Source organism: Phocaeicola acetigenes, assembly GCF_027529745.1.
GTDB classification, from domain to species: domain Bacteria; phylum Bacteroidota; class Bacteroidia; order Bacteroidales; family Bacteroidaceae; genus Phocaeicola; species Phocaeicola acetigenes.
The window spans coordinates 1-57,671 of the sequence record NZ_JAPZVM010000003.1; the positions used below are offsets into that span (position 1 = coordinate 1).

General features: G+C 43.9%; 57 protein-coding genes and 1 tRNA gene (1 of these 58 running past the window's edge). 17 read left to right on the top strand and 41 right to left on the bottom strand.

The features are described from left to right. Positions 1-185 precede the first annotated feature (185 nt). From O6P32_RS04525 to hpt, 8 genes are all read right to left on the bottom strand, one after another. A complete protein-coding gene (locus O6P32_RS04525) occupies positions 186-824 on the bottom strand; it encodes a porin family protein (RefSeq protein ID WP_269877053.1) in 639 nt (212 codons plus the stop codon). A gap of 68 nt (positions 825-892) precedes the next feature. Next, the gene (locus tag O6P32_RS04530; RefSeq protein ID WP_269877055.1) at positions 893-1,420 is read right to left on the bottom strand and encodes an outer membrane beta-barrel protein; all 528 of its coding nucleotides are present in this window, start codon (positions 1,418-1,420) and stop codon (positions 893-895) included. 34 nt (positions 1,421-1,454) lie between these two features. Continuing rightward, entirely contained in the window at positions 1,455-1,646 is a 192-nt protein-coding gene (locus O6P32_RS04535) for a hypothetical protein (RefSeq protein WP_269877057.1), read from the bottom strand. A 12-nt stretch (positions 1,647-1,658) separates the two neighbouring features. Further along, positions 1,659-2,321: a B3/B4 domain-containing protein gene (locus O6P32_RS04540; RefSeq protein WP_269877508.1), complete on the bottom strand. Its 663-nt coding sequence runs from the start codon at positions 2,319-2,321 to the stop codon at positions 1,659-1,661. 99 nt (positions 2,322-2,420) lie between these two features. Beyond that, complete coding sequence (pgeF, locus tag O6P32_RS04545; protein ID WP_269877509.1) at positions 2,421-3,224, bottom strand: peptidoglycan editing factor PgeF; 804 nt, start codon at positions 3,222-3,224, stop codon at positions 2,421-2,423. Further along, a complete protein-coding gene (gene obgE, locus O6P32_RS04550; RefSeq protein ID WP_269877059.1) occupies positions 3,224-4,414 on the bottom strand; it encodes a GTPase ObgE in 1,191 nt (396 codons plus the stop codon). Before obgE ends, pgeF begins: the two co-directional genes overlap by 1 nt. Before the next feature lie 94 nt (positions 4,415-4,508). Then, positions 4,509-5,078, bottom strand: a complete 570-nt coding sequence (locus O6P32_RS04555; RefSeq protein WP_269877062.1) for an adenylate kinase — start codon at positions 5,076-5,078, stop codon at positions 4,509-4,511. Positions 5,079-5,106: 28 nt separating this feature from the next. Further along, on the bottom strand, positions 5,107-5,646 hold the full coding sequence (gene hpt / locus O6P32_RS04560; protein WP_269877063.1) for a hypoxanthine phosphoribosyltransferase: 540 nt from the start codon (positions 5,644-5,646) through the stop codon (positions 5,107-5,109). A gap of 150 nt (positions 5,647-5,796) precedes the next feature. Between hpt and O6P32_RS04565 the strand changes: the two genes are divergently transcribed. Both O6P32_RS04565 and O6P32_RS04570 read left to right on the top strand, forming a co-directional pair. Next, entirely contained in the window at positions 5,797-7,314 is a 1,518-nt protein-coding gene (locus tag O6P32_RS04565) for an NAD(P)H-hydrate dehydratase (RefSeq protein ID WP_269877510.1), read from the top strand. Between the two features lie 8 nt (positions 7,315-7,322). Then, positions 7,323-8,372 (top strand): DUF4831 family protein, encoded by a 1,050-nt coding sequence (locus O6P32_RS04570; RefSeq protein WP_269877512.1) that lies wholly within the window; start codon positions 7,323-7,325, stop codon positions 8,370-8,372. 89 nt (positions 8,373-8,461) lie between these two features. Here the strand turns inward: O6P32_RS04570 and O6P32_RS04575 are convergent, their stop codons facing one another. Continuing rightward, positions 8,462-9,820, bottom strand: a complete 1,359-nt coding sequence (locus tag O6P32_RS04575; protein ID WP_269877065.1) for an MFS transporter — start codon at positions 9,818-9,820, stop codon at positions 8,462-8,464. Between the two features lie 153 nt (positions 9,821-9,973). Between O6P32_RS04575 and O6P32_RS04580 the strand changes: the two genes are divergently transcribed. Then, complete coding sequence (locus tag O6P32_RS04580) at positions 9,974-10,525, top strand: DUF3332 domain-containing protein (protein ID WP_269877067.1); 552 nt, start codon at positions 9,974-9,976, stop codon at positions 10,523-10,525. Between the two features lie 258 nt (positions 10,526-10,783). On the opposite strand, the gene O6P32_RS04585 is transcribed toward O6P32_RS04580, so the two are convergent. Beyond that, positions 10,784-11,791 (bottom strand): class II fructose-bisphosphate aldolase, encoded by a 1,008-nt coding sequence (locus tag O6P32_RS04585; protein ID WP_181214939.1) that lies wholly within the window; start codon positions 11,789-11,791, stop codon positions 10,784-10,786. Positions 11,792-12,203: 412 nt separating this feature from the next. Between O6P32_RS04585 and O6P32_RS04590 the strand changes: the two genes are divergently transcribed. Next, positions 12,204-12,455, top strand: a complete 252-nt coding sequence (locus tag O6P32_RS04590; protein WP_269877069.1) for a type B 50S ribosomal protein L31 — start codon at positions 12,204-12,206, stop codon at positions 12,453-12,455. Between the two features lie 176 nt (positions 12,456-12,631). Here O6P32_RS04590 and O6P32_RS04595 read toward each other — a convergent pair whose 3' ends face one another. The 7 genes from O6P32_RS04595 to O6P32_RS04625 form a co-directional block, all read right to left on the bottom strand. After that, positions 12,632-12,961: a DUF2149 domain-containing protein gene (locus O6P32_RS04595; protein ID WP_269877070.1), complete on the bottom strand. Its 330-nt coding sequence runs from the start codon at positions 12,959-12,961 to the stop codon at positions 12,632-12,634. After that, complete coding sequence (locus tag O6P32_RS04600) at positions 12,961-13,560, bottom strand: MotA/TolQ/ExbB proton channel family protein (protein WP_269877071.1); 600 nt, start codon at positions 13,558-13,560, stop codon at positions 12,961-12,963. The genes O6P32_RS04595 and O6P32_RS04600 overlap by 1 nt, the downstream gene beginning before the upstream one ends. Positions 13,561-13,600: 40 nt before the next feature. Then, positions 13,601-14,290: a hypothetical protein gene (locus O6P32_RS04605; RefSeq protein ID WP_269877073.1), complete on the bottom strand. Its 690-nt coding sequence runs from the start codon at positions 14,288-14,290 to the stop codon at positions 13,601-13,603. Positions 14,291-14,299: 9 nt separating this feature from the next. After that, positions 14,300-18,718, bottom strand: a complete 4,419-nt coding sequence (locus O6P32_RS04610; protein WP_269877075.1) for a cobaltochelatase subunit CobN — start codon at positions 18,716-18,718, stop codon at positions 14,300-14,302. Positions 18,719-18,931: 213 nt separating this feature from the next. Further along, positions 18,932-21,082, bottom strand: a complete 2,151-nt coding sequence (locus O6P32_RS04615; protein WP_269877076.1) for a TonB-dependent receptor — start codon at positions 21,080-21,082, stop codon at positions 18,932-18,934. A gap of 38 nt (positions 21,083-21,120) precedes the next feature. Further along, the gene (locus O6P32_RS04620; protein WP_269877077.1) at positions 21,121-21,819 is read right to left on the bottom strand and encodes an HmuY family protein; all 699 of its coding nucleotides are present in this window, start codon (positions 21,817-21,819) and stop codon (positions 21,121-21,123) included. Between the two features lie 7 nt (positions 21,820-21,826). Next, entirely contained in the window at positions 21,827-22,696 is an 870-nt protein-coding gene (locus O6P32_RS04625) for a calycin-like domain-containing protein (protein ID WP_269877078.1), read from the bottom strand. 355 nt (positions 22,697-23,051) lie between these two features. Here O6P32_RS04625 and O6P32_RS04630 point away from each other — a divergent pair, with 355 nt between their 5' ends. After that, positions 23,052-23,549: an NUDIX hydrolase gene (locus O6P32_RS04630; RefSeq protein WP_269877080.1), complete on the top strand. Its 498-nt coding sequence runs from the start codon at positions 23,052-23,054 to the stop codon at positions 23,547-23,549. Between the two features lie 406 nt (positions 23,550-23,955). Here O6P32_RS04630 and O6P32_RS04635 read toward each other — a convergent pair whose 3' ends face one another. From O6P32_RS04635 to O6P32_RS04645, 3 genes are all read right to left on the bottom strand, one after another. Then, the gene (locus O6P32_RS04635) at positions 23,956-24,423 is read right to left on the bottom strand and encodes a nucleoside deaminase (RefSeq protein WP_269877081.1); all 468 of its coding nucleotides are present in this window, start codon (positions 24,421-24,423) and stop codon (positions 23,956-23,958) included. Then, the gene (gene hisS, locus O6P32_RS04640; RefSeq protein ID WP_269877082.1) at positions 24,420-25,796 is read right to left on the bottom strand and encodes a histidine--tRNA ligase; all 1,377 of its coding nucleotides are present in this window, start codon (positions 25,794-25,796) and stop codon (positions 24,420-24,422) included. Before hisS ends, O6P32_RS04635 begins: the two co-directional genes overlap by 4 nt. 114 nt (positions 25,797-25,910) lie before the next feature. After that, the gene (locus tag O6P32_RS04645; protein WP_269877083.1) at positions 25,911-26,585 is read right to left on the bottom strand and encodes a zinc metallopeptidase; all 675 of its coding nucleotides are present in this window, start codon (positions 26,583-26,585) and stop codon (positions 25,911-25,913) included. Between the two features lie 269 nt (positions 26,586-26,854). Here O6P32_RS04645 and O6P32_RS04650 point away from each other — a divergent pair. The 3 genes from O6P32_RS04650 to O6P32_RS04660 all read left to right on the top strand — a co-directional run bounded on the left by O6P32_RS04650 (position 26,855) and on the right by O6P32_RS04660 (position 28,973). Beyond that, positions 26,855-26,927, top strand: a tRNA-Lys gene (locus O6P32_RS04650). 272 nt (positions 26,928-27,199) lie between these two features. Then, positions 27,200-28,417, top strand: a complete 1,218-nt coding sequence (locus O6P32_RS04655) for a site-specific integrase (protein WP_269877084.1) — start codon at positions 27,200-27,202, stop codon at positions 28,415-28,417. Between the two features lie 22 nt (positions 28,418-28,439). Next, positions 28,440-28,973, top strand: a complete 534-nt coding sequence (locus O6P32_RS04660) for an ORF6N domain-containing protein (RefSeq protein ID WP_269877513.1) — start codon at positions 28,440-28,442, stop codon at positions 28,971-28,973. A 229-nt stretch (positions 28,974-29,202) separates the two neighbouring features. Here O6P32_RS04660 and O6P32_RS04665 read toward each other — a convergent pair whose 3' ends face one another. Then, positions 29,203-30,615, bottom strand: a complete 1,413-nt coding sequence (locus O6P32_RS04665; RefSeq protein WP_269877085.1) for a restriction endonuclease — start codon at positions 30,613-30,615, stop codon at positions 29,203-29,205. 435 nt (positions 30,616-31,050) lie between these two features. Between O6P32_RS04665 and O6P32_RS04670 the strand changes: the two genes are divergently transcribed. From O6P32_RS04670 to O6P32_RS04685, 4 genes are read left to right on the top strand one after another with little or no spacing between them, the layout of a single operon-like run. Continuing rightward, positions 31,051-31,584, top strand: a complete 534-nt coding sequence (locus O6P32_RS04670; RefSeq protein ID WP_120382151.1) for an antirestriction protein ArdA — start codon at positions 31,051-31,053, stop codon at positions 31,582-31,584. Positions 31,585-31,634: 50 nt separating this feature from the next. Next, entirely contained in the window at positions 31,635-31,847 is a 213-nt protein-coding gene (locus O6P32_RS04675) for a hypothetical protein (protein ID WP_269877086.1), read from the top strand. 20 nt (positions 31,848-31,867) lie between these two features. Further along, a complete protein-coding gene (locus O6P32_RS04680) occupies positions 31,868-32,089 on the top strand; it encodes a DUF3873 domain-containing protein (RefSeq protein WP_068856479.1) in 222 nt (73 codons plus the stop codon). A gap of 11 nt (positions 32,090-32,100) precedes the next feature. Beyond that, positions 32,101-32,583: a DUF7258 domain-containing protein gene (locus O6P32_RS04685; protein WP_269877089.1), complete on the top strand. Its 483-nt coding sequence runs from the start codon at positions 32,101-32,103 to the stop codon at positions 32,581-32,583. 93 nt (positions 32,584-32,676) lie between these two features. Here the strand turns inward: O6P32_RS04685 and O6P32_RS04690 are convergent, their stop codons facing one another. The 16 genes from O6P32_RS04690 to O6P32_RS04765 all read right to left on the bottom strand — a co-directional run bounded on the left by O6P32_RS04690 (position 32,677) and on the right by O6P32_RS04765 (position 45,175). Continuing rightward, on the bottom strand, positions 32,677-33,708 hold the full coding sequence (locus O6P32_RS04690; protein WP_269877090.1) for a hypothetical protein: 1,032 nt from the start codon (positions 33,706-33,708) through the stop codon (positions 32,677-32,679). A gap of 85 nt (positions 33,709-33,793) precedes the next feature. Next, complete coding sequence (locus O6P32_RS04695; protein ID WP_269877092.1) at positions 33,794-34,240, bottom strand: DUF3872 domain-containing protein; 447 nt, start codon at positions 34,238-34,240, stop codon at positions 33,794-33,796. 13 nt (positions 34,241-34,253) lie between these two features. After that, positions 34,254-34,835: a conjugal transfer protein TraO gene (locus O6P32_RS04700; RefSeq protein ID WP_269877093.1), complete on the bottom strand. Its 582-nt coding sequence runs from the start codon at positions 34,833-34,835 to the stop codon at positions 34,254-34,256. 3 nt (positions 34,836-34,838) lie between these two features. Further along, a complete protein-coding gene (gene traN, locus O6P32_RS04705) occupies positions 34,839-35,774 on the bottom strand; it encodes a conjugative transposon protein TraN (RefSeq protein ID WP_269877095.1) in 936 nt (311 codons plus the stop codon). A 34-nt stretch (positions 35,775-35,808) separates the two neighbouring features. After that, positions 35,809-37,104, bottom strand: coding sequence for a conjugative transposon protein TraM (gene traM, locus O6P32_RS04710; protein ID WP_269877096.1), 1,296 nt, complete (start codon positions 37,102-37,104; stop codon positions 35,809-35,811). Beyond that, positions 37,082-37,369 carry a TraL conjugative transposon family protein gene (locus tag O6P32_RS04715; protein WP_269877097.1) on the bottom strand — a complete coding sequence of 96 codons (288 nt, stop codon included), beginning with the start codon at positions 37,367-37,369 and terminating at the stop codon, positions 37,082-37,084. The genes traM and O6P32_RS04715 overlap by 23 nt, the downstream gene beginning before the upstream one ends. Before the next feature lie 4 nt (positions 37,370-37,373). Continuing rightward, positions 37,374-37,997, bottom strand: coding sequence for a conjugative transposon protein TraK (gene traK, locus O6P32_RS04720; protein ID WP_068856486.1), 624 nt, complete (start codon positions 37,995-37,997; stop codon positions 37,374-37,376). A gap of 20 nt (positions 37,998-38,017) precedes the next feature. Next, positions 38,018-39,010, bottom strand: coding sequence for a conjugative transposon protein TraJ (traJ, locus tag O6P32_RS04725; protein ID WP_106390565.1), 993 nt, complete (start codon positions 39,008-39,010; stop codon positions 38,018-38,020). An 18-nt stretch (positions 39,011-39,028) separates the two neighbouring features. Further along, on the bottom strand, positions 39,029-39,655 hold the full coding sequence (locus O6P32_RS04730) for a DUF4141 domain-containing protein (RefSeq protein ID WP_068856518.1): 627 nt from the start codon (positions 39,653-39,655) through the stop codon (positions 39,029-39,031). Continuing rightward, positions 39,655-40,005, bottom strand: a complete 351-nt coding sequence (locus O6P32_RS04735) for a DUF3876 domain-containing protein (protein WP_269877100.1) — start codon at positions 40,003-40,005, stop codon at positions 39,655-39,657. Before O6P32_RS04735 ends, O6P32_RS04730 begins: the two co-directional genes overlap by 1 nt. Positions 40,006-40,016: 11 nt before the next feature. Beyond that, a complete protein-coding gene (locus O6P32_RS04740; protein WP_269877101.1) occupies positions 40,017-42,530 on the bottom strand; it encodes a TraG family conjugative transposon ATPase in 2,514 nt (837 codons plus the stop codon). Beyond that, positions 42,527-42,862, bottom strand: coding sequence for a DUF4133 domain-containing protein (locus O6P32_RS04745; protein WP_269877102.1), 336 nt, complete (start codon positions 42,860-42,862; stop codon positions 42,527-42,529). Before O6P32_RS04745 ends, O6P32_RS04740 begins: the two co-directional genes overlap by 4 nt. A 10-nt stretch (positions 42,863-42,872) precedes the next feature. Beyond that, complete coding sequence (locus O6P32_RS04750) at positions 42,873-43,169, bottom strand: DUF4134 domain-containing protein (protein ID WP_072531504.1); 297 nt, start codon at positions 43,167-43,169, stop codon at positions 42,873-42,875. A 161-nt stretch (positions 43,170-43,330) separates the two neighbouring features. Further along, a complete protein-coding gene (locus O6P32_RS04755) occupies positions 43,331-43,957 on the bottom strand; it encodes a hypothetical protein (protein ID WP_269877104.1) in 627 nt (208 codons plus the stop codon). 2 nt (positions 43,958-43,959) lie between these two features. Continuing rightward, positions 43,960-44,388, bottom strand: coding sequence for a DUF3408 domain-containing protein (locus O6P32_RS04760; protein ID WP_195210769.1), 429 nt, complete (start codon positions 44,386-44,388; stop codon positions 43,960-43,962). A 1-nt stretch (position 44,389) separates the two neighbouring features. Continuing rightward, positions 44,390-45,175 (bottom strand): ParA family protein, encoded by a 786-nt coding sequence (locus O6P32_RS04765; RefSeq protein WP_269877105.1) that lies wholly within the window; start codon positions 45,173-45,175, stop codon positions 44,390-44,392. Between the two features lie 559 nt (positions 45,176-45,734). Here O6P32_RS04765 and mobA point away from each other — a divergent pair. Genes mobA through mobC form a run of 3 tightly spaced genes read left to right on the top strand, consistent with a single transcriptional unit; the run spans position 45,735 to position 49,407 of the window. Further along, positions 45,735-46,157, top strand: coding sequence for a conjugal transfer protein MobA (gene mobA / locus O6P32_RS04770; protein ID WP_269877106.1), 423 nt, complete (start codon positions 45,735-45,737; stop codon positions 46,155-46,157). Then, a complete protein-coding gene (gene mobB / locus O6P32_RS04775) occupies positions 46,142-47,383 on the top strand; it encodes a conjugal transfer protein MobB (RefSeq protein ID WP_269877108.1) in 1,242 nt (413 codons plus the stop codon). The genes mobA and mobB overlap by 16 nt, the downstream gene beginning before the upstream one ends. 17 nt (positions 47,384-47,400) lie before the next feature. Next, positions 47,401-49,407: a conjugal transfer protein MobC gene (mobC, locus tag O6P32_RS04780; protein WP_269877110.1), complete on the top strand. Its 2,007-nt coding sequence runs from the start codon at positions 47,401-47,403 to the stop codon at positions 49,405-49,407. Between the two features lie 27 nt (positions 49,408-49,434). On the opposite strand, the gene O6P32_RS04785 is transcribed toward mobC, so the two are convergent. The 3 genes from O6P32_RS04785 to O6P32_RS04795 are packed head-to-tail and all read right to left on the bottom strand — an operon-like array spanning position 49,435 to position 53,338. Then, entirely contained in the window at positions 49,435-49,665 is a 231-nt protein-coding gene (locus tag O6P32_RS04785; protein WP_269877111.1) for a DUF2188 domain-containing protein, read from the bottom strand. A gap of 17 nt (positions 49,666-49,682) precedes the next feature. After that, positions 49,683-52,151, bottom strand: a complete 2,469-nt coding sequence (locus tag O6P32_RS04790; protein ID WP_269877112.1) for a S8 family serine peptidase — start codon at positions 52,149-52,151, stop codon at positions 49,683-49,685. Positions 52,152-52,168: 17 nt separating this feature from the next. After that, complete coding sequence (locus tag O6P32_RS04795; protein ID WP_269877113.1) at positions 52,169-53,338, bottom strand: AAA family ATPase; 1,170 nt, start codon at positions 53,336-53,338, stop codon at positions 52,169-52,171. 301 nt (positions 53,339-53,639) lie between these two features. Here O6P32_RS04795 and O6P32_RS04800 point away from each other — a divergent pair, with 301 nt between their 5' ends. Together O6P32_RS04800 and O6P32_RS04805 are read left to right on the top strand one after the other, a co-directional pair. After that, on the top strand, positions 53,640-54,962 hold the full coding sequence (locus O6P32_RS04800; protein WP_269877114.1) for a DUF3945 domain-containing protein: 1,323 nt from the start codon (positions 53,640-53,642) through the stop codon (positions 54,960-54,962). Between the two features lie 26 nt (positions 54,963-54,988). Next, positions 54,989-57,076 (top strand): type IA DNA topoisomerase, encoded by a 2,088-nt coding sequence (locus tag O6P32_RS04805; RefSeq protein ID WP_269877115.1) that lies wholly within the window; start codon positions 54,989-54,991, stop codon positions 57,074-57,076. Between the two features lie 97 nt (positions 57,077-57,173). On the opposite strand, the gene O6P32_RS04810 is transcribed toward O6P32_RS04805, so the two are convergent. Further along, on the bottom strand, positions 57,174-57,671 hold the 3' portion of the coding sequence (locus O6P32_RS04810) for a hypothetical protein (RefSeq protein ID WP_249053071.1). 189 nt of this gene lie beyond the right edge of the window; only the last 498 of its 687 coding nucleotides appear in the window; the start codon falls outside the window, past its right edge; its stop codon occupies positions 57,174-57,176.

A 57,671-nucleotide genomic window follows, 5' to 3' on the forward strand; every position in this document is an offset into this window, starting at 1 on the left:
ACCAACAGCATCTTAAAATTTATATAAACTCATATAAAATTACACCTTAAATTCAGCCTAAAAACCTCAAATTTCAAAAGATTGCCCACAAAGCAAAATCACCTTATGTCATCTTAAAAATAAAAAAGCGGAAACCTTTCAACATTACATCGAAAAATTTCCGCTTTTTCTATATCTACGAATACTTAGAATTTATATCCTACAGTAGCATAAAAGCCTAAATTTCTTGGTCCATTTTCAACAATCTTACACAAGCCAAACTCCCCGTTCAGTCCGACTGTCCAATTCGTAAAATCTAAAGCTCCTCCAATTTGAACACCCGCATCAAAACGGCGTAAGCCTTGTGAGAAAGTAGTGCCGGATAAAGAACTATCCTTAAACGTACTCCATGATATAGAAAGGTCATCAGCACTAATCTCTTGCTTGCCGGAAACACCACATGCTAAATAGAAACCACCGGAAAGCACTACATCAAAATTTTTATTTGTACCCAAATGGAATGAAGCAAGCAAAGGAACCTGAAGATAATTCTGATTAACTTTCAACTTTCCATCCACAGACTGCTCTCCCACCGAAGTATCAAAGTTTATCTTTGCACCTTTTGAGACCCAATGCAATCCGGTCTTAAATGAAACCAAACCAGTCAAAGGGATATCAATACCTACCCCTACACGAGGGTTAAAAATGGCTTTTGAACCATCAGAGCCATCTCCCATCCACATGGAAGTTCCAATACCCACTTCAGCATTCCAAGTGATTTTTGTCTGTGCAGTAGCAAACAGAGCCGACATTGCACAAACCAGAATAAGAACCAGTTTCTTCATATCTTCAAGTTTTTAATGTTCAATAAAACAAATATAAACAATAAACTTGAATATACTAAGAAAATGAATCAAAATTCGTAATCAATTCCTATAGATATATTTTCTCCTTCCAAAGCCACGCCTAATCCATCCTCTCCTCTGAAATAATCATGACGATATCCGGCAAAACCTACCTTAGAAATCAGGCTGAAATGATCGTTAAGCTTAATGGCCAATCCCGGCTTCAAACCAACTTCTACTCCAGTAGTTGCATCATGGTGCTTAGGTTTTAGTACAGATACACCTACCCCCATGTCGATAAACAGACGTACTATTTTATTTTCATAAAAAGAATAGCGTGCATACGGAGCTAAGGCAAAAGAATTGAGCGTACTACCATATGGAATTCCTGCTTCATAATCGTGCGAATACACAAGTTCTGCACCTACAGCCCATTTTTCATTGAAACAGTAGCCAAAATCAGGTGAAATAGAAAAAGATGTACGTTCTGCATCATCGTTTCTCCACAAGCTAATACCACCACCTAAATACATTTCCTGTGCATGTACAGACAACGCTGCCATCAGCACCACTACCAATGTTAAAAACTTTTTCATAATCGTATAATAATTAAGTTTAGTTCATCTAATTTTATTTATTCTTATGCCGATTTGCACGGCGACGTCTGTATTCAGCTTTCATTTTTGCCGAACCAGAACCATGAAGCCCAGTAATATATGTTTTTTTCTTCGCTTTAGTCTTCACCTTTTCTTCCTTCTTCTCAGAAGAAAGTTTACGGCCTTTAAAGACAATCCCGTCTGTCAAAATTTTTTCTATATCCATAAAATAATGTCCCTATTTAAAATACACGATTTCAATATCAATAGCTGCAGCAAACTCTTTCAGCAAATCAACCATATAGTTTACAGAATCCTCTAGTCCTTCCGAACCGCTATATCCATTCATAATAGCCAAAAGATGTTCTGTATTTTCTGTTATCTTAGTCCGTTCATTATCACTTGTAGGCGTTCCGATTCCCCCTACGCTATCACGATAAACCGGCATTCCTTCAATATTCAATTCTCCGCGTCCAATTCCTTCGTAAGGTTCACCAGCTTTACCAATACCCAAGACCAATCGATTCCCTTGTATTTTATCCAAATCGAAGCCTCCAATAGAATGCCCACTATAAATAGAAGCTAAATTAATCAAATCGACCAATGTATCAATCTGATACAAAGGAATACCTCTCAATATACGACGGCACAATGCTTCGGAAGAAGGACGATAGCGACTGGGATCTTTTCCACACTTTTTATAAGCTGCACGAGTCGCCTGAATAGCCGGCATTTCCTTAATGGAGTCCGTAGTATATTTAGAACGATACAACGTAGTAAATTCTTCAATCTTAGCCCAAAGAGCTTCACTATAAGCAGAGTTTTTTACAGTGGCAAACACTGCAGCCCCCTGAAATTGAGGCCAAGCCTGATGCAATTCTTCCGAGACCTCTATTATGATTCTTTTTCTATCTGACATAGAACTATTCTTATAATTTTACAACAAAAGTAGTATTTTCTCAATGTAAGCCCAATCTTTTACCTCATTTATCTCCGGTGTTTACATTTTTATTCGCATAATACCCGACAAAATGCGTCCGGAATGGATTCCAAGGCGACGAGCCGAGAAAAAATGTTCATATTGGGAATAGGTACAAATACCCGCTAACTCAATAGCGGATGAAGGCACACCTTCTGAAATCAGCTGCAAACGATTGGCTTCCCACAAATCAATGTGCCACTTTTCCTTACGACAAGAAATAGCTTGCATCTGAAAGCCGGCTTGTTCAAAAGCCTGATAAACTTCATCCCCGACCTCAAAAGCATCCAACGAAATACCAGGGCCTATACAAGCCACTACATCCTCTCCTTTTGTACCGTAGCACTCTCTCATAGTCTGAATAGTATGGCATACGATTCTCCCAAGCGTCCCTCTCCATCCAGCATGAATAGCTGCTACTGCATGATGACGCGTATCGTAGCACAACACGGGGATACAGTCGGCTGTAGACACACAAAGACATTGCCCAGGTAAATTTGTAACCAAAGCATCTACCCCTTCAAGCAAATCAACTTTCTGTATGTCATCACACTGTACAAAAGCCTCATCTATAACTCTCACGGTCACTCCATGAGTCTGATGAGGAATAATTAATGCATCTGCGTCTGGTAATAAAGAACAAAGCAGTTCACGATTCCGCTTCACATGATCTTCGTTATCTCCACAATACCCGTTGCAATTGAAAGAAGCATAATTTCCTTCACTATATCCGCCATGGCGGGTTGTGGAAAATAAAAAAATGTCGGGATACGATTTCGCCAAACCGTATTCCAACATTCGCATATCCTTTGTATACAATTCCATCATTTCTGCGGTGTATCGTCGTCTTCCCAATCTACTTCTTCGTATTCGTAATCAAAATCATCATCCTCTTCATCCTCTTCATATTCATAAGCAAAGTCTTCATCTTCACCCATATCCTGCAACTCCTGCTGAAGTCTTGACATATCTTTCGGGCGATGTACAATTGCTTCTTTACGAATAGCCTCCAACTGATTACTATCCTTGTTAAGCTCAGTCCACAAAATATCCTTCAACTGCTGTATACCCATATTGGCTACGGAAGAAATAAATACATGCGGAACATCTTGCGGCAATGTAGGAGTCAGCATCTCAATCAACTCTTCATCCAGCATATCACACTTTGTGATAGCCAACACTCGTTGTTTATCAAGCATCTCCGGGTTGAAAGTAGCCAACTCGTTCAGCAAGATTTCATATTCTTTCCGGATATCATCTGTATCCCCCGGAACCATAAACAAAAGCAACGAGTTACGTTCAATGTGTCGCAAGAAGCGCAAACCAAGTCCTTTTCCTTCACTTGCCCCTTCAATGATACCCGGGATATCGGCCATCACAAACGATTTACCATCTCGATAAGACACAATTCCCAAATTCGGTTCCAATGTAGTAAACGGATAGTTGGCAATTTTCGGACGAGCAGCCGATACAGAAGAAAGCAGAGTAGATTTTCCTGCATTGGGGAAACCCACCAAACCCACATCAGCCAACAGCTTCAACTCCAAGATAACTGTCATTTCCTGCATCGGTTCTCCCGGTTGCGCAAAACGGGGAGCCTGACGCGTAGCTGTACGGAAGTGCCAGTTTCCAAGTCCTCCACGTCCACCTTTCAACAAGATAACTTCCTGTCCGTGCTCAGTGATATCGCATACATATTCACCCGTTTCGGCATTGTATACCACTGTACCACAAGGCACTTCAATTACCTTATCCGCTCCGTCTTTTCCGAAGCTTTTATTTTTCGAACCATTTCCTCCATGTTCAGCGAAGACATGACGTTCGTACTTCAGATGGAGTAATGTCCAATAGTTACGGTTACCCCGTAAAATAACATGACCTCCTCTACCACCGTCGCCACCGTCGGGACCACCGTTAGGTATATATTTCTCACGGCGCATATGCACCGAACCGCGTCCTCCTTTTCCGGAGCGGCAGTAGATTTTTACATAATCAACAAAATTCGATTCAGCCATCTTTTATAAATATTGAGTTATGAATAACAAATTGACGGGCCGGCAAGCCTTATCTCTACCTGCCAACTCGTCAATCCGCTTATTTCAAAATTAATTAAAGCTTGTCAATAGCAGTACAGATGTCAGCAAAAATTCCGTCCATAGTACCCAAACCATTGATGTGGCAATATTTGCCATCGTTTTTGTACCAGTCGATCAACGGAGCTGTCTGTGAATGATAAACAACCAGACGTTTCTTGATTGTTTCTTCATTGTCATCAGCACGACCTGATTCCTGACCACGCTTAATCAGACGAGTCATCAATTCATCTTCAGGAACTTCCAAATCCAACATGATAGAAACTTCCTGTCCGCGTTCTGCCAACATTGCCTTCAATGCATCAGCCTGTGCAATTGTACGTGGGAAACCATCGAAGATAACACCTTTGCTATCTTTGAAGCTATCAAATACACTTGCCAAGATATCAATCATCAATGCATCAGGAATCAACTGACCATTATCGATATAACCTTTAGCAGTTTTACCCAGTTCAGTTCCATTCTTGATTTCTGCACGCAACACATCACCTGTTGAAATATGGTTCAAGCCATATTTTTCTACAATACGAGCGCTCTGAGTACCTTTACCAGATCCCGGCGCACCGAAAATTACAATGTTCAACATTTTCTTCTAAATTATTATTAATGATTAATTAGTCTTCTATTACTGTATAAATATCACGATAATTACGTCCAAGTCCGTCGTAATCCAGTCCGTATCCTACAATAAAATCATTCGGAATATTCATTGCCACATAATCGATATGCAAATCAACCTTCAGTTTATCCGGCTTCACTAATAAAGAAGCGATACGAACGTCTTTCGGATTCTTAGCTTTCAATGTTTCCAGCAAACGTTCCATAGTAAGTCCCGTATCTACAATATCCTCTACGATAACAACGGTTCTTCCTGTAATATCATTGTTCAATCCAACCAATTCTTTTACACATCCCGAAGTACAGGTACCTTGATAAGAAGCCAACTTGACAAATGAAATTTCACAAGGGATTGTAAGATGTTTCATCAAATCGGACGTAAACATAAAAGATCCATTCAGCACACTGACAAACAACGGATTTGCATCTGCTAAATCTCGATTAATTTCATCTGCTACACGAGCAACTTCCTTCAAAATCTGTTCTTCTGAGATAAATGTCTTAAATCGTTTGTCTTTAATCTGAATAGTTTCCATGATGATATACATTAAAATTGCCACAAAGGTATGAAATTATCTCCAACCTCCTATATTTCAGATTGACTATTTAAGGATATTTTTAAACGAATGTATACACGTTTCAAGGCTTTTTCGTACTTTTACGGACAAATAGTTATTGAAATAATGATGAAAATTCTAAGTTGCACACAACAAAAAGAAGCGGATACATATACAATCGCTCACGAATCAATATCTTCCATCGATTTGATGGAAAAAGCGGCTACACTTATAACCGAAGCTATCTGTAAGCGATGGGATAAATCACACAGAATAGTGGTTTTCGCCGGAGCCGGAAACAATGGAGGCGATGCCGTAGCAGTTGCACGCATGTTATTCCAAAAGAACTATGACGTAGAAGTCTATCTATTCAACATTAAAGGATCTTTATCGGAAGAATGTCATACCAATGTTCTACGTTTGGCAGAATGTGGTTTTCAAAAATATACAGAAGTCAGTACACAGTTTGATCCACCGAAATTGACAGAACACGACATAGTCATCGACGGTCTGTTTGGTTCCGGTCTGAACAAACCGTTGAGTGGAGGATTTGCAGCAGTCGTAAAATACATCAATGCGGCTCCCTCTACCGTTGTATCTATCGACATACCTTCCGGACTTATGGGAGAGGACAACTCATACAACATCCGCCAGAATATTATTCAGGCAGATTTAACCTTGAGTATTCAATTGCCGAAACTATCTTTCCTTTTCGCCGAAAACGAAGAGTTTGTCGGAGAATGGGAATTACTTGACATAGGAATCAGCCAGACATTCATCGAAGAAGCTCAGACTCCTTACCTTATTACCGAACCTCAAGACGTAACAACACTAATAAAACCACGTAGCCGATTTGCCCATAAAGGCAATTTCGGACATGCGCTGTTGATAGCCGGATCGTACGGTATGGCAGGAGCATCTATTCTTGCGGCCAAAGCTTGTCTTCGCTCTGGAGCAGGTCTACTCACTGTACATGCCCCTGTATGCAACCATAATCTTATACAAACCTGCGTGCCCGAAGCACTTGTACAAGATGATATTCATGAACATTATTTTGCAGAACCCGTAGATATAGACAGTTATCAGGCAATCGCAATTGGCCCCGGTTTAGGACAAGAGGAAGATACCGCGTTAGCTACCCTTGAGCAAATTAAGAACTGCTATATCCCCTTAATACTCGATGCAGATGCCTTAAACATTTTCGGTACGCACAGAAATCATCTGAACAAGATACCCAAACGAAGTATTCTTACTCCACATGTGAAAGAACTGGAACGAATTGTCGGACGTTGCAGCAACAGTTACGAGCGACTTTCAAAAGCCAAAGAACTAGCAAACTATCTGCAATGCTATATTATTTTAAAAGGAGCATGGAGCACAGTCATCACTCCTGATGGAAACTGTTTCTTCAATCCAACAGGAAATCCAGGTATGGCTACAGGAGGTAGCGGTGACGTATTAACCGGTATTCTGACTGCCCTGTTGGCACAAGGATATACTCAAGAAGAAAGCTGTAAACTGGGTACATATATCCATGGGTTAGCCGGAGATATTGCCAGTCAACGCATGGGAGAAATAAGTATGACGGCAAACGACATTATCGACGCATTGCCCGAAGCATGGAAAATAATAACAAAAACTAAATAACATTTATGATGAAGAAAGGACTGATTGCACTCGGACTGTTAGCATGTACTGCAGCAAGCGCTCAAGATGTAAGTGCATATACTCCGGCAAGTGATGAAGGAATCGTGTATTTCCTTCCCAAAACCGTACTGCAGGTCAACTTAATTGCCACAAAAGTCACTTACCAGCCAGGAGACCTGTGCCAATATGCCAACCGTTACCTGCGGTTGAGCAACGTCACCTCACAGCCAGAAACCCACTGGGAACTGAAAACGATTGATGTCCGCTCTGTAGGAATTCCAGATTCCACAAAAGCATACATTATCAAACTAAAGGACAAAAGTGTAGCCTCGAATGTAGAACTGACTGAAAATGGTATCATCAAAGCAATCAATACTACATCTCCCCAAGAACCAGTCTTTGCCGAATATGTATTAGAAAAGCCGCAAGTACATGAAAATGCACGAAAATACATGACAGAAGAAATTCTGATGGCCGGTTCTACCGCAAAAATGGCAGAACTTACAGCCAGAGAAATTTACAACATACGGGAAAGCAAAAACCTAATACTACGCGGACAAGCAGATAATATGCCCAAAGACGGAGCTTCCCTCAAATTAATCATCGACAACCTCGATAAGCAAGAGAAGGCAATGACCGAAATGTTCAGCGGATATAAAAACCGGGAAGATAAAGTTTTCACAGCATGGGTTATTCCTGAAAACAACTTGAAAGATCGCATTGTACTCCGATTTTCCAATCTACTGGGAGTCCTTCCCGCAGAAGATCTTGCCGGTGAACCAATTTACCTCAGCGTAAATTCAACTAATGCTCTGCCTACACTTCTTCCCGAAGAAGAAAAAAAGAAAAAGAAAATAGAAGGAGCTATCTACAACATTCCAGGAAAAGGCAATGTGACTGTAAGCTATAAAGGAAAAGAATATTTTAAACAAGAGCTTCCAATCACTCAGTTCGGAAATACCGAAGTACTAGTTGACGGGTTATTCAACAAAAAAATAAACACCAAAGTAATATTCAGCCCGCAAACTGGAGCAATAGTTAAAATAGACAAAGACTAAGTATATAGCTTTATCATACAATAAAATACCCGGGATATCATTCATAGATGACTTCCCGGGTATTTTATTGTATGATAAAGGCCCAATAATTACTTCTGAATATTGGCTTCCTCCAATTTATAACCGAATTTTTTATCTGCAATTTTCAATGCAAATGCAACCAACAATGACAATACTGCAATACCTGTAAAGATACACATAGGCAAAGTATAATCATATAGATTAGCACCATCCACTTTTCCTATTACACAATAATTGTTCAATACCGCACCAATCAAAGTAGGTATTCCCCACAATCCGATATTCTGAATAAAGAAAATCAATGCATAAGCCGTTCCGAGTTGATGTGCAGGGAAAATCTTTGCCACCGAAGGCCACATGGCAGAAGGTACCAGTGAGAAAGCAATACCCAAAACAATCATCAGCACAATGGCAATGAATGAATTTGTGATGAAGGGTAATGAATAGATAAAGTGAACTCCAATCAACATAGCTGCTCCCAGCATCATAATAGAAGCCGCTTTTCCTTTCTTATCTACCATTCCACCAAAAACCGGAGTCAAGAACAAAGCACCCAATGCAGGTAATCCGGCAAAGAAACCAGCCACACTCTCATCAATACCATATTTACTGATCATCAGTTCTGATGCAAACTTCTGAAATGGGAATACACAAGAGTAAAATAATACGCACAATAAAGCAATCAGCCAAAATCCCGGATTCGACAGAATATATTTTACATCCTTGAATGAGAACTTTTCTTCCGATTCATTGTTTACTTCAGCCTCAATCTGACGGTCCAATTTCTTATCCAATACAGAAAAAGCAAAAAAGGCTATCAAACCGCCAACCAAACAAATCAACCCCAGCAACACCGGTGTAGTAATTTCATAAGCTCTCGCCATCGGAATAGCTACAGCATAAGCCGCTTGTGAACCGACACGCGCCAAAGCAACCTGTACTCCCATGGCTGTTGCCATTTCCTTACCACGGAACCATTTGGCAATCATCTTTGTCACCGTAATACCTGCCACTTCAGCTCCTACACCAAAAATAGAATATCCGGCAGAAGCAACAAATACACTTTCCTTATATCCCATAATGGTACCAGTGGCATCGGCCATACCTGTCATCGCATAATATTCCAAGCCCGTACCTAATACCATTAAAATGGTAGCCAGCTTTCCTGTAAAACGAATTCCAAAGCGGTCCAAAATCAAACCACCCCAAATCAACATCAGGAAAAATACATTCAAAAAGCTATACGCTCCAGTAAAAAGCCCAAATTCACTACTATTCCATCCCAAATCAGCTTCCAGCATGGTTTTTAATGGTGCTACTACATCATTCACGTAATACGCTGCCATCATTGTGAAAGCAACAATTGCCAATGCCCCCCAGCGCATTGCACGAGAGTCATTCAGTCTTCCTTGATTCTGTACTTCCATTTACTTTATTTATTAATTTTAATATTTTATCTTACAAAGTGCGGCAAAGATACATTTTTTTGCGCGTTTTTATTCCAAAAAACAAAATAAGTTCTATCTTTGTAATATTAGAGAGATTAGACAACACTATATTAAACTTTAAATTTTAAAACCATGAGAAAGACTAAAATGATGCTCATTTGCTCAATATTAAGCGGCAGCCTGTTATTCTCATCTTGTATCGGCTCATTTGGCTTATGGAGTAACTTGAAAGATTGGAACCAAGGTCTTGGCAACAAATTTGTAAATGAAATAGTATTTTTGGCATTTCATGTAGTACCTGTATATGAAGTTGCTTATCTGGCAGACGTTTTGGTATTGAACTCTATTGAATTTTGGTCAGGTTCTAACCCTGTAGCAGAAGTCGGTTCAATTAAGACCGTAAAAGGCGAAAATGGAGAATATTTAGTACGTACCAACGCAGATGGCTATACCATTACTAAAAAAGGAGAAGAAGATAAACAGCTCGACTTGGTATACAATCCGGAAAACCGCACATGGAATGCTGTTGCAGAAGGAGAAAGCTTCGAATTGATTACCATGAACGAAGATGGTACTATCACTTTCAAACAGAAAGATGGTACTCCAACAACAGTAAGCCCCGACTTAATGGGAGTATCTACTTTACGTGCCCAGAACGGTTCATTGTTTTTAGCAACAAGATAATCGATTTTTAACACACTCAAAAGCCCGATAAACTTTTCATTAGTTTATCGGGATTTTAAGTTTTGTAAGTATTGAATACAGACCCTTTCACCTTTTACAGGAATAAATTCAGCAAACAAAAGGAACACTGTAAAATGTTTCTTTATCCCTAAGCAGCATCTAATATCAAAACAATCTTAAAAAAAAGAGTTGCCCTTTATAAAGAGCAACTCTTTCCATATTTATAATATAGATGTATAAAGTCTATATCAATTTAAATTAGCAGTTAGCCAATTTATTGTCAGAACCCAAAACGTTCAAGATTTTGTGCTTGTACAATTTTTCCATGTTGTCACGAGCTGGGCCCAAATATTTACGTGGGTCGAATTCAGCTGGTTTTTCAGCGAATACTTTACGTACAGCAGCAGTCATAGCCAAACGAGAGTCTGAGTCGATGTTGATCTTGCAAACTGCAGATTTAGCAGCCTTACGCAATTCTTCTTCAGGAATACCGATAGCAGCTTCCAATTTACCACCATATTTATTGATAGTATCAACTTCGTCCTGAGGAACAGAAGAAGATCCGTGAAGAACGATAGGGAATCCCGGAAGTTTTTCCATTACAGCATCCAATACTTCGAATGCCAAAGGAGGAGGAACCAAACGACCAGTAGCCGGATCAACGTGGCACTGTTCTGGTTTGAATTTGTAAGCACCGTGAGAAGTACCGATTGAAATAGCCAATGAATCGCAACCTGTACGAGTAGCGAAGTCGATAACTTCTTCAGGGTTAGTATAAGTGTGGTGTTCTGCACAAACTTCATCTTCAACACCAGCCAATACACCAAGTTCACCTTCTACAGTTACATCGAACTGATGAGCGTATTCAACAACTTTCTTAGTCAAAGCTACGTTTTCTTCGTAAGGCAAGTGAGAACCGTCGATCATTACTGAAGAGAAACCTGAGTCGATACAGCTCTTGCAAGTTTCGAATGTATCTCCGTGGTCCAAGTGAAGAACGATTTCAGGATGTTCGCAACCCAATTCTTTAGCGTATTCTACAGCACCCTGAGCCATGTAACGCAACAAAGTAGCGTTAGCATACTGACGAGCACCTTTAGAAACCTGAAGAATAACCGGAGATTTTGTTTCAACTGCAGCCTTGATGATAGCCTGCATCTGTTCCATATTGTTGAAGTTGAAAGCCGGGATAGCGTATCCACCCTTGATTGCTCTGGCAAACATATCTCTAGTGTTAACCAGACCTAAATCTTTGTAATTAACCATTGTTGTAAATTTTACAGTTAGTAATTTGTTTCTGTCTGCAAAAATAGCAATAAAACTATAAATATTGTCACCACTTGACAAAAAAGTAATTTTACATTTTTAAAATGCCTTAAAATCACAATTATTTTTCTCCTTCATCTTACTTAGATGCTAAGCAGATATTACAATCAAACAATCCCAACAATAAATTCACAAAATATTTTCATATTCTCTTCATATATTTTATTATAATACCCTATACAAGAAGATTCTTATTCAAGAAGAAAAAGACTGTTTTATAAACAAAAAACGTATTGAATTATTTTCTATTTCAAAGAAAAGCTGTATCTTTGCAACCCGAAACAGACCATTACACACAATTATTGTGTTACCACATATTTTTTGAATAATAACAATAAAAGTATATACTGAAATGAAAAAAGGCATTCATCCTGAAAGCTACCGTCCGGTAGTATTTAAAGACATGTCAAACGGTGACATGTTTTTGTCTCGTTCAACTTGTGCTACAAAAGACACTGTAGAATTCGAAGGCGAAACTTATCCTTGTGTTAAGTTGGAAATCTCAAGCACTTCTCACCCATTCTACACTGGTAAGTCTAAATTGGTAGACACAGCAGGGCGTGTTGATAAGTTCATGAGCCGTTACAACCGTATCAAGAAATAATTCGATAACGGAGGTAAGAATAAATAAAACCGGATGCTTTCACGCAAAGCATCCGGTTTTGTTTTAATACATATTTATCTGATAACATTACCCCACACAACAATAAAATAAGGCATTGCTTCTTGCCGATACAAGAAGACAATGCCTTGGATAGAGAACAAAGATATTATTGAAGATTACTCTTCCGGAACATAAATAATTTCACCATTATCCAATTCGTAGGCTATCCCTACCTTTTTACCTTTCTTTCCATTCTTCGAAGCCTGATCTTCACTCGGAGTATATCTGTTTATCTTATGTCCTTCTTTAGTGATAATCTCCATATTTTCCTTTCCGGGATTCTTCACCATCGTAAAGTCTTCCTCACTGAGCATTTCGGTCATATTATAACGGCTTACAAGTGCTACCATCAGAGCTACGGCAAAAACCATAGCTACATCGAACAGGTTGCTGACCACGCTCATCGGGTCATTATCCTCTTCTTTTCTTAACAATCCTCTTTTCATCAGCCCTTCTTATTTTCGTTTAACAGTTCTGCCAGAAACTCCAAATTCGTCATATCCTGCAAATACCAACGTTGTTTTACCTGCTGGGTTATAAAACCAATGGCAGCAGCAAACAGTCCAACTACTGTTGTAGCAAAAGCTACCTGCATATTATAAGCCATAGAAGAGATGTCGCCGGTAGAAAGTCCTACCAGAGCCGGACCCATTGGAATCAAAGTACCCATCAAGCCAAGCATAGGCCCCATTTTCGTCAAAGTCTTCGAAATTGCCAAATCCTTATCGGCTGTAATTTCGTATTCTGCAAGCAAGCGCTGTACATGAGCCGGATTATCTTTCATTGCCAGTATACGATGAATATATGTCATTACCAGAGAGCCTGACTTTGAAGGAAGTTTTCCTCCCAGCTCCGGCAGTTTATCTATAGTCAAGTTATCCAGTTCCTGCTTCAGCAAGGCTTCTGTTTTACGGATTGCCATATACTGTCCGAAAAAACTGCCTATCAGCAACAACGAACGTACAAAAAGTACAATCAACAATACAATCACCGGGACTAAAAGTCCTGTAGAAATCCAATACAAAATATCTGAAATGTAATTCATAACTATAACTGTTTTTATGTAATCAAACTATTTTATTTCATCAATCCTTAAACTTTGTAAGTTTGTATTTTCGCCAGCACATACCACAAAAGCCTCCGGCTATCACCAAACCGACAAGCCCCAAAAAGGCTCCCCACTCTATTTCGCTGATACCGCTCATTGCAGTACGCCCGTTCACCGTTGCAACAATTCCTAATATGGCGAGTAGAGCATTGGTAAGAAAAAGTAGTTCCAGACGTAACTCTTTTTCAGGAATAAGCCAGCGCAACAGTATTGTTCCTGCCGGTATCAAAATCAATATAGCAACAGCCATTCCCCATGCCAGCAAGGAAAATGAAACTCCCGGATAAGCAAATATCAGAGTAACCAGTACACTGAACATAACCGGAAATATCAGTACGCCGGGAAACCAACGTAAAATCCGATACATCCACAACATACGGCGCTGCACCAAACCTCCTGTCAGCATATGCACAGCCAGCATACAAAATGCCATCTGCACACAAACTTCTACACTCAGTACGACAGAAGTATCAAGCATCAGTTGCGGATTAGACAACCAGTCGGCTATCTGGGTTTTCGATTGCTCAATGGCATAAGGCCACATCAAGCCTACAAACAAAGCTAACACTACGGTAATGACACCCACTGCCCAGCGTTTGCTGTAAGTCTGCTTCAACATAAAATTGAAGCAGACCAATAACATCATCACTAAAACAACTGTCTGCATATTATTCCGTTATTCCTGTTGTTTACGTTTCCGACGCACCAAGACAATCAATCCTGCCACAACTCCGACTACAGCTATCGCCACAATCGTATTGTTCAAAGTATTGGTATGTTCCTCCGATTGCATCGGATTCATCTCTTCTTTCTTCATCAACATACCTTTATCGCCCGTTTCAGCCACAGATTCACGAACTTCGCTTATCTGTTTTTTATATTGGGCAGCAGACTGTGCATTTGTTTTCGAGCCGATAAATTCGCGTAGTTTCGCATTATCACAAACAAAGCCCGAACAAGCCGGAGCATACTTGTTTACCAGTTCCGTATGCAGTTCGGCTATATCCTTCAGTTGTTGCTCACTTGCTTTCCACATTCCTTTACGGGCTGTTTCCATCATGATGGCAGTTATTTCCTGCAGGGCGGCCGGACTTTGTCGTTCGAAGAAATCTTTCATATCCAGATGATACTTATCTTTTACATACACATCGTATATATCATCCCACATTTGCTTGTGTATAGCCTTAGGCTTCATCACATTCCATCCATAAATATTACGGATGGTTTCAGCAAAGGAAGCGGCAGAACCTGCTTCTCCTTTCATTTTTTCACGAATATAATTGGGGTTGAAAATGGTAGTGCGGCTTTCTACTCCGATAGCCTCTTTTACTTCCTGCATACGTACATTGTTACGGTTGCGGTAATCACTCAGGTAAGCATCCGGATCTTTCCCTGTTACGTTACGTACGGCAAGATTCATTCCTCCCATAAACTCATACACATGATCCAAACTCAATGCCCCCCATGTGTTGCTTTGGCGAGGCTGAATCACAGCATCCGTACGGGTCAGCGCCGCTTCAAAGACAAACTGCTTAAAGGCTTCCCAATTCTTTTCATCTCCATAATAAGCCCCCATATTATTCAGATAAGTATCGGCTATTTCTCTTTCACTCTCCCAGCGGTCGCCAGCCTCAACCATACTTGTAATACCCGTGCCATATCCCCCATTTGCCGCTCCAAAGACACGGAACGCAGACATTTCACGCGCATCTTTTGGTGTCAAACCTTTTTCTATCAAAACACGTTCTGCCTCAACCACTCCGGCTGCAACCAGATTTTCATATTGATCATCTTTGGCCGCAGCTGCCATCTCTACAGCCCGGTTAATCAGAAACAGACGGGAAGCAGCCAAATCACGCAACTGTCCGCTGGTCTGAACTACCACATCAATACGAGGGCGCCCCAGTTCTTCGGACGGAATCAGACGAATATCGCTGACACGTCCCAATGCATCCCGTATAGGCTCTACTCCCAACATGTACAATATCTGTGCAATGGTAGCTCCTTCGGTTTCTATAAACTCTCCACTCCACAATGTATAACTCACTTTACGAGGTATAGAATCATTATGCCGTTTTTTATACATATCAATCGTATTGTTCGCCAAACGAACCCCCTTCTCCCATGCAGCTTCCGAAGGAGTAGCTTCGGCATTGATGGAGTAAAGATTACGGCCGGTAGGCAGAGTATTCGGGTTTACAATCGGATCGCCACCTGCCGACGGCTGAGTATAACCACCTTCAAGTGCATTGATCAGACTTCCAAGTTCTTTTTCCGGACTTTCCTGTAAAGCTTTCCGATAATTACCTACATTTTTTATGGTCCGTTCTACTTCGATAACAGACAATGCCTGGGTTATTTCCTCTTTACTATATTCTTTTTTCTTCATCATCTTGCCCATCATTGCCGCCATACCGCCACTCCCGTTCTTTACGTTCTGCGATTGTTTAGCAGCACGCTTATCAGCCTTATGCATTTCACCCTTCTGTTTACTCATGGCTGCCTCCATTTTCCGGATAGCCTCTGCATCAGCTCCCATTTTTCTGGCAAGTTCGATTGCCTTTTTAGAATCCATTGTTTTGGCAAGCTCACGCATTTTCCCGTGCATAAATCCGGCAACACTACCTTTTTTTCCATGAACTGTCTGTTCCGACGATTGTCCTGCCTCCATCATCTTACGTGGAGTAGCATTCATTTCTTCGGCAGCAGCCATCATCATGGCAAACATTCCATCACCATCCTTACGGGAATTGTTTATTTCACGAGCTTTCTCCAGTTCTTGTTTCGTAATACCGGCAATACGGCAAACCAATTCATCGGTCCCTGACTCCGGATGAGCCAACAGACGAGTTACAAGTTCGCGGGCAGGATTCAGATAACGGGCTGTGAATACCGTACGATGTTTTTCTACCTGCGCATCAGCCTTTCCCCGCAATTTGTCGAGTACCATCAAGCTATAGGCAATTGGCTCGGTTGCCATTGCATATACACTCGACTCAATTCTTTCCTTTTCATAAGGTACTCCCATTATATAAAGCTGTCCGGTTACCTTTTCATTTGCCAGTTCTTCGGCAAAGTTTTCCACACGTGCCACCTCTTCTTCCGTATACGGATGTACCAACACACTATCCAGTTCCAAGTCGCGATGAATACCCAATTTTACGGTATATTCCTTCACCTTCAACGAGGCTTTATCCAATGCTTCCCGACTACAATTTTCTTCTCCCAGCAGATTATTATAGTTTTTAACCGCCTCGTTCAGTTCACGATAAATACCACGCACATTGCTTTCCATGAATGGAGGAGTAAGATACGACTGCAAACCGGCATATGCACGACGCTTGGCTATAATACCCTCTCCCACATTGCCGATAGAATAGATATAAAAATGAGGTAAAGCACCTACCAGCCGGTCCGGCCAGTCTTGAGAAGACAAAGCCACCTGTTTTCTTGGAGTAAACTCCAAACTGCCATGCGTACCGAAATGAATCAAAGCATCTGCCTTGAATCCATATTGAGTCCACAGATAAGAAGCGATATAAGTGTGAGGAGGAGCTGCATGAGTACCATGTACTATCTGGAAAGAGTTTGTACCTGCGCCAGCTGTATTCTGCGGAAGTAGTACTACATTACCAAACTGCAAACGGGCCACTCCAAGCTTTCCGTCGGCGGTAGCCATGTATTTACCAGGAAACTCTCCATTAGCTTTCACTACTTCTGCATACTGTTCGGGGCGGATACTCTGCTTTATCCAAGCATCATACTGTTCTTTTGTAATCAGTTCCGGATGTCCTTCTTTCATAAACTTATCAAACGCACCTTCGGCATACAGATTGAATACAGCCCCTTGCTCCTGAATCATTTTACCCAGTTCATGGCTGTTTGCCGGTAAACCCTCAACTTTATATCCTTCCTGCCTCATGCGTACCAGCAAATTGTAAAGAGACGGAACGACCTCCATTCCGGCCGCAGTCAGTGCATTCTGTCCCGGACCTTTATAATAATACACCGCAACACGCTTCTCCGAATTGGCTTTTCTCTGCAAACAGATGTAATTGTTCACAGTCTTCACAAAAGTTTCCAGTCTCTCGGGAATAGCAAAAGCATGTTGTAGTCCTTCTTCATCCAGGTAATGTCCGAAAAGAGCAAAAGGACGGATTGCACCATCTATTTCAGGAGTTACCACACTTTGCGAAAGAAAACCGCCATTCATACCCATCGGATCGTTTTCCCATTCTTCTACCAGACGGTTTGTATTAAGTGGGGCAAAGAGCGGAATATTTTGCCTTGACAGATAGTCTACAATATAATCCCCCATCCGGCCATGTGCCATGTTGATGACAGCCGAAGGTTGTACAGAGTCGATATGATGCTTCACAAAAGCCATCATCGAACGTACCGGATAAACTATATTTCCAGTTTCCTCCAACTTCTTAATCAAATCGGCCGGTTCTCCCATCTGTCCTGTAACAACAACACGCGGCGCATCCTCCTTCCACAATCCATTTGCTTTCAGAAATTCATGATACGCAGCTACCGTATTGAATCCCAAAGGCTCATTGTCCGGATTTTCCGGATCGGCATGATAAATCATATCATTAGACCGTTCTACCAAAGCCTCCGGTTCGGGAATAGAAATCCATTTACCGTCTACAACTTTACGTACATAGTTCAACATACTGCGATAGTTACGGCGTCCGCCATTTGCCAGGTACTCACGCAAAGGAGCAGAAGTAACCGAATCCAGCGAACAGATATCATTGGCAGGATTTGTTACGGCAGTAGAAAGCACAGGCACCCCTCCGTCTGCCGCCTCCTGAATCTTTGCCCGCTGTTCCTCGGTAATACGAAGCCCCATGGCATTGATAAAAACCATATCATAACTGCCAATGCGGTCCAATTCGTCTACGCTTAACTCGCTGATTTTGATAAACGAGTTATCGTTTGCTTTCGAAATTTCTCCTAAGTTAATAATTTGATAATTAATAAATGCCACTTTCGTAGAGCTGAACCAGCAGTTCCACCCCACGACGAGCACTACCAACAATGCAGCCAAGCCGGCACACAATGCCAGTTTTTTCTTTGTTCTCTTCATGTCTCTTTATTTTTATATTACAGATAAAATCTTTTTACGGAATAGAAAGAAGAAGGGGGGATTATTGATCTTATACTTCATTCGACGTCGTCGGACGAAGAAACAACGACGCCGAATACACATACAACGATGTAGATTACCGGTTCAACGACGTAGAATGAAGTATTGTCGATGTATCGGAAAATGATTTTACCAGACTATCCCTGAATCTGTTCATTTAAAAAATTTGCCCACATCCAGCGATACCCCTACAGCAAGTGTGGTTCCTGTAGTACTTGGCGTACTGCTATAATAATACGACGGACGATAGTTCAGCAAATTATCTACCGTAAGATTCACACTTACCCCTTTCCATACACGTTGCGATACATTCAGTTTCCAAATCGTGTAAGCAGGATACTCCGTACGATAGGTTCCCGCATCAGGACTTGCCATATTGATGTATTGGCTCACTTCTGTTTCAGAAAGCACGCGCCCGTTCAGCACAACATCGAAACCATAATGCTTCCAGTCTTTTCCATATTCCAGATTCAGCGTTGCAGAATGCGGACGTGTTCCGGACGAATTAATCCCCCCATCTTTTACATGTTCGTACGTATAGGCATACGACAGACGTATCCCCACTCCACACGGATATTTGGCAGAAGCATCCACATTGAGTCCGGCAATATCTATTTTTGCGATATTGGTATAAACCATCCCACCTAACGAATTGTCCCAAGCTGTACCGATACGGTTGTCTACAATATTGTAATAACCACTCACCGTAAAGTTGTAGCGACTTTTAATATATTCTGCCGACAAAGAGAAATTCTGACTGGTTTCCGACTTCAGGTTCTTGTTGCCGTATATCATAAAGATACTTGCCATATCAAAATTCATATACATCTCCTTCAAAGTAGGAGCACGGAATCCAACCGCATACGAACCACGTAAAGAACAATTGCCTAATTTGTACATAAGTCCCAACTTAGGAGAAAAGTTCTGTGCCTTTGCTTCCGAAAAATAGTCGTATCGCAAAGAAGTGGTAATATTCAGAAAATCGGTAGGATTAATTTCAAACTGTGCAAAAGCATCGGCCGTATATTGGGCATAACTTCCAGCTTCGTTCGTAAACTGATAACTCATCAGATAGTCGCGCATATAGTCACCTCCCACAATCAACGTATTTTTACCAAAGAAAGTATGGCTGTATAGTGCACGCAAAGTATGCTGCACATTACTGTAATCGCGTATATCGAGTCGCTTCACTCCATCGAAGTCACTCTTATCGTATTGATCGAACACATACGATACCTCAAGGTTATTTTTCTTATTAAAAGAATAACTTCCTTTCAAACTTCCCGAATAATCGCGATAGCGGTCGGCATCTACAGCTGTTTTTTCTCTTTCTCTAAAGAAATAGCCTGCTTTCGCAGTCAGTTTCATTTTATCAACAGGGGTAAAAACCAGCTGTTCCTTGAAATTCCATGTCTTGCTGGCATATATTCGGGTATAGTCTCCATTTTCTCCCAAATCCACGGCATCGGCCGAAGTATGCTGTACATGAATTGCATTACTGAATTTACCGGAATTAAACGATACATTTCCTCCGTAACGTTGGTCATTGTGTGCACCGTAACGTCCGTTCAGATTCACATTCCACGGATCTTTTGAATCGCGTGTAATCAGATTTACTACACCTCCCACGGCATTCGATCCATAAAGCGACGAAGCTGCTCCCCTGATAATCTCAATACGCTCTACATTATCCAGATTCAGACGCGAGTAGTCTACATTATCCAATGTTTCACCAGCCAAACGTTCCCCATCTACAAGAAACAAGATAGAGTTTCCTCCAAACCCTTGCAAATTCAGATTCACTTGCTGATCCATTGAATAAGAAAACTCAATGCCCGGCAACTGTGCCTGCAATAGATCCCCGATATTCGTTGCATCTACCTTTCTGATGTCTGCTGCAGTAATCACACGGGTTACAATAGGAGCATCTTTCAACAAACGCGGAGTGCGCGTTCCGGTCACCACTACCGTTTCCATGCCAATAATGTCTTCCTCCAACACAAAGTCTACGGTTCCTTTCTGTTTCGTGTTCAGTTTGCATTCTTTCGTAGCATAACCTATATAGGCAGCCTCTAATGTATATTCTTTATTATCCGGCAAACGAAGGGTATAATGCCCGTTTTCGTCGGTAGTTGCTCCTAATTTTCGATTTTCCTTCACGGTAACTGTAGCCCCGATGAGCAATTCTTTATCGGCATCCGAACGTATCGTACCCGATACGATGCGCTGTGCCATGACCGGAAGACTCAGCAGAATACATATAGTCGTAGCCAGACAGAAACTTATTCCTCTTTTTGTCAACATAACATTTTTCGTTTTTACTTATTATTTCCTACGACTCCCTATTTTATCACTGCATCAAACGGGTAAATGTATTCTATCTTCATGAATCCCTTTACCATCGATGCATTCTTGAAATCCGACAGACGGATAGCAGCATGTGTACCGTCTTTCAACTTCAGAATATAAACTTTATTAGAAAGCGTATATACCGGAGGCATACTGCTCTTATCCACATTCAGCCACTTGGACAGTTCGGCGTTATAGTCGGACTTGGCATATACAATATTTCCTTCCATCATACCACTCATATCAATTGTAACCTTATCTGTGGTTTCTATATCAGCTACATAGTTTCCCTGAGGAATACTTCCTGAAGCAATCAAGACATCAAAACCTGTAGAATTGGTTTCCAGAACTTTTCCCCCATTCGTTTTAGAATCGTAACGATGAACGGCAAAATCCCAGTCTTTCGGAAGCGTAGTCGCTGGAGCAAGAGGTGTCTCTACTCCGTTTTCGTTTTCAATACGGGTAGAATCGATGGCTTGAGCATGCAAATCGATATAAATCCATTTGGTATAATCGGTGGCATCGATATAAATCGTGCCGGAATGCTGTTCATCATTTATTTCTATAAAACCAAATTCATTAAGTTCATTAACAGACGGCTCGTCGTACACACCGTGAAATATCCCTTCACATGCCGAGAGTGAAGTAAGCATCACTCCCAGCATAACTATTACATGAAATCTTGTTTTCATCTGTTTTTCATTCTTCTTCCGCAGATGTGGCGGTAGTAAATGTGCATGAGATTTTCATACCCATGGCAGCCATCGCATCCGGTGTCATCCCAAAGTGAAGTGTAAATACACCTTTGCTGTATTCTCCTGTAAATGAGGTAAACTTATAATTAGAACCTCCTATAACCATTGAAAAATCATCCTTCGACAAAGTAACTGTATTTCCTCCTGCCTTTGCCGCAGCTACATCTTCTATCGTAAATGCAGGAATTGTCATATTCTCCATTGCAGCAAACTCCTCTGTAGTAACTGTTACCGTATTATCATCTATTTTCTCTACAGTAAGAGTCATTGCAAGCGGTTCCATCTCCATGGTTTTACCCCCTCCCATTTCTACCGTCATGTTCAAGTTTCCTGCCCATTTACCTACTACTGCATCGGCGGCATATTCTGTTGTAAAATCTAAAGAGATAGCCATCCCCATAGCTGCCGGTGTAATTTTCAGATGTATATCAGCTTTACCGTTTTCTACTGTTCCTTCTACATCCGAAACGGTATAGTTCACTTCGTTTACAACAATAGATTCATTTTCTTTTTTGGAAATTTTATACGTGTTTCCTTCTTTCACCACCGAAACATCCTCGATATCGAAAGAACTTATGGTCATTGGTCCACTGCCAAGTTCTGGTACTGTAAGTTTCGCTACTCCATCACTCACCGAAGTTACTTTAAAAGAAACGAAAGAATTTCCCATATTTTTCCCCATCACACTCATTGACACAAGTCCGTCGTAAGTTCCATTCAAAACAACAGGTTCAATACCCGGTTCGTTGTTGTTACTACACGCCATCGCACCCAATGCAATAGCAGCCATTAAGAATAAATTTTTAAGTTTCATTTGTCTTTATATTTTATATTAATCTTCTTGACGGAATACTTGTTTTATTTTACTTTACAAAAGTATACCGAACCCTAAGGAGCAACAATACCTAAAAATTATGAATTTTAACAACCTTTTTCACTGTTAGAAACAGGCCTCAAAGCCTTCCATACGCATAGAAAGACGCTTTCACCAATATGAATATACCTACAAATACTCATAGCAGAAGTTTTGTGAGCAAACTGCATTTCTATTCCACTAAAGAAACAGGTAGGATTTCACGAAATTAGTTTTGTACCTTTTTTATTTCTTACAGTAAACGTCTGTGGGGAAAAAGCTTTATCTTTACAAGCCTAATAAATAAGCAATAAGTATGATAGACAACAACGAAGAAATGTTCCCGATTGTAGACGAAGAGGGAAACATCACGGGAGCTGCCACACGAGGAGAATGCCACAACGGAAGCAAATTGCTGCATCCCGTAGTACACTTGCATGTATTCAACGAAAAGGGAGAACTTTATTTACAGAAACGTCCGGAATGGAAAGACATTCAACCTGGGAAATGGGATACCGCAGTAGGAGGCCATATCGACTTAGGAGAAAGCGTAGACATTGCCTTAAAACGGGAAGCACAGGAAGAGTTAGGCATCAGCGAATTTACCCCTGAACGACTGATTCATTATGTATTCGAATCAGACCGGGAAAAGGAGCTAGTTTTTTGCTTTAAGACAACTTACAATGAAACAATCTCCCCTAGCGAAGAATTGGACGGAGGAAAATTCTGGAGTATAGAAGAGATAAAGGCCAACCTGGGAAACAATATCTTTACTCCCAATTTTGAAAATGAATTCAAGAAGCTCGGCTTTTGAAATCTCTTTGCAACAGTCCGCAAACGAATAATTGATTTATATCAAGAATTCGGCCTTTTGCTCTTATTTTATGCTTTACAACATACTACAATAACCCCAAAAGCAGTAATTTTGTGTTGTAAAACATGAAAACGAGGTAAAAAGACTATGATGAAGATTAAAGACATCCTTAAAAGAGGATTAGAAGAAATGCAAAAAAACAATATCCATGTAATTGGATATGGAGCCAGATAAATTACTGGCATTACAAAAAGATTAAAGTAAAAAAGGATAACAATTAAGCACAGTACTCCAAAGAAAGTACTACAAATGTATAGCTTACATGCTATACATTATTAAAGAGTAAAGAACAAAGCAAATGAAAAGATGAAGGCTGTTTTCCGAATGAAAAACAGCCCTTTTTATTTTAATATTCTACCTTATCTTCTTTGGCTTCCCAACTCTGGAAGGCGCGAATAGCCTCTTCAGGCAACAGAACTTCCGATTTCAGTCTGCGGTCGGCAGGCTTCAAATCCAATTCTTCATAGATAAAAGCATCATCAAATCCTATGGCAGCAGCATCTGCCTTATTATTACCATAGTACATACGATCCAAATGAGCCCAATAAATAGCACCCAAGCACATTGGACAAGGCTCGCATGAGGTATAGATTTCACATCCGCTCAAGTCAAACGTATTCAGTTTTTTTGCAGCAGCACGAATTGCACTCACTTCGGCATGTGCCGTAGGGTCGCAATCGGGAGTAACCCGGTTTACCCCTGTCGCTACAATTTCACCATTACGTGCAATTACAGCTCCAAACGGACCTCCACCTTCAGCTACATTGCGTTCGGACAATTCTATTGCCTTACGCATTAGTTCTTCTTTTGTCATATTGATTCTGATTTAAGGATTGCTTCCACCAACTCATCAGGAGTAATAAGAGCCTGCTCTCCGGTAGTCATGTTTTTCAGCATCACCTTACCTTCATTCATCTCTGTCTCACCTACAATAGCCACAAATGGAATAGCCTTGCTGTTTGCATAACTCATCTGCTTCTTCATTTTCGTACTGTCCGGATATACTTCAGCACGGATTCCCGCAGCACGTACCTTCGACAAGATAGGCAATACATAAGCAGCCTCTGCTTCTCCAAAGTTCACAAACAACAGCTGAGTAGCGTTTACCGAATTCTTCGGATATAAATCCAACTGATTCAAGACGTCATAAATACGGTCGGCTCCAAAAGAAATACCAACTCCCGACATTCCGTCCATACCAAATACTCCTGTCAGGTTATCGTAACGTCCACCACCACTGATACTTCCAATCTGAACATCCAGTGCTTTTACTTCAAAGATAGCTCCAGTATAGTAATTCAAGCCACGTGCCAAAGTCAAATCCAGTTCAACCTCCGATTTCACTCCAAGCGAAGCTACAGTCTTCAAGATAAACTCGCTCTCTTCTACTCCCTTCAATCCGGTTTCGCTGGCAGCCAAAATATTCTTTAATGTTTCCAGCTTTTCTTCGTTCGAGCCACTCAACAGGATAATTGGCTGCAACTTATCAATAGCTTCCTGCGGAATACCTTTGGAAGCCAGTTCTGCATTGACATTATCCAAGCCGATTTTATCCAGCTTGTCGATAGCTACAGTAATATCCACAATCTTGTCTGCCTCACCGATAATTTCTGCAATACCAGTCAGAATCTTACGGTTATTAATCTTAATAGACACACGAATGCCAAACTTTCCGAATACCGCGTCAATCATCTGTACCAGTTCTACTTCATTCAGCAGTGAGTTACTGCCCACTACATCGGCATCGCACTGATAAAATTCACGGTAACGTCCTTTCTGAGGACGGTCTGCACGCCATACAGGCTGTATCTGAAAACGCTTGAAAGGGAAACTGATTTCATCACGGTGCATCACCACATAACGGGCAAAAGGAACAGTCAAATCGTATCGTAATCCTTTTTCACAAAACTTGCTTGCAAGCTTCACCGCATTGCGGCTCAACAATTCTTCATCAGTCAAACCCGAGAAGTAGTCACCCGAATTTTGTATTTTAAACAACAGTTTATCTCCCTCTTCACCATACTTACCCATCAATGTAGATAAGTTTTCCATTGAAGGAGTTTCAATCTGCTGAAATCCATACAAATAAAAAACTTCACGAATCGTATTGAATATATAGTTGCGTTTCGCCATCTCTACAGGCGAAAAGTCTCTTGTCCCTTTAGGAATACCCGGTTTTGTTGCCATAATACAAATCAATCTTTAAGTTCAATGCACAAAATTACATGAAAAGAATAAAAAAACCAACCGCTTATCAAGTAAACAGTTGGTTTTCTATATTCTTTATCGACAAATGAGTTATTACTCTCTACGATTTGTAAAAATCATGATATAATATACTAAAGTAGCCAAAGAACTCAACGCAGCCACTACATAAGTATATGCAGCCGATTTCAAAGCGTCCTGAGCCTGAGTATGATTATAAGCATTCGTCACTCCAGCACTACTCAACCAAGCCAAAGCTCTACGACTCGCATCAATTTCTACAGGTAATGTAATAAAGCTGAACAGCGTAGTCATGGCAAACAAGCAAATACCAATCAAAAGCAATTGTGGGAAAGTATTAACCATAAGAATTCCTGCCAATAATACCCACGATACAATGGAAGAGGAGAATTGCACTACCGGTACCAAAGCCGAACGCATCTGCAAAGGTGCATAGGCACGTGCATGCTGCACAGCATGGCCACACTCATGAGCAGCAACAGCAGCTGCTGCCACACTACAAGTATTATAAACTCCCTCACTTAAATTCACAGTCTTATTGGTAGGGTTATAATGGTCTGTCAACATACCAGGAGTACTGGTCACTGTGACATCATAAATTCCATTGTCACGCAACATCTTCTCTGCGACCTCTCTTCCTGTCATACCATTATCCAAGGCCATGCGAGAATATTTCTCAAACTTACTTTGCAAACTGGCCTGTACAATATAACTAATGATGGCAATACCAATAAATAAAATCCAATACATAACTTTTTCTTTAATTAATATCTACTCTATCTTCTACAAATATATTGCCAAATATACCGAAAAAACAGAACCTGACAAATCTGTCAGATTCTTTTGACTATTATTAAAAGTATTCTTAATACTTCTTTAAGTCATTTTACGCCTCATTTTCAATACATAATGGAAAAATCATAATTTTTTCGAGATATTTTTTGCTACAATATTTGGTGGTTTCAAAAAAACTCCATACCTTTGCACTCGCAATCAGGAAATGAATGCAACACAGGTCTGATTCGCTAGCTCAGCAGGTAGAGCACAACACTTTTAATGTTGGGGTCCTGGGTTCGAGCCCCAGGCGGATCACAAAAAGAAAAGCCAAAAGGCGACAATAAAAAGACAAGTCCTACAAAATCAATATTTTGTGGGACTTTTTTTATTACCTTTTGGCTACCCTAACCGCCACGAAAAGGTCACTGACAGACAAAAAATAGTGGCTTATTCGTACCCCTGACAAAATCTTCAAAAAAGGGGTACGATTTGACTGAAAATGGCGAAATGTTGTCGGAAATTGGCGACCCTGCATTTATCTCATTATGAGTTAATAAAAGTAGTTTTGTAACTTAAAACAATGAGGTATGAAATCAACATTTCGAGTATTGTTCTTCCTGAAACGGGACAAAGTAAAAAAGAATGGTAATATGCCTATTATGGCACGTATTACCATTGACGGGAAATTAGTCCAATTCAACACCAAACTTGAAGTCAATCCTAAGAACTGGTCTGCACAAACAGGAAAAGTAACTGGCAGAGGGTCAGAATTTACCCGCATGAATGAAATGCTGGATAGCATCAAGGCGACCTTACACAGACATTATCAAACCATTTTAGAACGGGATGGCTATGTAACAGCAGAGAAAGTACGCAACATTTTTTTAGGCAAGGAGGAAAAGGCTAAGACCCTCCTGCAAGTGTTCGCACAGCATAACGAACAATATGCGCTGAAAGTCGGGAAAACAGCCACGCAAAAAACATATACCCGTTATGAGCTTACCAAAAATCGCCTTGCAGACTATATCCACAATAAATATAATTTGGAAGATATTACCTTTCGGGAAATAAATGTCGTGTTCATCGAGGGCTTCTACCTGTTTATCCGAGAAAATTATCCGTGTACCCACAATACAGCCATGAAATTTATACAGCGGTTTAGGACTGTTGTTCTGTTTGCCCACAACTTGGGAGTGATTACTTTTAATCCATTCGGGGCATATAAACTGAAATTTGAGTATGTAGAAAGAGATTTTCTTGAACAGGCAGAATTAGACCGGATATATCAAAAGACATTTGCCAGCAAAAGACTGGAACAGGTTCGTGATATATTCATTTTTAGTTGCTACACTGGACTTTCTTATGTTGATGTATGCGAATTGACCCCCGAAAATATAAGATTGTCATTTGACGGTAATTTGTGGATAATTAAGAAAAGGCATAAAACAAACGTAACATCCAATATTCGATTACTGGATATACCCAAATCCATTTTGCAGAAATATGACGGGAAACTACCCAACGGTAAACTGTTGCCTGTTATCAGTAATCAGAAGATGAATGATTACTTGAAAGAGATTGCGACTGTTTGCGGAATAAATAAGAAAATCACGTTCCATGTTGCCCGGCACAGTTTTGCAACCCTTAGTATAAGTTATGGCGTACCTATTGAAAGCGTTTCTAAGATGTTAGGGCACACTAATATAAGGACGACCCAGATATATGCGAAAATCATAGACACCAAACTGAGTGCCGACATGGATATGTTCGCCCAAAGGCTGAATGAAAGGAAAACAAGCATTTAATCAAAATAAAATCTTAAAGTTTATGGATTTGCAGGTCATTCAAAACAAAATCTTTGAAGTCAGGGGTTGCCGGGTAATGCTTGACTTCCATTTAGCGGAACTCTACCAAGTGGAAACACGAGCCTTGAAGCAAGCGGTCAAACGCAACATCGGTCGTTTTCCGTCCGACTTTATGTTCGTCCTCTCGAAAGAGGAAGCCAACTTATTGTTATCCATAGGGGTATCACAAAATGTGATACCCTCTGATTACAACTTTGGCGCAACCTTGCCTATGGCTTTCACCGAACAGGGCGTAGCCATGCTTTCATCCGTCTTGCGCAGCCAGACAGCTATAGAGGTGAACATTTCCATCATGCGGGCATTTGTCCTTATGCGTCAGATGGTCGCAGGGTATGAAGAACTGTTGAAACGCATCGAGGAACTGGAAGCCAGCACCGATGCACAGTTCAACGACATCTATCAGGCATTGACCCAGCTTTTGAGCCAGTCCCAAGATCAGAAGCAACGCCGCAGAATCGGGTTCGTTACCTATGACGAACCGGAAACAGACAGGTAACGGATTCGGTAACGAAATGCTGTTTAATATACTGTATTCCAACAAGTGGTTTCCATTCATCTTGCGGGCAGTCCACCGGACTACCCGCATTTTTTCCCCTTTTCCTCCAGCACATTCCCCGAAACGCCAGCCGTGCGGGGCATGGCTGACTGTTTTTCGTGAAAAGAGCCTTCGGAAACCCGCACAAGCGTATCGAAAGACGGGCTTCCGACACCCTTGCATTTATAGACTATTCAGGCAATTTAGAGATAAGAACAACTTGATTTTTATATTCTTCTCCAGCTAAATGCGCTAAATGTAGTTCTTTTCGATCGTTAATTAATCTCTTATCATCCTTATCTTTAACTATTTCTAAAACAAGATTGATACAAATTGATGAAATATTATAATCATCCAAATACAATTCATGTAAAGCTTGATTATGATAATCTTGAATAAAGGCATCTATTATTTTGTGAAGAAACCAATCTGTATGTCCTTTATCAATATTAGTAGCTAGCGTATTTCCATTTGGAGAACGATAACGAGTAATGGCTTTATCTTCATTTATTGCATAAGATAAAGCAGAAGGCGAATGCTGTAATAAAAAAACACAATCCTTTTTCTTTTCTTCGGGGATTTTAATGCAATATTGTACTGTACATATTTTTTCTAAAAGATGTCCATCTATCATCCTTAAATATAAGTCTCTACTTAAAATACGTAGAGGTACAGTATTCGTGAAAATATAACGGTAAAATTCTACAAAATCAATATCTTCTATTGGGATTAGAGAATACATCCCTGAATTATTCTGAATAAATTTATTTTCAATCAAAATAGACGTAAATTCAGGAATGCTAAAATCTTGATATGAATCAGTTGCAACATTTTGAGTCTTTCTCATTAATTCTTCAATTGATAACGCTTGCTCTTCATCCATTAAAATACTTAAAGCTAATTTATCAATAGTTGATCGTCTATTGATTGCTATATATTCAGCCTGAATATCAATATAGTTAGAAAATGTAGTATTAGAATATAGTAATGGTAGCAACTTATCTAAGTTTCCTCTATTTAAGGTGTCAACATTATGGGTTAATAAGGTAAACCCACCCTCTATAAAATTTACAACCCAATACACACATTTTGAATAATATATAAGCCCTATTTCTGCTATTTTTTTACTCGTGTATTGTGATATGTATCTTTCAATATAATTAGGTTGTGATAAAGAAAATTCTTCAATCAAAAGAGATACTAAATCATCATTTGCAATAAGATGAACGAATTCATGTTTTTTTATCTCATTATAAGAACCTATAACGTTGCCATTTGCGCCCGAAAGAGCTATCATTAATCCAATAGTCTGAGGCTTATTAAATCTCGCAAGGTAAATTTTACCAATAAACTTTAGCCAATCATTTATATTGATAGGTTTATTGTGAGCTTTACACTCACAAATAATGGGATACTCAATTTCGCTAACACCTAAAGGATTAGTGTGCGTTGCGATAGCATCTATTTCGCTACCACCGCTATAAATTGCGTTAGTTGAGATGTTTCTATACCCTTGTCTTTTTAAGATTGACGTTGTTAATTCTTCTAGTTGAGAACCCTTGTCGTCATTATTTGCCCCTAGTATATATAGTTTTATATTCATAACTTATTTGCTTTTGACAAAAGTACATAAATAACCACAGAATAAGTCCCCGCTCAATTCATTTTTAACATTGTTTCCTGTTCCCCAACCTGTAAATCTTCCTCATTAAGCAGTCCTCCAGCCGGGAGGTCGTTTTTATCATTTCAATAGGCAAAGGTAGTTACGTGTTCTTCACGGGTTTGCAAGGTCAAGCCTTTTCAGGTTTGGCGAAAAAATCTTCCCTGCGACATTCGTTGCGAGGTATTTTTTCCACAAAACCCTGCAAACTCTAAACCCTGCACTTTTAAGCCTATGTGAAACGAAAACGACCGACCCGACCGGAAGACGCATAAAAAAAAAGTCGGATTTACGGGAAACAGGAAAAAAGTTCAGTGAAACTTCAACTCCCTCACCTCTCAAATCCGCATAAAATTAAAAACTTAAAAATTACAGGATATGGAAGCAGCAACATTATCGGAAGCAAGAGTTTATGTAGGCACTTATGGCAAGTACAACAACGGTTCATTGTTCGGGGCATGGCTTGACCTGTCGGACTATTCGGACAAGGAAGATTTTTACGAAGCCTGCCGGGAGCTTCACAAGGACGAGGAAGATGCGGAGTATATGTTTCAGGACTGGGAGAACGTACCGGAAAACCTAATCGGCGAAAGCTGGATTTCCGAGAACTTCTTCACCTTGCGGGATGCGGTGGAAAAGTTGGGCGACACCGAACAGGAAGCCTTTTTCGTGTGGTGCAACTACAAAAGCCATGATTTGAGCGAGGAAGATGCGGACGACCTTGTACGGGACTTTCAGGACGAATATCAGGGACAATATGACGATGAAGAAGATTTCGCCTACCAAATCGTGGAAGAATGTTACGACCTGCCGGAGTTCGCAAAAACCTATTTCGACTACAAACAGTTTGCCCGTGATTTGTTCATGTGCGACTACTGGTTTGATGATGGGTTTGTATTCCGGGCGGCTTAAACGACCATTCGGGCGGGGTTAAAAGCCCTGCCCGAATAAACAAAGAAACGATGAAACGGAAAAGCATTTATAAAATCATCCTGCGGGTGTTATTGTTCTGCCTTGTGTGGCGGCTCGCCTGCACAGCCGGAGCAATCACGGCGGTAACGGCATATCTTGTATTTCGTGCCGCCTGTCTCCTGCTCCGGGTCTGCCTGTCGGCGTTTTATGCGTTGTGCGTGGCTCTGCTTTTCCTGCTGTTGCTTTCACTATTGAGTATATAACGAATAAAAAACAGAATATCATGCAATCATTGAACAGAAACGGGGTGAGCATCACCCAAGCACCGGGAGAGGAAAAGTTTGTAAAATACCGTCCGGTCGCATTCAAGGGACGGATATTTTACCAGTACGACTACCGCCACACGGACGGGGAACTGTTTTCCACAGTGGCTAAAACGCTGGCAGAGTGCCGCCACAGGCGGGATAAATGGATAGAAAAGAAAGAACAGGGTAATAACAGATAAATTTTAAGGGTATGAAAACGACAGAAATAAACAAGAACCTAATCGGCAGACGTTGCGAGTGTATTTTTACGGGCATGATGGTAACGGGCGTTATTGAGGACATCGAGGAAAACAAGTATTCTGTAAACGTGAAAGTGCATTTCGATAAGCCGCAGCAGTGGGGCGATGATTTGTACACGGAAGATTGGGCATGGGGACGCAAGACGGACGAGTTCGGCACGCTGCACCATTTGCGACTGTTGGCAGACGAACCGGACTTTCGGACGATGACAGTAGTTTTCGGTGAGCCTATCAGCCGGATAGACCGCAGCGTTTTTGAAGATGTTGAAACGTGGGGTGTCTGTTCCCTGCAAGGTTGGGTAAACAGCTATGAAAGTGTCAGGTTCGTATCCATAAACGAACATACGGCGGTCATAACGGGAGAATATAACATGGAACAGGTAAAGGAATGGTTAGAGAAATATGTACCTGTAAAGAGCCTTAAAACCAGTTGATACAAAGGCGGCAGAAATGCCGCTACTTTCTTTCATGAGTGCCGGGAAATAAAGTAGCAAAGAAACCGTGTTTATAATTTTATTCTCTTAAAATTATAGTCCTATAAAACCAAAAGACTCTAATGTTTCATTAAAAACTTGTACATACCGTTCAGCGGTTTTTCTATCTCCTTGCTTTTCTTCTTCTGAATATAACCGTTCCATAAAAGATTGAAATATTTCATCCGGCATATTACCTGATAATCCTACTACATTCCAAATTTTATCGGCTAATTCTTTTTCATTTAGCAATCGCTTAAATGCAGTTTCTTTAACCATCTGCTTCATGGCATCTTCAAATGCTTTATTTTCTACATTTACGCATACCTGTGAGTCTGTTCCAAAATTAACAGGAGCAGATTTTATTACATCTTCCAAACCAAGATAAGTATAATCATTGGGCAATTCAGTATTCTGTTTGTCAAAATTGGCACAAAGTATGGTATCTCCCAATGTAAGAGTTAGAATTTTAGTATTTTCCTTATATCTTCCGCCTAAATATGCTAAGCCATTAGGAAGATACGAAGAACATCGCAGTAAGCGATAAGAAAATTTACATTTTTCTATAATCGGAGTAACATCTTGGTTATTAGCAACCGATTCTATATACTCGTTTAAACATTCACCTAAATTTGATTCAATATCTTCAGGTAAAGCAAATTGGAATTGTCTTGAAACAGCCATTCGCCAAACAATAGACAACCAAAAGAAATAAGCTATGTCCGATTGAATAGATTTTCCTTTTGAGTAATGTTCAGCATAAGGCGTTTCTAAATATTTAGATAAGTTAGCCTCACATTTAGGACAAAAAATATAATCTTTTGATGCTGTATTGTTTTTTAATTCTTGGTTAATACGTTCATCTGTTAACTTTTCTTGATTGAAAAGCTCATCTAATTTTGTGTCTGGAACAGCTCCTACATATACCTTGTCTTCATAAGAAGTCATTGTAAACATTACTTCTTTATCTCGTTTTCCACTACCATCATAACTACACACTTTTGCAATCATAAAACTTGGAATCAAATGTGAGTTGGTCTTTGTTGCCTTTTCCTTATTGCAAATTAAACAGTTATTATATTCCATAATTTCTTACAATTAGTTCTTTCGACCACAAATTTAGCAATTAAAGCATTCAACAATACTTTGCCGAATGCTTTAATAAGTTAATTTAGAAATCTTTATTCTCGTTACTATCATTATTAAATGAGAACGAAATCTGCTGTATCTGCCCGAAGCTGTCGATGATATAGATGTCAATCGTCTGCTGGTCTGTCGATGCCGATGTGTAGTAGAGCCGGAATGTTTCTTTCTCCAGCGGGTACAGGTCATTGGGCAGGAACACCGTACCGTTATCCATTTCCAGCTTTCCTTTGCCGTCAGGCTGGAAATAGCGTATCTGGTAGGTCGTAGGCTGGTAGTCGCCGCCACGCACCAGTTGGCAGCGTATTTCGGCTGTTTCGCCCACTTTCAGTTTCTTGGGTACGGGCAGCGTTTCCACCGTGAACGGGTAAGCCTGCTGAATGTCCAAGCTGTCATTACAGGCGGTTACAAGCACGAGGGCGGCCACGATGTAGCAGCCCACGATGATTTTATACATTACATTCTTCATATACATTATTATATAGCGGTCAGTTGATAATGAATTTCAGTCCCATGCCTACCTGCGTGTGGAACTTGCCGATGTCCGAGCCGAACAGCATACGTTCCCTCGCATTGACGAGCAGCACCACCCGGTCGGTCAGGTAGGTTTCCAGTTCCAGCGTTAGCGCACCGCCGTAGATGAAACAGTCCTTGTCCAGCAGCGTAGCCCCGTCCGGCAGCAGCTTGTCGCCCCGGTTGCTGGTTTCATACCCGGCAATAGCCGACAGCCCCAGCGAGAGGAAAAAGGTCTTTCGCCTGTCCGAAAGGAATTTCAGGTAATAGCCGCCCTCCGCCGTGAACTGTTCTACCGGAATGCGCATATCCTTGTAGTCATACTTCTTATGCAGGTATTCCCCGCCAATCACCCAGCGGTTGGCGTTCTTGGTATAGACGCTGTATGCCGCCCCGAAATGACAGGCAAAATCCGTGTCGGAGTTCCAATGTACCCCGTCCGCCATGCCCGCCGTTACCTGCAAGGCTTTCATGCCCGGAAGGTATCTTTGCGCGTGTGCCTGGTTCAAATGCAGGCACAGCGCAAAGAGTGTCATTATAAAGATGTGTTTCTTCATTCCCTACTTTATTTTCAGTTCGTTTATCACTTCGGCGTTCACGATGTCGGCATTCTCCACCCGTATGGTCTGATGCCGACCGCCGTTCTTCTCGTAAAGCTCCACCAGCAGCAGTTTGTCGTCCGGGATGGTGAACTTCGGTAGGGCGTACACCGTCCGGACGGTGCTTTTCCCGGTAATCTCTATCACCTCATTGTAGCTGCGTACCGCATCCAGTACCGTTTCCTGAATAGCCGTGCGTTTGGGCACTTTCTTATCGACAATCTTAAACTTGATGAAGTCCGTATCGAAAGGCACGTTGGAACTGTTCTTCGTCTGCGTATGCACGTAAAGCATCCCGTTATAGGTGTAAATCCCCTTGATTAAGAACTGTATGCCGAAACGCTTGCTGCCCAAGTGTCGCACTTTACGGTCATTGTTCTTGTAGATGCTCTGCATTATCAGTTTTACCAGCAGCGGGCTTTCATTTCCCAGTTCCCGGAAATATATGTTCATGCGGGTATGCGAAAAGTCGGACGTATCTTCATTTTCCAAGAAGTCCTTCATTTCGATGTTGAGCATTTCCGGCTCACGGGCATACTTGACGTTGAATGAATAGAAGCTGCCGTCCTCGCAGATGACGGAGAAGTTCGTTTCTCCCGGAAAGCCCTCTGTCGTGGCTTTCACCCTGATTACGTTTTCCGCACCGTCAGCCTTGCCCGCTATGATGTGGTTGCTCCCCAAATCTACATAGCGGACGGCGGAGGGGAAAATGATATGCACCGTTTTGGCGAAAGTCACTTCCACGCCGTAGGGCGTTACCATTTGTCGGTAAGGCAGCTTTCGGGTGATACCCCGGTACAAGTCGTTGCCTGCCGCATACTTCACCGTGTCGGTTTCCTGTGCGTTTGCCGCACACACGCCCAGCAGGAGGGCGCACATTACAAAAATCTGTTTCATCGTTAATTGGAAATTTTAGTGGTTTGTCAAATGATTATTGCTGTTTGGCGTAAAGCATCACCCTGTACCCGGCTTTCAGCTTCACTTTCACGGTTCGGAACTTCTTGGCAAGGTAACCGGACGCACCCTGCATCAGCCCCCTTGTAACGTCCATCGCCACCTGTTGCCCGGCGTTCTGCGTAAAGGAAATGCTTGTACCCAGCCCGCTGCCGATATTCGCCATCGCCTCGTTGAACGCTTCCTGCTCCATCGAGGACGGGACGGAAAGCCCCTTTTGCCCGTCCGTGTCGAACACGGCGAGTTCCACCGGGATGATGTTTCCCGCATACTCTATCGAGGACACCAGTATGTCGAGACGTTCGCCCTGTACCTTTGCCGTACCCGCCACAAGGGTATTCTTCGGGATGACGATGCTGCCCGCCTGCATGGGTTCAAGCAGACGGAGTTTTACCGTTTGCCCGTCCGTCAGCGTCTGGTCTTGATGGATACAGGCGGCTATCGTGTTCCTGCCCATTGCGTAGCCCGTTCCTACCGCCGTGTTGAAGCCGTAGTTGCGTGGCTGGCTGTAAGCACGGATAAAATCGGCATCGCTCATGGGCTGTTGCAGCCCTGAAACGGCGTTGTCCCGTACTGCCTGCACGGACACCGCTTGCGGCTTCTTTTCGATGTCGCCCACGACTGGCACTTGTGCCGCCTGCCTGTCGCCGCCTGCATATTTGGCGGCAAGCTCGTATGACTTTTCCAATAGAGCCATCTGTTCGTCAGCGGTGGGCGTGGCTTCTCGCTGACGTTCCAGCTTTTCGGTCAGTTCCGCCACCTGCCGTTTCAAGTCCTCTTTTTCCCTGTCCTCCGGGGGCGTTTCATAGAACGTGCTCAACTGGCGGTTGATGTCCCGGTAGGCGGTCGCCGAGGAAGAAGCGCCGCCGCCCCGCACGGGCTTCGGATCTTCTTCCGGCATCAGTCCGGCTTCCGCCTGTGGTTCTTCGGTTTCATCGTCCCCTATGAAACCGAAGTCCTGAAGGGATTGTATCCTGTCCTGCCGTTTCCGGCTCATCATCGCCTGCTCGTAGGCGGTCTGCTTGTCCGCTATAATCCCGTCCTCTGCGGGCAGCGGGATGTCGGCATTGAAACCGCCCACGCTTTCCGTTTCCGCTTTCTCCTTGCCGGAGGGGGCGAATATCAGGTACATGCACCCTGTAAAGGCGAGGAACATCAGCGGGAAGACTATCATTTTCCTGCGCCGCTGCACCTCTTTCGGGGAAAGTTCCCATTTGGGCTTCTTCTCCTTTTCGGGCTGTCTGCCCGGTTCATTTTTCTGTACTTCTTCCATATTCAGGTCTGTTTGTTAAATTGATACTGTCGTTACCATGCAGCGGGAACTGCCGGATGTGTTCGATTTGCAGCCTTTGCCCGTCCCGTTTCCCGATGTTGTAAATGGACGAAATGGTGATATAGAGGGACAAGCCGCCGAACAGGGCGGACATCACGAGGATGACCGCCAGCCGCTTGCCCGGCGTGATACGCCCGCACAGGCGGCGCAGGCGTTCATCCGCCCAGTCCCGCACCGTTTCAATGTAATTTCGCTTCCTCTCCATAAGGCTATCGTTTAATGGTTTGCAAATCCCTGTTCTCGTCAATCGTGAACGCTTCCATGATGAAGCCGTGCGGGTTGTTGTCGCTACGTGTGGCGTTCAGGAGCCTGCACGTGGTGACAAGACTTCTGACCGTCAGGCTGCTTTCCCGGACAATAAGCTGCCGGGCATAGGTTCTCACCTTGTAGGGGTACTGGTTGAAGTCGCATTTCACGCTGTCAATCTCCACCGTCTGGTTGATGTTGCCCGAAATGATACGGTTGTAGTAGCCCTTTTCCGACAAGTCCTTGTAGTAGTTGAACGCACTCCTGTCGGCGAGGAACAGGGAGCGTTTGATGTTTCCCTCGATGGCGTCCTTGTCGGGCGAGAGCGTGAAAAAGAGTTCGTGGAAACGCTTCACGTGCGATTTCGCTTCAATCGGTCTGTTCTGCGCCATGTCCTGCGAGAGAGCCAGCATCAGGCTCTTGCCGTTGTCGAGGACGTATATCTTCTGCCGCTGCTTTTCGGCGAAGCTGTACGAGTTCCACACGGCAAAGCCCGTGACCAATGCGCACAGGCAGATGAATACCAGCGCAAAGAGCCGGATTTGCCGGAAGCTCGTTTCGATGTTCGTCAATGACTTGAATTCCATATTCTAAAAATTGAAGTTGGTTATTTGAGAAGTTTTCCTGCAATCTTTCCGGTTGCCGCACCTGCCGCCGCACCCGTGAGTGCGCCCGCACGTGTCAGGTTGCGGTTGTATGCGGTTGTACCCCCGGCTGACACAATCCAGCCTGCCACTGTCGGAACGGTAAAGTAGCCCACGATGCCGATAATCATAAAGATTACATACACGGTACTGCTCCCGTCCGGTATGAAGTTCGGGTCGGAAAGCTGCTCGATGTCCTTCTGGAGCATCAGTGTCTGTATGCGTGCCAGCACGCTGCTGAACAAGTCCGACACGGGAAGCCACAGGTAAATCGAGATATAGCGTGAAATCCACTGGGTCAGCGTGCTTTGGAAACCGTCATAGACGGAAAGGGCGAACGCCAGCGGACCCAGTATCGAGAGCACTATCAGGAAGAACGTGCGCAGCGTGTCGATAATCAGCCCCGCTGCCTGAAAGAGTATTTCCAGCAGTTCCCTGAACCAGTCCCGGACGGATTTCTTGATGTTGTATGCCGCCCTGTCCATGTACATGCCCGTCATGGTAACCATGTCGGAGGGCGACCAGCCCAGTTCCTCCAGTTGCCTGTCAAATTCCTCGTCCGAAGCGAGGTATGCCGTTTCCGGGCTTCGCATCAGGGCTTCGTACTCCAGCCTGTCTTTCTGTGCCCGGTACTCGTTCATGTCGAAGGTCTGCGTTTCCATAAGCTGGCTGCATCCTTTCACAATCGGCGACAGCACCGTGTTGATAGTCCCCAGCACGAACGTGGGGAAGAACATGATGCACAGCCCCAGCGCAAATGGGCGTAGAAGCGGGTAAACGTCTATGGCTTCCGCCCGTGCGAGCGACTGCCATACCTTGGCGGCTACATAGAACAGCGCACCCAGCCCGGCTATCCCTTTGGCTACCCCCGTCATGTTGCCGCACAGGGGCATCATTTCGTCATACAGCACCCGCAGCACTTGGTGCAGGTTGTCAAAATCCACTGCTAACAACATAGGCATGTCCGTTTGATGTTACCAGTAGCGTTCATCCGCCGAGCCGTAGAGAGCCAGCACCCGGTCGGTGTCGTTCTTTTTCTTTGCCCGCAGGTAGGACACGGAAATGTTCTTGCGGGTGTAGTAGTTCACGAGATTGCGGTAGTTCATCAGGCTTCGGTAGGCATTGTCGATGATTGCCAGCCGTTCGGCATCCGTCAGCGACATGCCCGTGATGTTCACGACATTTTTCAAGTCCTGAAGCACGTCCGAACTCTCGTCCAGCAGCATGGCATAACCGGAGGATATGGTCGCCAGCTCGTCCGCCGTGAAATACGGGTCGGCGAGCATGATTTGGTAGTTCCTGACGTAGATTTCGGAGATTTCCGCCACCAGTTCGATGCTTTTCTTCACCTTGATACCGCCCTTGACGACATCATGCACGGATTTGAGCGCATCGTAATAGGCTTTCCCCTGCTGGAAAATCTTCTGCGTTTCCAGAAAGCCGTTCAGGGTGTTGGCTTTCGTTCCCGCCGTTTCCACAATCTGTTTGGCGGTGTTGATGATGCCCTGAGCCAAGTTGCCGGGGTCTGACACCACCCACTGGGCGGATGCCCTGCCCATGAAGCACAGGCATACCGCCATAAGAAGAATCGTTCTTTTCATCATTTTTTGTTTTTAGGATTTGTAACACGCCTGTATTCGCCGCCGGGCAGGAGCGTTATCCGGTCGTTCTTTTTGTCGTAGGTGAACTGTATGCCGAAGCCTGTTTCAATGAACAGGCAGCCGTTCTGCTCTGTCACCGGATAAGTCGTTTCCAATACCCTGCCCCTGACATTCGCTTTACGGGTGACGGTGTATCTGCCGTCCGTTTCCGTGAGTGTGAAAGCCGGGTGTCCCCTGACGTGTACCCAGTCGCCCCGCATCCTTTCCAGTTCCTTGCTTTCACTGTCCTTGCAGCCAGCCAGCAGGCAGGCGGACAGCAGCGTGTAAATCAGGTTGTCCATTAATTTCATATCGTTTATTTTTAGGTGGTTGATAATCCGGGATTTCTTTTGCTCTCCGCAAGCCGTTTGACAGCCAGTTCAAGGTTGCCGCCCAGCTTGTCGGCAAGGGCGAACAGTTCCGTTTTCTCGCTTTCTTCGGTCGTGTACGTGTAATATTCCTCCAGCGAAACTTCCGTTGCGTACACCGCCGACTGCGTGCCGCCCAGCGAGAAGAACACTTCCTTATACTTCCGTCCGGGATGGTTCGCCATATTGATGGACAATATTTGCGAACGTTCCTTGTCGGTCAGTCCCAAGAGGGTCTGTATGCTGTCGAACTTGTTGAGATATTTCCTTTGGTCTAACAGAATCTTGCAGTCCGAATTGTTGATGATGCTCTCTTTCACGATAGGCGAGGAAATAATATCCTCCACTTCCTGCGTTACCACAATCGCTTCCCCGAAATACTTTCTGACGGTTTTGTACAAATATTTTATGTAGTCCGCCATGTTCGCCGACGCTATCGCTTTCCACGCTTCTTCAATCAGGATTAATTTTCTTATTCCCTTCAATTTGCGCATCTTGTTTATAAAGGCTTCCATGATGATGATGGTCGTTATCGGGAACAGTATTTTGTGGTCTTTGATATTGTCCAGCTCGAAGACAATAAAGCGTTTGTGCAGCAAGTCCAGTTCCTTGTCGGAGTTGAGCAGGTAGTCATACTCGCCGCCCTTGTAATAGGGTTCAAGCACGTTCAGGAAGCCGTCAATGTCAAAGTCCTTTTCCCTGACATTCTTCTGTTCAAGCTGTCGGCGGTATTCGTCCCGGACAAACTCGTAGAACGTGTTGAAGCAGGGTGTTACCGACCTGTCGCCCGTGATACGTTCGATATAGGCACTTACCGCATTGGACAACGCCACTTCTTCCGACCGCTTCGGGGCTTCATCGTCCCGCTTCCACAGGGTGAGTATAAGGGTCTTGATACTCTCTTTCTTCTCGATGTCGAATACCCCGTCCTCGACATAGAACGGGTTGAACGCTATCGGGTTCTCGTTGGTGTAGGTGAAATAAATCCCGTCCTCGCCGTGCGTGCGGTTGTGGATAAGCTGGCACAGCCCCAAATAGCTGTTGCCCGTATCTACCAGCAGCACGTGCGCCCCCTGCTCGTAATACTGGCGTACCATGTGGTTGGTGAAGAAAGACTTCCCGCTGCCGCTCGGCCCAAGTATGAACTTGTTGCGGTTGGTCGTGATACCTTTCTTCATGGGCAGGTCTGATATGTCGATGTGCAGCGGTCGCCCGCTCACCCTGTCCACCATTTTGATGCCGAAGGGCGAAAGCGAACTCTTGTAGTTCGTTTCTTCCACGAACAGGCAGAGAGCCTGCCCCAAGAACGTGTAGAAACTTTCTTCCGCCGGGAAGTCCCCCTCGTTGCCCGGTATGCCCGCCCAAAAGAGCGTGGGCGTATCGACCGTGTTGTGGCGTGGCTTGCATTCCATCAGGGCAAGCTGGCTTCCCACATCGTTGCGTATGCGTTTGAGTTCCTCCCGGTCATCGCTCCAAGCCATGACGTTGCAGTGGCAGCGCACGGAAACAAGCCCCTTGCTGTGCGCTTCGTTCAGGTACTCGTCTATCCATTCCTTGTTTATCTGGTTGGCACGGGAGTAGCGGGAAAGCGACTGCATGTTCCGGGCGGTCTGCTCGAACGTTTTCAGGTTTTCGGCATGGTCGTCTATGAAGATGTATTGGTTATAGACGTGGTTGCACGACAGCAGCACGCCCACCGGGGCGGCGAATGACAGGCGGCAGTCGCTCCGGTCGGTGGAAAGCTTTTCAAACCGTGTGTCCGTACCGACCTTTTCCGGCAAATCTTCCACGTCCGAAAGCGTGTGCAGGCACAGTATGTCATCCCCGACACGCATTTCTTCCGGGTAAAGCCCGATGTCTTTCAGGCAGGTGGTATCTGTCTGCGAGAGCGAGAAGTATTTCTCGATGATGCCAGCCTTTCCGTCCTGCCCGGTGATTTCCGGTGCCGCCAGCCGGGTAAGCGTGACAAACCCGCTGTCGTTCATGATCCTTTCAAACTGTCCGACCGCTTCGATGAATTTCATAGCCGTTTCCCTGTCCGCTATCTCCTGCGGAACAATCCTGCCCCGGCAGAGGGTGGAGAAGTCGCTCTGTCGGCGGCTTCTCTCCCTTGTCGTCTTTGTCAGGAACAGGTAACAGTAATGGTTCAGGAACGGGCGTTCATTGAAGTGCCGCTCAAAACTCCGGGACAGGAAACTGAGTTCGTCCCTTCCGGTGTCAGGCTGGTAGTTCTCCGTGATGAAGAAGTCCTGCTTGTGTACTATGGAATAGTCGGGCAGTACCTTGATTGCCTTGTACCATGCCGAATGTATGGCTTCATATTCGGCACTGGTGACGGTGAACAGTTCGGGCAGTTCCACCCGGAAAGCTACCGTTATGTCGGCATCCTTTGAAATGATGCAGCCGTTCTCCACCGCCAAAAGGGGAAATTTCCTTTCCAGCGTGGTAGCCTTTAACATATTCCTCATGGTCTTTCTTCCTTTCTATTTTTATAGGTAAATAATCTGGGTATCGCCTTTCGGCTGATGATGAAGCGGGGATGTCTTTTGCGGGCGGCAGCTTTCATCAGTCCGTGCGTGCCGTACTTGGCGTTGAGCCGGAACGTCTGCCATACGAGCAACAGCGAAGCCGACACGATGAAACCGATACATAGCCACTGGTTCACACCTGCCATGAACAGGACGATGAACACCACGAACACGGCGAGCAGGCCACCCGCAAAGATGAAAAGGTACTGGCTTTTCAGCCCCTTGAACTCCACCGGTTTTCCGATACCCCTGTTTACCGGATATTCAGACATAGCCGCCGTTTTAGAGGAAGAACGAACGCAGGATAGTGGCGGCGACAATCAGGAAGATGCACGCCCCGAACCAGCTTGCGGCGGTCTTGCTGGTATCGGGGTCACCGCTTGAGAACTTGTTATACACCTTTACACCGCCAATCAAGCCGCAGACCGCCCCGATTGCGTACACCAGCTTTGTTCCGGGGTCAAAGTAGCTGGTTATCATGTTGGTGGCTTCGGTAATGCCTGCCTGTCCGTTACCTTGTGCGTAGGCACTTACCACAGCGGCAAGGAGAGCCGCCGACAAAAAGATTTTCTTTTTCATTGCGAATTGGATTTTAATGCCGGGACAGCGGGTGGATAGTCCGCTGCCGCACGGCGGATGAATAATTTGAAATTTTAGTGGTTGCGGCACGGATGCCGTCTGTTGTTGTCAGTATTGCCAATCAACCGTAATCATGTTGCTTCATATCGTTACTTGTTATGTTACAGATACTCGTTCATGTCGAACGCTTCGTATTCCCCGCTGGTATTGCCAGTTCCGGCGGGATCAGCCGCAGCCAGTTCCGCTTCGTTGCGTCCCAGCAGTTCCGCCACCTTTGCCAGCCCGCCGTTGATATTCTCCACCACCGCATCGTAGAGGTTCGTCCCCTCAATCCGTGCCAGCGTCACGGCGGCTTGCCGCTGTTCCGCTTCGGTGGAGTTGTCGGCGTTCGCCGTGCGTACCGTTTCGCCCAGTTCCTCAAAGCTCACGCCCGCAGCCCTGCCCATATCATCGTACCCGTCCATGTACCCGGATATTTCTTCGCCCTCGTAATCGGGTTCGTCATCCCCGTAGTCGGGTGTTTCGTCCGGTTGTCCGGCAGCTTGCGCCGCAAAAATAGTATCATTTTCAGCCGCTTGCGGGAGGTGTCCCGATTTGTCCTGCACTGTCCCGATTAGTCCACCCTTGTAGCGGCTCTCGCCTATTAGCGTGTAGCCGTCCGCCAGACTTTCGGGAACGGTTTTATCATTTGTTCCCTTTTCGAAACGCCTGTTGTCCGCATGGCGATACCACAGCCACAGGGCGATATAGTACACCAGAAGCCCGGTAAGTATGCAATAGGTTACCATAGTCATACAGGCTTTTGGAAGTGGCTTTCGTACAAGGCGTTTATCTCGTCTTGGTACTGTTCGAAGTGCCGCAGCAGAATATTTTCCACGTAGCTGCTTACCGTCACCTTGCGCCCGCCTATCACCGTCACGATACGCATCAGTTTCTCGTGGGTGGCTCGGCTCACGTACAAGGGTTGTCGGTCTGCCAGTTCCACTTTCTGGAAGTAGGTTTCCCGGTAGTCGCCCGTGCAACCCTTGCGCCTGCGGGGTGTCGGTTTCTCCATCCGTACCGTTTCCGTCTGTTGTCCCTCTTGGGGGATGCCCGTTTCGCCGCCGGGGTTCGGTATGTCCTCCGGCTGCTTGTCCTGCTTGGTGGGGACACCCTGCGAGATAAGTTCCCGCATGAAATCCTCGTCTATTTTCGGCAGAGTGCCGTTTTGCTTTGCCATATCATTGTAATTTAATGTAATACATCATTTCTGTTATCAGTTCTTCCAAGTTGCTGCCCCTTACCAGTGGGCGGCTGGCGGGAAAGAGCGTGGAGCGGAACACCGCCTTCCTGTCCGTCACCAGTTCTTTTTTGTAGCGTTTGGTGTCGGGGATAAAGGTTTTCATCAGCGGCAGTTCCAGTTCCTTTATCGTCTTGTCATAGGCGGCATAGAGGTCGGTTTTCTCCCGACCGTCCACCATGTTCCAGAAGAGGTACAGCCCGGCAAGGCGGCAGGCTTCATTCCTCACCAGCAGCTTTTGGATAGCCACCGCAAACGACAGGCTGCTTTCAAGAACCACCTTATCGGCGGAAATCGGGGTGAAGATATAGTCCATGCCCGCAAGGGAGTTTATCACGCCCTCGCTGTTCACCGTGCCCGGCAGGTCAAAAAACACGATGTCCGGTACGTGTCCGGCTTCTGCCGTATATCCGTCAGCCGTGGCTATCGCCTTTTCGGGCGAACTGCACAGCACCGGGTAAGCTTTCTTCCCCAGACGGGTGAACTGTTCATACGCCATGCGCTTGTAATCCTCGTCCGCCCCGACCTGTTCGGCATCCCGCTTGCGCATCCCGGCAATGGAATGTTGCGGGTAGTCGCAATCGACTACCGCCACATCGTAGCCTTTGAGGTAATAGAGGTAACTCGCCGCAAGCACGGTAAAGGTGGTTTTGCCGACCCCGCCCTTTTGGGTGGAAAAGGCGACATAAAGGGGTATTTTCTCGTTTTCCATATTGCTTCCGTTCATTATTGGTTGATATATTTGTTTATTGCTTCCAATCATTCGGGCTTTCCATATTGCAGGCTTGAAATATGGAAAGACTGCTTTTATTTCAATCTTGCTTTCCTGCTTTCATTCTTTCTTGAAATCCAGCAATCACGTTTTCTTGAAATCCTGCTTTCAACCGTTCTTGCCTGATTGAAATGTGTCTTTCAATCTTGCTTTCAATCTTGAAATCTTATGCAAATAAAAGGAGAAAAAACGTCCGTTTTTAGATGTGTCCCGATTTGTCCTTTCGTGTCCCGGTTTGTCCACCAACTGCCTATTTTACAGCATTATAAATCACCGTTACTTTGCAGTGGAGTAACGAGCCGCAAGGGGTAAAGACGTGTAACGGTGCTGGTGGACGGCAGGGCTTGCCGCCTGATGCAGACCCCAATCCGTCCCGGACGGATTTTCGATTTTCGCCAGAAAATAGCAAGGTGTGTTTCGTGGCACACGAAACCGTTTTCCGTGCCTGAAAACACCTTGCCCCTTGCGGGGGTAAAAACCACTCCGAAGTCGTGATTTTTTAATTCAAGAAAGTATGGAAACAAGGAAAAACAGCAAGGGCGGTCGCCCCGCCCTCCAAGACCCGGCGAAACATCGCCATGTCCTTTACCTGAACGACCGGGAGAACGCCCGCTTCCTATCGCAGTGGGAGCAGTCGGGCGTTTCGAGCAAGTCCCGTTTCATCGCCGCACGTATCTTCGGCGAGCCGTTCCAGGTGGTGAAAGTGGACAAGTCGGCGGTCGAGTATTGCGCCCGACTGACCGAATTTTATGCACAATTCAGAGCGGTAGCGGTCAATTACAACCAAGTGGTAAAGGCTCTAAATAGTAACTTTTCGGAGAAAAAGGCACTGGCTTTTCTCTATAAACTGGAGAAAGCGACTACCGAACTGGCTATGTTGAACCGTCAGGTTATCGACCTGACAAACGAGTGCAGGGAACTATGGTTGCCAAAATAAGTACAGGAAGTTCCATGTTCGGCGCACTGGCATACAATCAGGAAAAGGTGGACAACGGGGAAGCAAAGGTGCTTTTCTCCAATAAAATGCTGTTGGACGAGGACGGGCATTCCAGTATCGGCGGGTGTATGCGCAGTTTTGAAATGCAGATGCCCGTCCATTTGTCCACCAAGAAGCCGATATTGCACATTTCCATAAACCCGCACCCGAAAGACGTGCTTTCAGACCAGCAGTTGTCTGACATCGCACGGGAGTATATGCGGAAGTTGGGCTATGGTGACCAGCCTTATTTGGTCTATAAACACGAGGACATCGACCGCCACCATATCCACATCGTGGGCTTACGGGTGGACGAAAACGGCAAGCCGCTGAATGACAGGTTCGAGCACCGGAGAAGCAAGCAGATTACCCGTGAACTGGAACGGAAATACAACCTGCATCCGGCGGAGAGAAAGGAGCGTGCCGAACGCCCCGAACTTAAAAAGGTCGATTACGCAGCCGGGGACGTGAAGCACCAGATTGGCAATACCGTGAAAGCGGCTTGTTACGGCTACCGCTTCCAGTCGTTCGGGGAGTACAGGGCGTTGCTTGCCACCTGCAACGTGTGCGCCGAGGAAGTCAAGGGGGAGATAAACGGCAGACCCTATCAGGGCATTGTCTATTCCGCCACGGACGATAAGGGCGAAAAGGTGGGCAACCCGGTAAAGGCATCCCGCATCGGCAAGTCGGTGGGCTACGAAGCGGTGCTGTGCAGGATGGAAAAGTCTGGCAAGGCGATTAAGGACGGGAAGCTGAAAGAGCGTACCCGGAAGATTGTCGCCGCAGCCATGCAGACCGCCCGTAACCGACAAAAGTTTGAACAGGAACTGAAACGGCAGGGCATTGACGTGGTGTTCCGGCAGAACGACAGCGGGCGCATCTATGGCGTTACGTTCATCGACCACGACAGCCGGGTGGTATTGAACGGTTCACGTTTGGGCAAGGAGTTTTCGGCGAACGTGTTCAATGACCTGTATTCGGATGTCCAAACGGGACAGACCGAAAGCGTTGCTCCGCAGCGGGGACAAGAGCAGGACTTCACGCAGCAGCCGCATACGGCGGCACGGCTTCCGGTCAGCGGACTGGGCGGGTTGTTCGGCGGATCTTCCATAGGAGAAGAACCGCCGCAGGACACCGCCGGGCAAAAGAGAAAGAAGAAAAAGAAGCGCACAAGACGCATCGAATAACTTAAAAATATACGACTATGCAACAGGAAGATGATTTGAGGGGGCTTGCAAGGGTCATGGACTTTATGCGGGCAATCAGTATTTTATTCGTGGGAATAAACGTGTACTGGTTCTGTTACTCCAGCCTAAAAGGATGGGGAGTAACCTTTGAGGTGATTGACAAGATTTTGTGGAACTTCCAGCGTACCACCGGGCTGTTCTCGTCCATGCTGTGGACGAAACTTTTTGCGGTGGTGTTTCTCGCCCTGTCGTGCATCGGGACAAAGGGGGTGAAGAACGAGAAGATAACTTGGACGAAGATACATTGCTGCCTTGCGGTGGGTTTCGTCCTGTTTTTCCTGAACTGGTGGCTGCTGGAACTGCCCTTGCCGCATACGGCGGACACAGCATTTTACATCGCCATGCTGTCTGCGGGCTATATATGCCTGCTCATGGCGGGTACATGGATGTCCCGCCTGTTGAAGAACAACCTTATGGATGATGTCTTTAACACCGAGAACGAGAGTTTCCAGCAGGAAACCCGGCTTATCGAGAACGAGTATTCGATAAACCTGCCAACACGTTTCTATTATAAGAAGAAGTGGAACAACGGCTGGATAAATGTGGTGAACCCGTTCCGTGCCAGCCTTGTGCTGGGCACGCCGGGAAGCGGAAAGTCATACGCGGTGGTAAACAATTACATAAAACAGCAAATCGAGAAGGGTTTTGCACTCTACTGTTATGATTATAAGTTTCCCGACCTGTCGGAAATAGCATATAATCATTTGCTCACGCATTTGGACGGCTATAAGGTCAAGCCCAAGTTTTACATTATCAATTTTGACGACCCACGCAAGAGCCACCGATGCAACCCGATAAACGCCAGCTTCATGTCGGACATAGCGGACGCTTACGAAGCCAGCTACACGATAATGCTCAACCTCAATCGCAGTTGGATAACCAAGCAGGGCGACTTCTTCGTGGAAAGCCCGATTATCCTTTTGGCGGCTATCATTTGGTATTTGCGCATCTATCAGGGCGGCAGGTATTGCACGTTTCCCCATGCCATTGAACTGTTGAACAAGAAATACGCCGATGTGTTCACGATTTTGCGCAGCTATCCCGAACTGGAAAATTATCTTTCCCCGTTCGTGGACGCTTGGGAATCAGATGCCCAAGAGCAGTTGCAGGGGCAGATAGCGAGTGCCAAAATACCGCTTTCACGTATGATAAGCCCGGCACTTTACTGGGTAATGACGGGTGATGATTTCTCGCTGGATATAAACAACCCGAAAGAGCCTAAAATACTGGTTGTCGGCAATAATCCCGACCGCCAGAACATCTATTCGGCGGCACTGGGATTGTATAACAGTAGAATTGTGAAGCTGATAAACAAGAAAGGTCAGCTTAAAAGTTCGGTGATTATAGACGAGTTGCCCACTATCTACTTCCGTGGTCTTGACAACCTGATTGCGACCGCCCGAAGCAACAAGGTGGCGGTTCTGCTTGGCTTTCAGGATTACAGCCAGCTTACTCGTGACTACGGGGACAAGGAAAGCCGTGTGATACAAAATACGGTAGGCAACGTGTTCAGCGGTCAGGTGGTCGGTGAAACGGCAAAAATCCTGTCGGAGCGTTTCGGGAAGGTGTTGCAGAAACGGCAGAGCATGACAATCAACCAGCGGGAGAAGTCCACCTCGATAAGCACCCAGATGGACAGCCTGATACCTGCCAGCAAAATATCCAACCTCACGCAAGGCATGTTCGTGGGGGCGGTGGCGGACAACTTCGATGAACGGATAGAACAGAAGATTTTCCACTGTGAAATCGTGGTGGACAACGAGAAGGTGAAACGGGAAACTACCCGTTACGTGAAGCTGCCGCAGATTATCGACTTTACAGACAAGGACGGCAACGACCGTATGCAGGAAGAGATACAAGCCAACTACGAGCGCATCCGTCAGGAAGTCCGGCAGATTGTCGAAGACGAGATAACCCGTATCAAGAATGACCCGGAGCTACGATATTTAATAAAGGAAGGATAATTTTCTCCTTCCTTTATTATCAATTTTTTATCCTCTAGGTGGATATGGATCTGACTTTTTAGGATATGTTCTTTCTTCTTGGATTTTACCATCTGTTTTATGAATTCTAATAGATGATTCGGGTTGTCGTTTAGCAATTTCTATTGTTTTTTGAACGACTTCTGCCTTAGTGCTTCCAACAACAGATGCTCTTTGACCTTTTTCCAGTTTACCTTGCCAACCATTTTCTGTTTTTGTTACATGATAAATTTTTCTCATATATATTTTGTTTTAAATTATACTCTAGATACAATCCTTGCTGCTGTTTTTATGTCAACAGTCTGGACACCAATTGACTGTAAGATGTGTCGCATATCATTAAAAACAGGTTCTTCTTCTTTTGGATCAGAAATTGTTAGAATTGCCGTAAATGGAATGCCTTCACTAGGAATATTTTCTCCATCTCTAGTTAAATATTCTACATCAAGTTTCCATTCCGTAGAAGGACCAACTCCTTTTGAAAAGTATTTTTCATAAACCTTTATTGGACTCCATTTGAATGTATGTTCAATTTGATCTTTTTCATAAAGTCCACCTTCTCCAGATTCGGGGGCATAAATAGCATCTAACCGTCCTTTATATTTACCATTGCTTTGAAGCTGTCTTAATCTTGCATCAATGTTTACACGTATAAATTCCGCTCCAAATTTATAATCAAGCGGAGGGGTACTAACAATTGTCAATCTGGCTTTGCCTGTACACTTTCCTTTCTTTACAAGACATGATGGCCATGTAAAGTTAAAGCTAAGTTTTCTACCTGTCGTAATCCTATTTGCAAAAACTAAAGTAATAGCATTATCCCCACCGTTCAATATTTCTGAAGAGCTTAACGGCATACCAAAACCAACTAAATGTTTTGCAACACTACTTAACTGCTTGTGTCTGAAAGGTTCTGGTATAACAGCATAATGGATAGATAAAGCTATTAAAGTTTCTCTAGAAACTTCCCCTTCTATTTTATTTTCTAATGCTGCAATAGTTTTTGCTACATTTGGAGCTGCATAACTAGTTCCACAGCCATCCTCAATTAGTCCGTTCTCATTTATTGAGAAAAGGCCATAACCCTTTGTGATATTTTTTGTTCCACTTCCTCCAACATGAGCTAAGTCCGGTTTTAACCCAGTTCTAGAACTAATGCCTTTACAGCTATAATTACTTAACCCATAAGCAACAACACCATCAATATCTGGTGGATTTAAGGCTGATACACTTATATTGCGGCAACTTTCAGCAGGAACTTTAAGTGCATCATTTCTTGTTGTCACTAAAGTTTTTAATGCAGCGACAGGATCTGATGGCCATTCTTTCCTCATCTGTGCTGGATGAGTGTTACCAGCCGAAATAATAAAAATAATATCATTGTCTTCCGCAATTTTATCTAAGATTTGAGCTGGAATACTATACCCGCTTGATGTTACGTGTTCTTCAACATTAAGGCTGAAATTAAATATACGTACTCCTGTTCTTGCTTTTAATTCTTGGACGGCAATTTCTAATTCATTAAAAAACTCTAAAGGCTTAGAATAGTAAGAATCGTAAAATTTAGAAGGAAGAATATCAAGATCAATAATGTAACATCCATCTAATTCTTTGCAAACACTATTTAGGCTTCCTCCTAATACTGCCAATCCTGCTATAAAACTCCCATGTTGCTCATTTTTATCTTCTGGACTAATTAACCCCCATCTGTCTTGAATCCAATTTCCCAATATATTTGAAACGCCTCCATCTACTACACATAATTTGGGGTAATTCACTTTTGGATCTATGGCTGGTATTGTTGCCGGAGAACCTAAATTAATAGAACTATTGCCACCTCTAGTTATAATAGGAGGCAAAGTTATTCTTTTTACTAACGGATGTCTATCCAAGAAATCTAATAGTTTCTCGTGTTGTTTATAATCCAAACAAACAGCCTTATGATTTATATTTTTTGTAGCTGATGATTGTAGTGGAACCATTTGTACTATAGGCATTCCACCTTCTTCTAGCTTTATTCCATATAAAACAGCTGCTCCTTTATCCTGTTTAATTTTTAATGCGTATAGTCCAGAACCAAAGTTCTCAAGTCCATTTATGAATGTACTGAATAATTGTCTTTTTTGTATACTTAATGTGTCCCAGTCTTTTTTAGCTGGTGGATCTTCGAATAATTCAACGATGTATGCTCCTCCAGAACGTGAGTCCGATAACCATTCTATAGCTTCTTTTATTGAAAACTTCCTTTTATCGCTTTTTGTGTGTTGGGAGATATGATCAATTGCTCCTATTTCACTACGTATTCGACTTGGATAAGGGATATCTTTTCCATCTATATTTTTCTTATTTGTAGTTGTTTCCGCTTTGTCCATTTTGCAAGAAACACGTTCAATACTTTCTGGAGTTAATTCTACATATAACTCCCCAAGCTCTCCAGCTCCCACAATGGGTGTAATATCAGGCTTAAAAATAGCATGAGTTGGACAGTGGCTTTTTGCCAGAGCAGATTGTCTTAAAGTGATTTTTGCATAAGAAACAGGAGCAAATTCATTATCAATTTGCAGTTTTTTTATTTCACGTAATTGCTGAGTTAACAGCTCTCTATGTTCAATAAATGCAACATCGTTGTCAGCAAAAAAATCTGTGGATGGTCCCCCTCCTTTATTTTCAACTTCTTCTATAAAATTATTGGTATTTAATACCACTTGTATTGGACTGTTTCCCATAATATATAAATATTAAATTATTTCATTTTTGATTTTAGTTTACTCAAAGAAGATGTGGTCATTCCAAACATTGGAGCTATATCAACTTGCTTGAATGTATATGTTTCATCCTCAATAAGCGCATTAATAAATTCCTCGTCACTTTTTAATATAGCATTTTTCTTTTTTTCAGTTACGCGTCCTGAATTTAAGAGTGTAAATTGTTTAATAATATTTGATGCCGTTATATTGTTATCAACAACATAAGCTCTCTTTATCCATTTTGCTAGCATTTCTATATCTGCTCCAGAAGCTTCTTCTATACACCAAGCGAAAAGTTTAATTTCATTTTCTCCAAAATTAAGCGGATAAAGAAATTTTTTAACAAGCTCTATTATAATTTGCGGTGAAGGTTTAGGGATTTCTATTTGGACGTCAAATCTTCTCCACACTGCAGGATCTAATAATGCTTCATGGTTTGTAACTCCAATTGTAAAACCACAATCCTTTCTGCTATCTAAGCATTGGAGCAATGTGTTCACAACTCTTTTTACTTCCCCTACTTCTTGAGGATCATTCCGTAATTTTGCAATTGCATCAAATTCATCAAGCAAAAGAACACAATTGTATCTATTTGCGAATGAAAACAAATTGCCTATATTTTTAGCTGTAGTTCCTAAAAAAGAGGACATCAACCCTTCTAAACGAGCCAAAACCACAGGCAATCCTATTTGCTTAGCTATCCACTTCGCTAAATGAGTTTTTCCCGTTCCTGGCAGTCCATAAATCAAGCAAGAACTTGCAGGGGCTGCATTAATCTCAAGTAATTGATCAAATTTTGACCATTCGTTTATTATAGAAAGAATAGCATTTTTGATATTGTCATCAAAAAGAGGAATTTCATCTGGCAAGTCTTCATTAAAGAACACTTCTGCGATAGGGATAGAAGTTTCTTTATCAACAGGAATAGAAGTCTTAGATGTTATTACTTCTCCTTTGTTCATTGCAAATGATTGCTTAATTCGACTAGGGGTCATTTCTATAGATTTTTTTGATGACGCAAGGAGAGATTCTATTGACTTGGCTTCCTTTTCATTTCCATCTTTCTTTAATGCATCTTTAAGCCTATTTATTTGTTGTATAACCGCACTATTGGGAGTTGCCAATGCAGACCGACATAAAGCTTGTATAATATTAAAATGTTCCATTATTTCTGATATAAGTAAATTATTTCGCAAATATAACAATTAATTTCCATAATCAAAATATAATTTCCATTTTTTATTTATTAATTTCCTATTATATGGATTTGTTTATTAAAGCATGCTGCCTACTGGAACAAACAGACAAGATTTGATTCATATAAAATTAAGCTTGCCATATTATATAGTCAAATTCAGACATTGTAGGACAAATCGGGACACTCATTGCCGCCTGTCAAAATATAGCATATTTAGTCGTTACCTTTGGACGGGAATAATCCCGTAACCACTAAAATTCCAATTATTTATGGCAAACAGAATGAACCCGCCCGCAGAGGGGCAGGAAAAAGACGTGCTGCTGGTCTTGGATAAACAGCAGGGGAAAGTGAGTGCCGTTAAAGGTATCGACAACGAGGGCAATTTGCAGACCGTAGAACCGACCCAATCCCATAGCGGTGAGTTTATGCAGGTGGACAGGAACAGCGATGTGTTCAGCAACTTCATTTCCAATTTTTTCCACAGGTATCAGGACACGGAGGGACTGGCTTTGTTCCGCAGCAAGGCTACGGAAGCGGAACAGGACGCAAAAGCTATCGAGGACAACCACCGCAACCCCACGCCGGAGGGCGACAGACGGGCGGAAATGTTGCGAGTTCCGAATCCCGACAATAACGGGGGCAGGCAGGATTTCCGTTTCGACCCGGCTAAAATCAACTGGGAGGACTTGAAGAAAGTCGGCATTACTGCCGACACGTTGAAAAACACAAAGGATTTCGACAGGGTGATGCGTGGCTACAAATCCCGCAACACCTATACCGTTTCGGGGACGGTAGGCGGCTTCTACCTTAAACCTACCGATGTCAAGCTCTCTTTCTATCAGGCAAAGGACGGGACGGTAGTGCCTAAGCTGCACGGCGTGCAAATGGATGAAAAGCTGCTTCAACGCCCGTATAACGGGCACGAATTTCCCAAGCAGGAACAAGGAAACCTGCTGGGAACCGGCAATCTGGGCGGTATTATCCAAATCAAAGACCCGAAAAACGGGGAGCAAATCCCCGTGTTCGTCAGCCGGGATAGGTACACCCACGAACTGGAGTACATGCGGGCAGACAAGTGGAAATGTCCCGATACCGTTTGTGGCGTGAAAGTAAGCCCGGAACAGAAAGCCGCTTTTGAAGCCGGGAAACCCGTCAAGATGGAAAACCTGCAATTCAAGGACGGGACGAAACGCAGTGCCTATCTTCAAGTCAGCGCAGTGGAGCGTGGTTTGGAGTTCCTGCCGAGGTCTGCCGTCCAGTTCTTGCAGCAGGGGCAGCAGCCCGCACAGCAGCAGGTCACAAGATTAAAGGACGGCAAGGGTGTGGAGTTCAACGGTCATGTGCAGCCCGGAGTACAGGGCAAATCCTCCGGCAAGGTGCAGCCGAAAGATGTTATCCCCGTTTCCGAGAGCCGGACGCAGGTAGCGGTCAATTCTGGAGGAAAGACAGATGAAGCTACCAAGCAGACCAAAGAGCCGCTGAAACAGGGACAACAGAAACCCACCGCCAAGCAGAAAGAGAAACAGGAAAAAGCACAGGACAAGAGCCTGAAAGCGGACAAGTCCAAAAAGTCCAGAGGGATGAAAATGTAGTACCTACCATTAAAAAGTGAAGAATTATGATTGCATTGATAGCGGAAAAGCCCAGCGTGGCAAAAGACATCGCCCGTATCATCGGGGCGACACAAAGGAATGACGGGTATCTGTCCGGCAACGGGTACATGGTGACATGGGCGTTCGGGCACTTGATACAGCTTGCCATGCCCGAAGCCTACGGCGTGGCAAATTTTCGCAGGGAGAGCCTGCCCATACTTCCGTCCGATTTCCGGCTAATCCCCCGTCAGGTGAAAGCCGAAAAGGGCTACAAGGCAGACCCCGGCGTGTTGAAACAGTTGAAAGTGATTAAGGAGGTGTTCGACCAGTGCGACAGGATTATTGTCGCCACCGATGCCGGGCGTGAGGGGGAATTGATTTTCAGGTATATATTCCATTACCTGAACTGCCGCAAGCCTTTTGTCCGGCTGTGGATAAGCAGCCTTACCGACAAGGCTATCCGTGAGGGGATGGACAATTTGCAGCCGGGCGGACATTACGATAACCTCTACCTCTCCGCCAAGTCCCGCAGTGAAGCCGACTGGCTGATAGGGATAAACGCCACCCAAGCGTTGAGCGTAGCCGCCGGACAGGGCGTGTTCTCGTTGGGCAGGGTGCAGACACCCACGCTCGTGATGATATGCAGCCGTTTTTTGGAGAACAGGAATTTTGTCCCGACCAAGTTCTGGCAGCTCAAAGCGGCGACCGCCAGCGGGGGAATAGGTTTCACCGCCCAATCGACCGACAAGTGGGAACAGCAGTCCGATGCCATAGCCGCCCTGCAACGGGTAAAGGATGCCGGGCAGCTTGTGGTGAAGTCTGTTGAGAGGAAAGAAACCAGCCAAGAACCGCCCCTTTTGTACGACCTTACCACGCTGCAAAAGGAAGCGAACACGAAGCTGGATTTTTCAGCGGACAAGACGCTTTCGATAGCACAAAGCCTGTATGAAAAGAAAGTGATGTCCTATCCGAGAACCGGAAGCCGTTATATTTCGGAGGATGTTTTCGAGGAAATGCCGGAGCGCATCGCACTGTTGGGAAAATACCCCCGCTTTGCCGGATATGCCGCCAGCTTGAACAGCAACACACTGAACCGCTGCAGCGTGAATGACGGCAAGGTAACCGACCACCATGCTTTAATCGTTACCGAAAACCTGCCCGATGAACTTTTCGAAGATGAAAGGGCGGTCTATGAACTGGTAGCCGGGCGTATGCTGGAAACCTTTTCGGACAAATGCGTGAAAGACGTTACCACCGCTGTATTGTCCGCCGGAAATACCGATTTCACCGTAAAAGGGGCGATAATGAAAGAAGCCGGATGGCGGGCTGTGTTCAACGAACAGGAAGCAGGCGAGGACGGAGAAGCTGCCGGACTGCCACAGCTTCAGGAGGGAGAAACCTTGTCGCTCTCCGGCGTGGATCTGCTCGAAAAGCAGACCAAGCCGAAGCCGCTGCATACGGAAAGCAGCCTGCTTGCCGCAATGGAAAATGCGGGCAGGGAACTGGAGGATGCCGAATTGAAAGCCAGCCTGAAAGATGCCGGGATAGGTACGCCAGCCACCCGTGCGGCGATTATAGAAACATTGTTCGCACGCCAGTATATCGTGCGTGAGAAAAGGAATATTATACCCACAGAAAAGGGACTTGCCGTTTACAGGATTGTCAAGGACAAGAAGATTGCCGATGTCGAAATGACGGGTATGTGGGAAACCGCCCTTACCAAGATAGAAGCGGGCTGTATGGATGCCGACACATTCAGGAAAGGCATCGAGGTCTATGCCGCCCAAATCACGGCGGAACTGCTTTCCGTACAACTGTCCATTGCTGGAGGTGAAACCTGTCCATGTCCGAAATGTGGCAGCGGACGCATACTATTCTACCCGAAAGTGGCGAAATGTTCCAACGTGGACTGTACGCTTACCATATTCCGTAACAAGTGCGACAAGAAACTGACCGACAAGCAGGTTGTCGAACTAGTGACGAAGCGGAAGACCGAGTTAATCAAGGGCTTCAAGGGAAAGAACGGCAAGGTTTTCGATGCTTCGCTGGTATTGGACGAACAGTTCAATGTCGCTTTTTCATTCCCTGAAAAGAAAGGAAAACCGAAGAAATGACTTATCTTTACCGCTGAAATTTCATTGTGATGGGTTTTAAGGCTTATGATAATTGAAATTTTAGTGGTTGCGCCCGGAGGGAAACCGGGCGCATTTTTTATTGCTGCTGTAAGTATAGAATCAGTTCATTCGCATAATCTTTAATGAAAGACACTTGATTATCACTAACCTTTTCTCCATGTATTGCATAATTACAGATAGCCAAAATTTCTCTTAATGGATTATATATATTAGTATTTAATATATTGTCTTTTAATAAAGTCCTGATAATTTCCATTAAAGGAATAGGTTTATTTGATTTGGGGTAATACTTCTCCCAAATACGTCGAAGTTCAATTTCTATATTATATCGAACCTTAAATAATAAAAGATTTGCATCAGGAATATCAAGATCTATTTTTGAATTATGTTTTAATTCAGGAGTTATTTCTTGTTTGATTTTTTCTTCTATATCTCGTAATTTACTTTCTGGAGAAGGCTTTTCATAATTTTGTATATATACAGACTGAACGTGATTTGAATGTATTTCAGTCTTAATGTCACCAACTTTTACATTTATGTATTCTTTCAAATCATCTAAGCTTTGTTTTAGTTT

Bases quoted from the DNA above. Each gene is read 5' to 3' on its own strand.
- O6P32_RS04525 (WP_269877053.1), bottom strand. From the start codon at position 824: ATGAAGAAACTGGTTCTTATTCTGGTTTGTGCAATGTCGGCTCTGTTT.
- O6P32_RS04530 (WP_269877055.1), bottom strand. From the start codon at position 1,420: ATGAAAAAGTTTTTAACATTGGTAGTGGTGCTGATGGCAGCGTTGTCT.
- O6P32_RS04535 (WP_269877057.1), bottom strand. From the start codon at position 1,646: ATGGATATAGAAAAAATTTTGACAGACGGGATTGTCTTTAAAGGCCGT.
- pgeF (WP_269877509.1), bottom strand. From the start codon at position 3,224: ATGGAATTGTATACAAAGGATATGCGAATGTTGGAATACGGTTTGGCG.
- obgE (WP_269877059.1), bottom strand. From the start codon at position 4,414: ATGGCTGAATCGAATTTTGTTGATTATGTAAAAATCTACTGCCGCTCC.
- O6P32_RS04555 (WP_269877062.1), bottom strand. From the start codon at position 5,078: ATGTTGAACATTGTAATTTTCGGTGCGCCGGGATCTGGTAAAGGTACT.
- hpt (WP_269877063.1), bottom strand. From the start codon at position 5,646: ATGGAAACTATTCAGATTAAAGACAAACGATTTAAGACATTTATCTCA.
- O6P32_RS04565 (WP_269877510.1), top strand. From the start codon at position 5,797: ATGAAAATTCTAAGTTGCACACAACAAAAAGAAGCGGATACATATACA.
- O6P32_RS04570 (WP_269877512.1), top strand. From the start codon at position 7,323: ATGAAGAAAGGACTGATTGCACTCGGACTGTTAGCATGTACTGCAGCA.
- O6P32_RS04575 (WP_269877065.1), bottom strand. From the start codon at position 9,820: ATGGAAGTACAGAATCAAGGAAGACTGAATGACTCTCGTGCAATGCGC.
- O6P32_RS04580 (WP_269877067.1), top strand. From the start codon at position 9,974: ATGAGAAAGACTAAAATGATGCTCATTTGCTCAATATTAAGCGGCAGC.
- O6P32_RS04585 (WP_181214939.1), bottom strand. From the start codon at position 11,791: ATGGTTAATTACAAAGATTTAGGTCTGGTTAACACTAGAGATATGTTT.
- O6P32_RS04590 (WP_269877069.1), top strand. From the start codon at position 12,204: ATGAAAAAAGGCATTCATCCTGAAAGCTACCGTCCGGTAGTATTTAAA.
- O6P32_RS04595 (WP_269877070.1), bottom strand. From the start codon at position 12,961: ATGAAAAGAGGATTGTTAAGAAAAGAAGAGGATAATGACCCGATGAGC.
- O6P32_RS04600 (WP_269877071.1), bottom strand. From the start codon at position 13,560: ATGAATTACATTTCAGATATTTTGTATTGGATTTCTACAGGACTTTTA.
- O6P32_RS04605 (WP_269877073.1), bottom strand. From the start codon at position 14,290: ATGCAGACAGTTGTTTTAGTGATGATGTTATTGGTCTGCTTCAATTTT.
- O6P32_RS04610 (WP_269877075.1), bottom strand. From the start codon at position 18,718: ATGAAGAGAACAAAGAAAAAACTGGCATTGTGTGCCGGCTTGGCTGCA.
- O6P32_RS04615 (WP_269877076.1), bottom strand. From the start codon at position 21,082: ATGTTGACAAAAAGAGGAATAAGTTTCTGTCTGGCTACGACTATATGT.
- O6P32_RS04620 (WP_269877077.1), bottom strand. From the start codon at position 21,819: ATGAAAACAAGATTTCATGTAATAGTTATGCTGGGAGTGATGCTTACT.
- O6P32_RS04625 (WP_269877078.1), bottom strand. From the start codon at position 22,696: ATGAAACTTAAAAATTTATTCTTAATGGCTGCTATTGCATTGGGTGCG.
- O6P32_RS04630 (WP_269877080.1), top strand. From the start codon at position 23,052: ATGATAGACAACAACGAAGAAATGTTCCCGATTGTAGACGAAGAGGGA.
- O6P32_RS04635 (WP_269877081.1), bottom strand. From the start codon at position 24,423: ATGACAAAAGAAGAACTAATGCGTAAGGCAATAGAATTGTCCGAACGC.
- hisS (WP_269877082.1), bottom strand. From the start codon at position 25,796: ATGGCAACAAAACCGGGTATTCCTAAAGGGACAAGAGACTTTTCGCCT.
- O6P32_RS04645 (WP_269877083.1), bottom strand. From the start codon at position 26,585: ATGTATTGGATTTTATTTATTGGTATTGCCATCATTAGTTATATTGTA.
- O6P32_RS04655 (WP_269877084.1), top strand. From the start codon at position 27,200: ATGAAATCAACATTTCGAGTATTGTTCTTCCTGAAACGGGACAAAGTA.
- O6P32_RS04660 (WP_269877513.1), top strand. From the start codon at position 28,440: ATGGATTTGCAGGTCATTCAAAACAAAATCTTTGAAGTCAGGGGTTGC.
- O6P32_RS04665 (WP_269877085.1), bottom strand. From the start codon at position 30,615: ATGAATATAAAACTATATATACTAGGGGCAAATAATGACGACAAGGGT.
- O6P32_RS04670 (WP_120382151.1), top strand. From the start codon at position 31,051: ATGGAAGCAGCAACATTATCGGAAGCAAGAGTTTATGTAGGCACTTAT.
- O6P32_RS04675 (WP_269877086.1), top strand. From the start codon at position 31,635: ATGAAACGGAAAAGCATTTATAAAATCATCCTGCGGGTGTTATTGTTC.
- O6P32_RS04680 (WP_068856479.1), top strand. From the start codon at position 31,868: ATGCAATCATTGAACAGAAACGGGGTGAGCATCACCCAAGCACCGGGA.
- O6P32_RS04685 (WP_269877089.1), top strand. From the start codon at position 32,101: ATGAAAACGACAGAAATAAACAAGAACCTAATCGGCAGACGTTGCGAG.
- O6P32_RS04690 (WP_269877090.1), bottom strand. From the start codon at position 33,708: ATGGAATATAATAACTGTTTAATTTGCAATAAGGAAAAGGCAACAAAG.
- O6P32_RS04695 (WP_269877092.1), bottom strand. From the start codon at position 34,240: ATGTATATGAAGAATGTAATGTATAAAATCATCGTGGGCTGCTACATC.
- O6P32_RS04700 (WP_269877093.1), bottom strand. From the start codon at position 34,835: ATGAAGAAACACATCTTTATAATGACACTCTTTGCGCTGTGCCTGCAT.
- traN (WP_269877095.1), bottom strand. From the start codon at position 35,774: ATGAAACAGATTTTTGTAATGTGCGCCCTCCTGCTGGGCGTGTGTGCG.
- traM (WP_269877096.1), bottom strand. From the start codon at position 37,104: ATGGAAGAAGTACAGAAAAATGAACCGGGCAGACAGCCCGAAAAGGAG.
- O6P32_RS04715 (WP_269877097.1), bottom strand. From the start codon at position 37,369: ATGGAGAGGAAGCGAAATTACATTGAAACGGTGCGGGACTGGGCGGAT.
- traK (WP_068856486.1), bottom strand. From the start codon at position 37,997: ATGGAATTCAAGTCATTGACGAACATCGAAACGAGCTTCCGGCAAATC.
- traJ (WP_106390565.1), bottom strand. From the start codon at position 39,010: ATGTTGTTAGCAGTGGATTTTGACAACCTGCACCAAGTGCTGCGGGTG.
- O6P32_RS04730 (WP_068856518.1), bottom strand. From the start codon at position 39,655: ATGAAAAGAACGATTCTTCTTATGGCGGTATGCCTGTGCTTCATGGGC.
- O6P32_RS04735 (WP_269877100.1), bottom strand. From the start codon at position 40,005: ATGAAATTAATGGACAACCTGATTTACACGCTGCTGTCCGCCTGCCTG.
- O6P32_RS04740 (WP_269877101.1), bottom strand. From the start codon at position 42,530: ATGAGGAATATGTTAAAGGCTACCACGCTGGAAAGGAAATTTCCCCTT.
- O6P32_RS04745 (WP_269877102.1), bottom strand. From the start codon at position 42,862: ATGTCTGAATATCCGGTAAACAGGGGTATCGGAAAACCGGTGGAGTTC.
- O6P32_RS04750 (WP_072531504.1), bottom strand. From the start codon at position 43,169: ATGAAAAAGAAAATCTTTTTGTCGGCGGCTCTCCTTGCCGCTGTGGTA.
- O6P32_RS04755 (WP_269877104.1), bottom strand. From the start codon at position 43,957: ATGGTAACCTATTGCATACTTACCGGGCTTCTGGTGTACTATATCGCC.
- O6P32_RS04760 (WP_195210769.1), bottom strand. From the start codon at position 44,388: ATGGCAAAGCAAAACGGCACTCTGCCGAAAATAGACGAGGATTTCATG.
- O6P32_RS04765 (WP_269877105.1), bottom strand. From the start codon at position 45,175: ATGAACGGAAGCAATATGGAAAACGAGAAAATACCCCTTTATGTCGCC.
- mobA (WP_269877106.1), top strand. From the start codon at position 45,735: ATGGAAACAAGGAAAAACAGCAAGGGCGGTCGCCCCGCCCTCCAAGAC.
- mobB (WP_269877108.1), top strand. From the start codon at position 46,142: ATGGTTGCCAAAATAAGTACAGGAAGTTCCATGTTCGGCGCACTGGCA.
- mobC (WP_269877110.1), top strand. From the start codon at position 47,401: ATGCAACAGGAAGATGATTTGAGGGGGCTTGCAAGGGTCATGGACTTT.
- O6P32_RS04785 (WP_269877111.1), bottom strand. From the start codon at position 49,665: ATGAGAAAAATTTATCATGTAACAAAAACAGAAAATGGTTGGCAAGGT.
- O6P32_RS04790 (WP_269877112.1), bottom strand. From the start codon at position 52,151: ATGGGAAACAGTCCAATACAAGTGGTATTAAATACCAATAATTTTATA.
- O6P32_RS04795 (WP_269877113.1), bottom strand. From the start codon at position 53,338: ATGGAACATTTTAATATTATACAAGCTTTATGTCGGTCTGCATTGGCA.
- O6P32_RS04800 (WP_269877114.1), top strand. From the start codon at position 53,640: ATGGCAAACAGAATGAACCCGCCCGCAGAGGGGCAGGAAAAAGACGTG.
- O6P32_RS04805 (WP_269877115.1), top strand. From the start codon at position 54,989: ATGATTGCATTGATAGCGGAAAAGCCCAGCGTGGCAAAAGACATCGCC.